We start from the raw sequence: 51,912 nt of genomic DNA, 5'->3' as shown, positions 1-51,912 counted from the left end.
CTCAGCGCTGTGCTTCATTTATAGTGGCAGCTCGATTGCAGTCATTGTGTGGCTCGCTGTGACGCGCAGGATTTAATGCGCGGCAAATGACGCACGATGGCGTAGGGTTGTGGTCGAACCGATGAACTCAAGTGATTGAAAGGATACCGCCATGCTGGACTGGAAGAACCGCACAGGCAGCGCGCCTGAGCGTGCCGCTGAACCGAAATCGGCCACCCGCAGTTATTTTGGCGGCCTGTTGTTCAGCCGGGCGCTGGCTACTCTGATTGTTCTTTACCTGTTGGTGGCGATCGCGCTGGGCTGGTACTGGAGCCAGGAGCCGGCGCTGTTCCCGGTTCAGCAGAATGCCCAGGTGGCGGCCGAGAAAGAAGGCAAGCAGATGGTGGTCGGGTACACCACGGTGGAAACCCTCAAGACCGTTGCCGGTACTTTGCTGACCAAACCGGGTGGTTATATTTCCAACGACCGTTTCCCGCCGGGCCTGTGGATGGACAACATGCCGAGTTGGGAATATGGCGTGCTGGTCCAGGTCCGCGACCTGAGTCGTGCGCTGCGTAAAGACTTCGCCCGTTCCCAGTCGCAGTCCGCCGAAGACGCCGACCTGGCCAAGGCCGAGCCGCGTTTCAACTTCGACAACAAGAGCTGGGTGCTGCCCTCCAGTGAGTCCGAGTACCAGGAGGGCATCAACTCCCTGAGCCGCTATCAGGCACGTCTGTCGGGTCCTGATCAGAAAAGTGCGCTGTTCTATGCCCGCGCCGACAACCTGAACAACTGGCTGGGTGATGTGGGAACCCGTCTGGGTTCGCTGTCGCAACGGCTGTCGGCCAGTGTTGGCCGGGTCAAGCTCAACACCGCACTGAAGACTGAAGTCCCGGCGCTCGGTCAGGTGCCGCAGGTTGACGAAGAAGTCGTCGAAACCCCGTGGCTGCAGATCGATAACGTGTTCTACGAAGCCCGCGGTCAGGCCTGGGCGTTGTCCCACCTGCTGCGTGCCATCGAAGTCGATTTCGCCGATGTGCTGGCGAAGAAGAACGCCACGGTCAGCGTGCGCCAGATCATTCGTGAGCTGGAAGCTTCGCAAGAGCCGGTCTGGAGTCCGATGATCCTCAACGGCAGCGGCTTTGGTGTGCTGGCCAACCACTCGCTGGTCATGGCCAATTACATCTCCCGGGCCAACGCCGCGGTGATCGATTTGCGTCAACTGCTCAATCAGGGCTGAGTCATGGTCGATAGCTCCGTCGATGACATACGTGAGGCCGCCCATCGCGCGGCCTCCGATGCCGAACAGATCGCCTGGGTCGACGAGCAGGACAACCTGCTCGGCGCCCTGGTCCGCTCCGAGTTGCGTGAACGCGAGCTGATCGGGCGTGGCACCTACATCATGCTGTTCAATTCCGCCGGTGAGTTGTGCGTGCACCGGCGCACATTGAGCAAAGCGATCTACCCCGGTTACTGGGACGTGGCGGCCGGCGGCATGGTGTTGGCCACCGAGACTTACGCCGAATCGGCGGCCCGTGAGCTGGAAGAAGAGCTGGGCGTGAGCGGTGTGGAACTGACTGCCCATGATCACTTTTTCTTCGAAGACACCGGCAACCGACTCTGGTGCTCGGCGTTTTCGGCAGTGTGGGACGGCCCGTTGATCCTGCAGCCGGAAGAGGTGCTGGAAGCGCGCTTCATCCCGATCGATCAGGTCATGCTGGAAATCCAGCAAAAGCCGTACTGCCCGGACTCTTTGGCAGCCCTGAAGCGCTATCTTCGCGCCCAAGGGGATGACGTCGCAAAAGAGCTATAAATTGGCGCCGATTGGCTCTTAGCAAGTCGGCTTTTTGCCGTTACACTGCGCGACCTTTTCAAACTGAACCGGTAATACAGCGATGTATAACGGTCCAGTAGCGCTGCCCCTGCCTGAGTGGGGCTTCGCGGTCGATGGCTCCCTCCCGGGTTGCCGCGACCAGTCTTTGTCCTCCCAAGAGGATTGCCGGTGGCCAAAAAAGCCGCATCCTTCGCCGCCCTTGGTGGCCTGGTATTTTCCACCGACGCAGGTCGTCATTGCCCGGATTGCAGTCAACCGGTGGATGCCTGCATCTGCAAACAGACCGTTATCCCTGCCGGCGACGGCATTGCCCGCGTGCGTCGCGAAAGCAAGGGCCGTGGCGGCAAGACGGTGACCACTATCACTGGCGTGCCGTTGGCCGAAGAGGCGCTCAAGGATCTGGCCACCACGTTGAAAAAACGCTGTGGTACCGGTGGGGCGTTGAAAGACGGAATCATCGAAATCCAGGGCGATCATGTCGAGCTGCTCTTGGCCGAGCTGATCAAACACGGTTTCAAAGCGAAGAAGTCCGGCGGCTAGCAGCCTCTGTGAAAACCACCCTCGGCTTGATCCGGCCCCGATTCAATTCTGGTCTGGCGTCGTCTACATGGTTTTCACAGAGCCTGTTCTGACCGGTTTCTAAACTCAGCGCTGAATGCGAGGTCTATGCCCCTTGCATGCAGGCTAATCGTCATTTTCATTCTTTAGACTGCGCCGGCCTGAACCCAGGCGACGCTCTATGACTTCTTTATAGGGGACTTCGATGTCCGTACGACGCACACGCAAAGACGATGGCAGCCAATGGACAGTTGCGGACAGCCGCAGTGTTTACGGGATTCGCCATTGGGGGGCCGGGTATTTCGCGATCAATGACGCCGGTCGCGTCGAAGTTCGTCCGAACGGTCCGACCAGTTCGCCTATCGACCTCTTCGAGCAAGTCGACCAACTGCGCAAAAGTGGTTTGTCGTTGCCGTTGCTGGTGCGTTTCCCTGACATCCTGCAAGACCGCGTGCGTCAGCTCACCGGTGCATTCGACGCCAACATCGAGCGTCTGGAATACCAGAGCAAGTACACGGCGTTGTACCCGATCAAGGTCAACCAGCAGGAAGCGGTGATCGAAAACATCATCGCCACCCAGGACGTATCGATCGGTCTGGAAGCCGGCTCCAAGCCTGAGTTGCTCGCTGTTCTGGCGTTGGCACCGAAGGGTGGCACCATCGTCTGCAACGGTTACAAGGACCGTGAGTTCATCCGTCTGGCGCTGATGGGCCAGAAGCTCGGTCACAACGTGTTCATCGTGATCGAGAAAGAATCCGAAGTCGGTCTGGTGATCGAAGAAGCTGCGTCGCTCAAGGTCAAGCCGCAGGTCGGCCTGCGCGTGCGTCTGTCGTCCCTGGCGTCGAGCAAGTGGGCAGACACCGGTGGCGAAAAATCCAAGTTTGGCCTGTCGGCGGCGCAACTGCTGTCGGTGGTCGAGCGTTTCCGCGCTGCGGGCCTGGATCAGGGCATCCGCCTGTTGCACTTCCACATGGGGTCGCAGATCGCCAACCTGGCGGACTACCAGCACGGTTTCAAGGAAGCGATCCGTTACTACGGCGAGCTGCGCAACCTCGGCCTGCCGGTGGACCACATCGACGTCGGTGGCGGTTTGGGCGTGGACTACGACGGTACGCACTCGCGTAACGCCAGTTCGATCAACTACGACATGGACGATTACGCCGGTGTCGTGGTCGGGATGCTCAAGGAGTTCTGCGACGCGCAGAGCCTGCCGCACCCGAACATCTTCTCTGAAAGCGGCCGCTCCCTGACCGCCCACCACGCCATGCTGGTGGTTCAGGTCACCGACGTCGAGAAACACAATGACGACGTGCCGAAGATCGATAACAAGGAAGAGCTGCCGGAAACCGTACAGTGGCTGGTTGACCTGCTCGGCCCGACCGACATCGAAATGGTCACCGAGACCTACTGGCGCGCCACGCACTACATGAGCGACGTGGCCACGCAATACGCCGATGGCAAGCTGACCCTGGCGCAAAAAGCCCTGGCCGAGCAATGCTACTTCGCCGTTTGCCGTCGCCTGCACAACTCGTTGAAGGCCCGTCAGCGTTCCCACCGTCAGGTGCTCGATGAGCTCAACGACAAGCTGGCTGACAAGTACATCTGCAACTTCTCGGTATTCCAGAGTCTGCCGGACACCTGGGCCATCGGCCAGGTCCTGCCGATTTTGCCGTTGCACCGTCTCGACGAAGAGCCGCTGCGCCGTGCGGTGCTGCAAGACCTGACCTGCGATTCCGACGGCAAGATCAAGCAATACGTCGATGAGCAGAGCATCGAGACCAGCTTGCCGGTACACGGTCTGAACGAAGGTGAAGACTATCTGCTGGGGATCTTCCTGGTGGGTGCCTACCAGGAAATTCTCGGCGACATGCATAACCTGTTCGGTGACACCGACTCGGTGAACATCTACCAGAACGCCGATGGCAGCGTGTACCACGCCGGTATCGAAACCCACGACACCATCGAAGACATGCTGCGTTACGTGCACTTGTCGCCGGAAGAGCTGATGACCCACTACCGCGACAAGTGCGCCAGTGCCCGCATCAGCGCCGCCGAGCGCACCCAGTTCCTCGATGCCTTGCGTCTGGGCCTGACCCGCTCGTCTTACCTGTCTTCTTGAGGTAAGGCTCCGTTCTCATCGGGTTGTCTGAAAATTCTCCGTACAGTGAGGAAATTTCAGATGACCTGGTGCGGGGCTTCTCTTTTTTCAAGTGAAATGAACCACAGACCGGGCTATCCAAGCGATGTGGTCTTCTTTTCACGTAGGTCATTTCCTAAGTTGTATTTCGGCACTCTACTCGGCCATGTCTCTCAGCGAGAATCCCCGGCCGCCCCTCCTGTAGAGAATCGCCGATGTTCGATCCAGTCAACGAGCCGTCATTTCGTCTGGATATAGCGGGTCTTCCCGACCCCTTTGAGGTCTTGGCCTTTACCGGTAGTGAAGCCATCAGCGAGCCCTTTGTGTTCGACGTGGATCTGCTGAACGATGACCCGACGCTGGACCTTGCGAGCCTGCTGTATCGTTCGGCCTTTTTGCACTTCGGGCCCCAGGGGCAGGGTATTCACGGGCAGCTGCTTGGCCTCGTTCAGCTTGGCCATGGCGGTGAGCCCGGGCTATGTCGTGTGCGTCTCGGCCCCAGGCTGGCGTGTCTGGGCCAGCGCTTCAATCAGCGAATCTTCAGCCAGCGCTCGGTGCCGGAGATTCTCGCTCAAGTACTCAAGGAGCACGGCATTGCCGGTAAGGGGCGTCGCTTCGACCTGAGCGGCGATTACCCGCCCCGTGATTTCTGCACGCAGTACCGGGAATCAGACCTGCAGTTTCTCCAGCGTCTGTGTGCCCAGGAACGCCTTCATTACCATTTCGAACACTGCGCACGCGCAGGACACTGTCTGGTTTTCGGTGATGGCCTGGGGCAGTTCAGTCGTGGCGAAGAGAGCGTCTTTGAGGGTGAGAGCGAACGGCCAGGAGTGCATCAGTTCAAGCTTCACGGCTGCGGTCAGATCGCCGAAGGCCAGACGAATCTGGCGACGCTGCGCAGCGGTCAACTGATGCCGCTGTCCGGCCACCCGTGTGTGGACTGCAATCGTCTCTGGCTACTGACCCATGTCGAGCATCAAGGGGGGCAGGAGCCAGGGTTTCCCTATAGCAATCAACTGCGCGCCGTTGTGCAGGAAGTGCCTTTCGTGGCAGATCATTCGGTCATGAAACCCAGGATGCACAGCCTGCAACGGGCGTGGGTAGTCGAGGTCGATGAGTCTCAACCGGATCTGTCCAGACCGGTAGCGGTGCAGTTTGACTGGCTTTATCAGGGGGAAGGCGCAGCGCCCAGCCACTGCTGGTTGCCGTTGGCTCCCGAGTTGGGAGACGCGGGCAATCTGCCGTTGTGCGAAGGCGCGCAGGTGCTGGTGAGCTTTATCGAAGGCGATCCGGATCAACCCTTGATCAGCGGATTTCTTCCCGGCGCAGCGTCGAGCACAGAGCCAGTCATACCCGACCTGCAACCTTCCTTGGTGACCGATGCGAACCTGGCGCTCGACGGCTTGCTGGGCATGCTGCAATCCAGCGAACCCTTGGTGCTCCTGTGCCTGCTGCCCGGCGGCGGCAGTTTCAGTCATTGCACGCAGTCCTTCTGCACCTGTCGGGCGGCGACGCAGTTTGGCCAGAGCGGTGCGGCATGATCGCCGCTCTGGCGTCCGACTCGACTGCGCAATGGTTGTTGCTCGATGTTCCGGGCGAGCCTCAGGCCGGTGCGAATTTGCGGCAACAGTTTGCTCATGCCCGATGGTTCCGCCTGTTCGAAGGCACTGAGTTTCACCCGTTGCGTGAGTACGGCCCGGTATTGGTCGACCTTCGCGAATGCCCGGCACTGACCGAGTTATGTCAAAGTGCGCCACACATCTGGAGCGGATTGCTGCTAGCCAGTGAAGCAACGCCATCGCAGTTGCTGGAGCATTTGCGACGCATGCTCACGGTCACGCTGGGTCTGCATCACCGGGCCTTGTTGAGTTACTACAATCCACACACGGCGAGTTATTTTTTCGATGCCTGCGATGCGCAGGAGTTGAGTCGCTGGCTCGGTCCGATCGATCAGTTGCGCTGGTTCGGTGGCACCTGGGCCGACCGGGCGATAGGCTGTCAGGGCTGGCAGCAGTTGTTCAATCCGCGGCTTGCCGTCCGGCCGCTGGCCATTGAAGAAAACCTCAGCCTGCGTCAGCGAGACACCTTGCAAACCTGCCTGCTGGAACAACACGCCTGGCGCTGGAGCCGATCCACTGACACCGGCTACAACAGCTTGTGGGCTTACTTGCAGGAAGGGCTGGCGCTGGGTTTCAGCGAACGTGCGGTGCTCGATGACTGGTTATGGCTGCGCTTGCAGCATCCCGACGCAGTGGCCGGGCAGCCATTGTCGGGAGCCAGCCAGCAGGAGCGTCTCGATAGCCTGCGCAACCGGTGGCAAAACGATCAACCCTGAACGTGAAGGCCGGCCCTCGTTATCCTTTGAACCAGCTATCGTGCTTGCGCAAGTACCAGGCGAATGCACCAAGGGTCAGGCTGCGCAGCAACATGAACAACAGGAAGGTTATCCACAGTCCATGGTTGCCCAAGCCTTGCAGCGCCCAGGCGAAGGGCAGCAGCAGGATCACCGTCAGCAGCATACCGTTGCGCATTTCCCGGGCGCGGGTGGCGCCGATGAACAGACCGTCGAGCAGGTAGCTCCAGACGGCAATCAGCGGCAGCACCGCGAGGTAAGGCAGGTATAGGAATGCGGTATCGCGCACGCTCTGGATGTCCGTCTGCATCTGGATGAACAGGTGCCCGGCGAACAGAAACAGCAAGGCAAACCCCACACTCGCCAGCAACGACCAACCGCACGCCACCACCAATGACCGACGCAGGGCTTCTCGGTCGCGAGCACCGATGGCGTGTCCACACAGGGCTTCTACGGCATGAGCCAGACCGTCCAGCGCGTGGGCGGTCAGCAGCAGACCGTTGAGCAGCAACGCGTTGGCGGCGACCGTGGCATCGCCCAGCCGCGCGCCTTGCACGGTGATCAGGAAAAACACTGACTGCAATGCCAGGCTGCGAATGAAGATGTCGCGATTGACCGCCAGCAATGGGCGCCAGCTCTGCCACAACGCCAGCGCTGCCCAGGCGATATGGCCGGGATAGGCGCGCAGAGCCTTGCGGGTCATGAACAGGCCGATCAGCGCGCCGGTCCACTCGGCGATCACCGAGGCCCGGGCCGCGCCGACCACGCCCCACTCCAGACCGAGCACGAACCACAGGTTCAGCGCGATGTTGACCAGATTGGTGCTCAGCAGAATCGCCAGCGGAGCCCGAGCGTTCTGGGTGCCGAGGAACCAGCCCACCAGCGCGTAGCTTGCCAGCGCCGCCGGCAAGCCAAACAGCCGCGTGTGGAAGAACTCGCGGGTGAGCTGATCCAGCTCGGCCGACGGTTGCATGAAGTGCAACGCGACCCCGCTCAACGGCACGCCCACTGCGCCCAACACGATGGCCAGGCCCATGGCCAACAACAGACCCTGGAGCAAAATTTGCCGCAACGCTGCGCCATCCCCGCGCCCGGCAGCCTGGGCGGCGAACCCGGTGGAGCCCATGCGCAGAAAGCCCATGGCCCAGGCAAGAAAGGTATACAGACTGGCGCCCACCGCGACAGCGCCGAGTTGATGAGCATGGGGCAGGTGGCCGATGACGGTACTGTCGACCAGCGCTACCAGCGGTACGGAAATGTTCGAGAGAATCATCGGGGCGGCGAGCGCCCAGACTCGACGATGGGTCGGACGGTCGCGCCAGTCGGCAATCAGGTTGGGCATGCAGGCTCCTTGGGGGCGCCTGCATTGTAGCGACAGATTGTGTTCAGCCAAGTGAACGCAATCTACAAAACATCACAGATCCAATGTGGGAGCGGGCTTGTGTGGCGAGGGGGCTTGCCCCCGTTCGACTGCGAAGCAGTCGTAAAACCGGTCACCGCTTTCTAATCCAAGATCGTGGTCAGCTGGATTCAGGTGCGCTTCGCGCCCCAACGGGGGCAAGCCCCCTCGCCACACAAGCCCGCTCCCACATTGATGGTGGGTTGCCTTAATGAACAATCCAGCTCAGCAACCACAATCCCAGCAGCAACCAGATAATCCCCATGATGATCGACGCGTTCATGAAGGCGCGGATCGCTGCCCACAGCAACATCAGCCCGATGATCAGCGTGATGATGCTGATGATCGAAGTGTCCATGCCCAGCGCCTGGGCCAACCCTTCGACAAAATTGCTGCCGGCGTTGCTCAACAGATTGAACAGACCACTGAGGGCATCGATGATGAACCGGATGGCCGAACCGATTATCTGGCCGAGCCATTCGAAAAAGCTTTCTACCTGCATGTGTACGTCCTGATGGAGTGGTGGCGTGGTTGCCGGATCCGACCGTTGGGCTATTGATCGTGTTACCGAGTTCCCGTAGGAGCTGCCGAAGGCTGCGATCTTTTGGAGTATGGCGCAAAGTGCGCAGGCACAACGCTGCTACTTGCCTTCACCCGCCATCCCCCTGAAGCTATACGCCTTCAGGAGAGCCCGATGAACCTTGTTGAACTGACCGAACGCCTGCACGCCATTCGCGATCGCAATGACTGGCGGCAATTTCACAGCCCGAAAAACCTGGCCATGGCCGCGAGCGTGGAAATGTCCGAGCTGGTGGAGATTTTCCAGTGGCTGACCGAAGACCAGTCACGCCAGTTGCCGGCAGACAAGCTCGCCCATGTCGGGCAGGAAGTCGGCGACATCGTGTTGTATCTACTGCTGCTGTGCAGCGAGTTGGGGTTGGACATGAATGAAGTGGTGCGTAGCAAACTCGCGGACAGCGAACGGCGGTTCAGCTGATGGGCGACCGTCATTTCGATCAGTTGGCGACCCGTTTCGCCGAAAAAATCTACGGTGGCGCCAAAGGTGCGATCCGGCTCGCGGTGCTGCAGGCCGACCTGGCCGAAGCCCTGCCGGACCGACCGCTGCGTGTACTGGACATCGGCGCCGGCCTGGGCCACATGTCGTTGTGGCTGGCCGAGCGCGGTCACCAGGTGACCCTCGCCGAACCTGCCGAACCGATGCTTGAAGGCGCCCGCCAGCGCTTCGCCGAAGCGGGGCAGACCGCGACGTTCATCCAGGCGCCGTGGCAGGATCTGCTCGGTCAGCTCACTGAACCCTACGACCTGGTGCTATGCCACGCCGTGCTGGAATGGCTGGCCGAACCCCATGCGATTTTACCGGTACTGCATCAGTTGACGAAACCGGACGGCTGGTTGTCCCTGGCGTTCTACAACCGCGATGCGTTGATCTACCGCAACTTGCTAAAGGGTCATTTCCGCAAGATGCGCAAGAACGACATGGCCGGCGAAAAGCAAAGCCTGACGCCGCAGCAGCCACTGGATCCACGGGAACTGGCGGCGCAACTTGAGAGCATGTGGCAGGTCGAAACCCAGAGTGGGGTGCGGGTTTTTTATGACTACATGCCAGTGGAATTCCAGGCCCGTGTCGAACTGCCGGACTTGCTGGAAATGGAACTGGCCCACCGCCGTCACCCAAGTTTCGCCGGGCTTGGGCGCTACCTGCACTGGATCTGTCGGCCGATCTGAGCGGAGCGCGAAATGAAAAGTCGTTCAGGGTTACTGGTGATCTGTCTCGGGTTGGCGGCTTGTCAGGGCAGCAACCCTTATGTCGCGACCTCCAATCCCCTGCCACCGGCACCGCCTCAGGCCGCCACCACCTTCGATCGCAGCGCCTACCCGGCGCCGCCACGCGATTACGGCCGCTATCGCAGCTGGGCCTGGCTCAACGGACGCCTGCCACCGGGCACGGCCTGGGCCGACTCGGCGCAGGTGGCCGAAGCGGTCAGTAATGCCCTGGATCAATGCGGCTTGCGCCCACTGCACGACAACCGCCCGGCGGACCTGTTGGTCAGCGCCGATTTGCATCTGGAAACCCGCTTGCGTCAGGTGCAGGACGACTATGGTTACGGCGGGGGTTATTACGGCGGCGGTTATAACCGCTACGGCAGCGGTTACGGCATGTACAACACGGTGCCGGTCATCCGCACTTATCAGGTACAAGTCGTGGTGGTGCGTGTCGAACTGTTCGACGCGAGCACTGGCCAGCCGGTATGGAGTGCCAGTGCCGAAACCAGCAGCCAGGGCAGCCAGAGCGAGCGTGCCGATGCCATACGCGAAGCTGTCGAAAAGGCTATGTCGGCGTATCCTCCTAGTTAGCTTCCCGTACAGGAAGCCTCCCGCAGGTGCATGTCTTCTACCGGAGAAAAATCATGTTCCGCCGTTTCGCTTTACTGGCCATGGCCGCGCTGCTCACTGCCTGCGCCGCCAACCAGGTCAATCATGACTTCGATGCCAGCCGCGACTTTGCCGCCTATCGTAGCTGGAGCTGGAAAGAGCCCGCCGTGCAATACCGTCCCGATGATCCACGGATCAAGAGTGACCTGACCGAACAACGCATCCGCCAGTCCGTTGCCGATCAGCTGGATCAGCGCGGCTTGCGTCCGGCCGCCGCCGGCGCCAGTTCGGATCTGAGGGTGCAGGCCTACCTGATCGTCGAAGATCGTCAGCAGCAGGTGACCACTCACTATGGCGGTGGTTATGGTGGTCCATGGTACGGCTACTGGGGCGGGCCGATGTACAACGAAACGCGCAACATCAGCTACAAGGTGGCGACCATTCAGATCGACCTGCTCGATGGCAAGGACGGCAAACTGGTGTGGCGCGGCAGCGACGAGCAGACGCTCAGTCGCACACCGAACCCGCAGGATCGTAGCAATAAAATCCACGAGACGGTCGGGCGGATATTGGCGAACTATCCACCGCGCTAAACCGACACCACAGATCCGTTGTGGCAGCGGACCTGTGGCGAGCGAGCTTGCTCGCGTTGGGCTGCGTAGCAGCCCCAAAAATCTGACAACCACTGCCGATTTTTGTGAGCGCTACGCACTCAAGCGGGAGCAAGCTCCCTCGCCACAGGTTTCTCTGATTCAAGGCTCTCTTTTGTGAACAGCATTGCCCTCCGACATTGAGTTTTTGTTGTCTTGGATGGCGAGTTGCCAGCAATCTGGCCAACCCTTGTCTACACTGCTTCTCACCAATGGAGGTAACCCTCGCCAGTGCGCCGGCAAAGGAGTGCGCCATGTCTCCCTGCTTGCAGTTTCGTAGCCCGGCCCGGCAACGGGGAGCGATTGGTTTGATGGCGGTGCTGACCCTGGGCATGGCCTTGGTGTTCTTGCTGGTCGTGGTCGATAGCGGCCGCCTGTACCTGGAAAAACGCAGCTTGCAACGGGTGGCGGATATGGCCGCGCTGGAGGCTGCCACGCGTAACGGTGATTGCGCCGTGGGTGCCACCGCTACCGCCTATGCCACCGCCAGTGCAAACCGCAACGACTTCTCCCTTCCTGACTCCAGCCGCAGCTTGGCGGTAGCCTGTGGCACCTTGAGTCTGGACGCCAATAATCTTCGGGTTTTTACGGCTGATCCGAGCAGCAGCGAAGCCATTCGGGTGAGCGTCAGCCATTCGATCCAGCAAAGTATCGTCGGCGGCATCGGCGCCCTGTTCGGCGGTCCTCCAGCCGGTGCGACCCTCAACCTGACCGCGACCGCCGTCGCAGCGTTGCCACCTCCACTGGCATCGCTGACCATTCGCAGTACGGTGCTGACTATCGATACCAGCAAGTCGGCCACCCTCAATGGACTGTTCGGTGGTTTGCTGGGCAGCAATCTGAACCTCTCCGTAGCGGGCTGGAACGGTTTGGTGAGCACCAACATCAGCCTGCTCGGTTACCTCGATCGACTGAAGGTCGACCTCGGCCTCAACGCCGCAGGGTATAGCCAGGTGTTGGGCACTTCGGTGGCCGTCAGCCAGTTGATCCAGACTGCCGTCAATGTGCTGGACCCAAGCGGCACTCTCGGTGCGACGGCGACCATCGTCGGTCTGCAAGCACTCAAGGCTGCCGCAGGCTCCACGACCGTGGTGCTGGGCAATTTGTTGCACGTCGAGAATGGCAGCAACATGTCGGCGTTGGCGACTAACGTGAGCGTGTTCAACCTGATCGAAGGCATCGTGCAACTGGCCAACAAGGAAAACGGTCTGGTGGCGACGCTGCCGATCAATCTGGCGGGGCTGGCGCAGATCACGGCTCGGGTGCAGGTCCTGGAGCCGCCGCAACTCTCAGCGATCGGCAATCCGAAAAAGGCTGCACTGAACCCATTGGGACCTGACCGGATTTACGTGAGAACCGCGCAGGTTCGCACATTGCTGTCGATCGACTTGCCGGCACTCGACGCCATCGTGGCGCTGGTCAATGCGGTAACCGATCTGGCAGGACCGCTGACCAACACCCTCAATGCGTTGCTCAATCTCAATCTGGTGGCGGTGCTCAACTCACTGACCTGTGCCTTGAGCGTGCCCTGCCAGACGCCCGACATCAAGGTGTTGCCGGGGCCAATACGGCTCGACGTGGCACTGGAGGTCGCCAGCGCCAGCAGTTACGTCACGGCCTACAGCTGCGTCAGTAACACCAACAAAACCCTGACCACCAGCACCAGTACGTCGCTGGTGAACCTGAAAATCGGCCGGATCGATGCGGCCAGCATGTTCGGCAGCAACACCACACCGCCGACGGTCACGGTGCAGCCGTTGAAGGTGATCGATATCGGGATCAAAACCTGTCGCAGGCTTCTGTTCTTACCGATCACTTGCGATCCGCGTGTGCCCGGCGTCGGTGGCGGCATCGATATCGTTGCCGACACTAGCGTGGCGGCGAACGCCAACATTTCCCACGTGTACTCCGCACCACCCGCCAGCAGCCTGCCGGAAATCAATCAGCCGCCGTTCTACTACTCGTTTACCACCAGCAGCATCGTCAGCAGTCTGCTCAATACCCCGCTTAATATTCACGTGGACATGTATGGCCCGTCGGGCAGTCTCGTCAGCGGTCTGGGGGCGATCCTGAGCAATGTGACCACTTTGCTGGTCAGCGCGATCAACAGCGTGCTCAGCCCGTTGCTCGACAGCTTGATCAACACCTTGCTGGTAAGCCTTGGGATCGATTTGAACAAGGTCGACGTCGGCGCCAACCTCAGCTGTCACTCGGGACGCGCGACGCTGGTGATCTGATCACCTGTGACAATCGGCAACTCGATACAAAACCGCGCGCCCTCGGTCGAGTTTCTTACACTCAACTTACCGCCCATGTTTTCGACGATGCCGTAACTCACCGACAACCCGAGCCCGGTGCCGATGCCCACCGGTTTGGTGGTGAAGAACGGTTCGAAAATCCGCTCCAGCAGCCGTGGATCGATGCCGCCGCCGTTGTCCTCGACCCACAGTCGCACTGAGTGTTCATCACGTTCGGCGTACACCGAAATCCACGGTTTGAACTCCCGGTCGGCCTCGCGCTTGCCCAACAATGCATCCCGCGCATTGACCATCAGATTGATCAGCACCTGTTCCAGCTGATCGACGTAACCGCGTACCTGCACCTCGAATCCGGTCTCGCTGACCCGCAGCTCGACCCCTTTGCCGCGCATGCCTTCGGACAGCAGTGACAGCGTGCCCTCGATGGCTTGAGCCGGATTGAACGGGTGTTGCTCGATCTCCGAACGCCGACCGAATACCCGCATGTGATCCACCACCCGTGCGGCACGCTGGACTTGAGCGTCGATGCGGTTGAGCTTGTCTGTCAGGTAATCGATTTGCGCGTCACCATTGCTCAGGCGCTTGAGCACATTGACGATGGCCATGCGCATCACGTTCAGCGGCTGATTGATTTCATGCGCCAGCCCGGTGGCCATTTCGCCGAGAGTGGCCATTTTCGCGCTCTGGGTGAGCTGTTGTTGGGCGCGCCGGACTTCGGTGTTGTCACGGCCCACGGCTTGAATCTCAAGCAAGCGACCCTGCTCGTTGAACACCCCGCGATCCGACCAGACCCACCACGCATGTTCCCGTCCCGGCAGTTGCAGGTTGATTTCCGCGGTACTGACCGGGAACTCCGGGCTCAGTCGACTGAGCCGCTGGAGGAACGCTTCGCGCTGTTCCGGCGACATCCAGCTGCCCAGGTTCACCCCCGGCAGTTGCTCGGGTTGGCATTCCAGGTAGGTCGCCAGCGGGCGGTTGCCGAAGGTCAGCGTCAGGTCTGGAAGGTAGCGGCAGATCATCGCCGGGGAATCCTCCACCAGGATCCGATAGCGCTCTTCACTCTGTTTTACTTGCTCGGCGGCCAGGGTCGCTTCGGTGACATCCAGCCACAGGCCCACAGCTTCCACCGGCAGCCCGAGGTCATCGCGCAGCAGTTTGGCTTCGTCCAACAGCCAGTGATAATCGCCGCGACTGTCGCGCAGCCGATAACGGGCTCGCACCGAACCTTCGCGCAGCAGTTGCCGGGTGCGCTCGAAATAACCGTCACGGTCCTCGGGGTGGACCCGTTCCACCAACGCGCCGGCGGCGCAATCGGCGAGCGACCAACCGAGCAGCGGCAACAGGCTGTCGCTGAAAAATGTCGGTTGCAGCGCACCTTCGACATAGCGCTGTACGTAGATCACCGCCGGCGAACTGGCAATCAGATTGTCCAGCCGGGCATGGGCGGCAGCGGCGTTCTGCTCCTGATTCTTGATGTCGCTGATGTCGAGCATGAAACCCACCAGCCGCCGGTTTCTGCCGATGCCCAGGGCCTGACCTTGCAGCCGATACCAGATCGGCGTTTGTGCCGCGTCGGGACGATGCAGGCGTACGCACAGCAGCAACGGTGCGCCTTCATCCTGCAAGGTTTGCAGGCGAATCGTCAGCTCTTCACGGTCGGCGGGGTGGATCTGGTCGAGCCAGTCGTGCAGCGGAAAACGCGTGCTCGCAAGGTTGAGCGTACCGGCCAGCGATGGCGCCAATTGCACCTCGGCGTTGTCACTGAAGACCTCCCACCAGCCGGTGCCGAGCAAGGCTTGCAGAGACTCCAGCCGCTCCAGTTGCAGATGGTGCTGATGCTCGTGCAAGCGCTCAAGCAGCGGGCCGGCCAGGGCGGCGGTGAGTTGCAACCAGTCGCGCTCGCTCAGATCCGGGGCACGCTGTTGCACCGGGTAAAAACCACAGAGCAGCCAGGCCACCACGCCCCGGGCATTGTGGTAAGGCACCGCGAACCCTTCGGCATTGCCGAAGATGCCTTGCAGGCGCGGGTGTTCGCTGGGAATCAGCGGCTGAGGGGCGGAGCCATTCAAACTGTCGAGGCCGGTACCCAGACGTTGATCGATTTCCCACAACAGTGGCGCATCGAAGGCCGCGTAATGCTGGTGAATCAGCCAACCCTCGGCCTGTTCATCGAGCAACGCCATGGCGATGCAGGGGATCTGAAAGCGCTGGGCCAGACCTTGCAGTTGCTCCGCCAGCACCTCGGGCAAGCGCGTCAGGCTGCACAGGCGCAACTGTTCACTGACCTGCGCCGCGAGCAACTGGCATTGTTCACGGCTGCGCGCTTGTCGACGTTCGAGCAGCAGGTCGCCGATGTCGATCAACTGCAACAGCCAGTTTTCGCCCAACGGCTGCACCCAGCCACGCAGATGCAGCGGTTGTTCGCCGAGGCTGAAGAAATCCAGGTCCAGGCTTTGTCCTTGCCACTCGGCGGGTGCGCCTTCGACCGACAGGGCGCTATGGGGCATGAGGTAATCGAGCAGGTGCGGTGCCTGCGCGCCGGGCATTTGTTGCGCCAGCAGATGCCGCAGCGGGCCGGTCAGCTGAGTCACTCGGCCTTCGTCATCCAGATGCAGCTGCAAACCGACACGTTGCACGCTCGGAGGGCTCGGAGGGTCAGCACTGATCGAGGGCTGCTGCGGTTGGCGATTGAGCAGGCGCCCGAAGAGCTTGTCCCCGGAACTCAAAATTGCAGGCTCGAGCGGGCGGTAAGGGTCGCCGGCAGATTGGGCACCGAGCCGATCCCCGGCAGCACCAGAAACGGCAGGACCTGATTCAGTTTACTGGTGGGGTAACTGATGGTGACCGTCAGCACGCCACCGATGTAGGTGGCACTGGCGTCAGTGGCCACATTGAAGTTCAGCGCTGCGGGAATCCAGGCCAGTTGCCGGGTCAGTTCGTTGGTGGCAACGGTTCGCACGGCGGTGTCGAAATTGGCGGTGCCCGGGTCCAGCGCCACACTGCGGCGCACCGCTTCGGCCGTCGATTGATTGAACGATTGCATCAGCAACAGCGGCAGGCTGTAACTGACCAGACCATAAAACACGGCGAAAAAGATGATGAACACCAAGGCGAACTCAATCGCCACGGCACCTTTTTGTTTGCGGGGGAGGCCTGTTTTCATGAGTGCGTCTACCCTGACCATCACGACGTAGTATCAGCATAGAATCATTCAGCCAAAACGGACGTTTTTTACCGGATGCAGAACTTTGTCCTACTTATCTGGCTGACGCTCTGCGCAGCACAGGATGTCCGAGAGCGGCACATCGCCAATGGCCTGACCCTTGGCGTGGGTGTATTGGCGCTGACGTATCTGTTGTGGACGGGCACCACATGGTTGGGGGCCGAGGCGGTGCAGGGCGGCTGGGCTTTGTTGTTGGCACTGGCCTTCACCTTGCCCGGTTATGCATTGAAACGTCTGGGGGCGGGCGACGTGAAACTGATGGCGACGCTGGGCCTTGCGACGGACGGTATGCACCTGCTCGGCGGCTTCATCGGTGCCGGATTGGCCAGTGCATTCTGGCTGCTGTTGGCGCCAAGACTCTGGCTGTATATGGGGCAGGGGCTTAGGGATCGACTTCGTTACCTGGGACCGGGAACGTCAAAAAAACAGCCCTTTGCGCCGTTCGTATTGGTGGGCATGTTGCTCACTCTGGTCTGGATGCATTAGTCGCCGGGCGCCACTCGTTCTATATACATAGTTGGAAAGTGCGTCTACTTTCAAAACAGTTGTTGTACAGCCTGTGGGTAGTGGGTACAGGAACGGTCAAGCCATACTTGGCATGGAGTGACACGTGAACAAGCTTATCTCGGCAATAAAAGTCCTTGTGGTCGATGACGAACCATTGATTGTCGAAGAACTTTGCGAGTTCATCGAGCGCAATGGTTATCGCTGTGTTCCTTGCCAGTCCGGCAAGCAGGCGATCGAGCGTTTCAGTGAATACGAGGATATCGGTCTGGTGCTCTGTGATTTGCGGATGCCTGACATGGATGGCATTCAGCTTGTCCAGGCGCTGCAACGGCTGTCCGGCAAGCATCGGGCGTTCGAGGCGATCATGCTCACCGGCCGCGCAGACAAGCAGGACGTGATCAAGGCCTTGCGCGCCGGGTTCGCCGACTACTATCAGAAACCGATTGATCTGGATGAGTTGCTCGAAGGTTTGCAGCGCCAGGAAGTGGTCTTGCAAGAGCGGCAGAAAAACCTGCAGTTGGGGCATTTAAGTCAGAAGCTGCAGTACCTTTGTGAGTCGATCGACGAGCTGTATCAGGATCTGGACAAGGTTCGTCGGGGGCCATCCTCTGTGCCTTTGCCGGATTCGGCTGGCGGTGCATTCAGTGAGGCGGAGCGGGTGGAGATGCCGGCGGTTTTCAATCAGCTGTCGCCGCGGCAGCTGGAGGTGGCGCGGTTGGTGGGCAAGGGGCAGACCAATTATCAGATCGCGTGTGAGTTGGGGATTACCGAGAACACGGTGAAGCTTTATGTATCGCAGGTGTTGCGGTTGACGCATATGCATAACCGCACGCAAGTGGCGTTGGCGTTGTCGCCTGGTAATGCTGGTGTGCGGCGGCTTACTGCGCACTGAGTTTTTTGAAGGCTGCAATCTTTTGATCTTGGCGGCCTTATAGCCGACCAATCTTTCTCTGATACACACCGTTCAACTGTGGGAGCGGGCTTGCTCGCGAAGGCGGCCTGACAGCCGACCTGTATTTTGTTGACTGAGTACATATCCATTTCTGCGGTAACGGCCGCTTATGGTTTCGCCCTTACGGCGAGTCCCTTTTGGCAAACGCCCCAAAAGGAACCAAAAGGTCTCGCCCCAAGCGTCCGGCCCCTCGCCTAGGCTCGGCGTTCCTTCGCTCCGGTATCCATCTGGGGGCATCGCCCTACGGTTGGCTTCGCTTCAACCTACATGCGATGAGTTCGACTGCGTCGAACGGCGCTGCGCGCCAATCCCCAGATGAACACCTCCACTCAGCCTCCCGAAGGGGCGGGTAGATCAAAATCAAAAGCTGCAGGCGAGCTAACGCTCGGCCTGTTGAGTGGTGAGGGGCGGGTGTACGCCGCTCCATTGTGGGAGCGAGGCTTGCTCGCGAAGGCGGCCTCAGAGGCAACGATGTTTATCGATCAGTAAAAACATCAGAACCTTCCCACATGTTTTTCAGGTTGCCCGTCGGACGCTGCGTCTCTAGCCTTTGTCCGTCGCTGACAATTCAGCGTCCGGGCGTCGCGGCTCGATTCTTGAGGCATAATCGCTCCACCAAACCACAACACTTTTGGGTGTCTGTCGTTTCGTGTCATGGCGACTGTGCGCGGGATACCTTCGGGTATGCCGAGATATGCCTCTGGGATCGGTCCGCGAACCCGCGTACAGCTGCCACCCCAAATTGCGTCGCGGCAATTTGGAAGTGGCTCCATTTCATCCCGGAGGTGTCACCATGTTCAAAGCAACCCCAAATCCCCCAGAAACCGACGACGTTTCCCCCTACGAATCCCTCGATTCGAAAAAACTCCACGACGCCGCTAACCGCGCGCTTGATCACTACCTCAACCCCTCCGCCCTCAAATCCCCCGCGGCCCGCAAGCCGAGCACGATGTATATGGTCGCGCCGGATATCAAAGACGAAGACCTGCTAGCCCACACCTGTGAATCGTTGGCCCAGGCCAGTGTGATGGCGGGTGATTTTGCGGGGTATCTGGAAGGGCCGCACCGGCACACGGCGATGGCGATTCAACAAATCGTCATGCTGGCAGAACTGGCGGTGAATCGGATGCTGGATAACGTGGCCATACCAAAACCCGCGCCACACAGCTGATCCCCTGTAGGAGCGATCTGTGGCGAGGGGGCTTGCCCCCGTTTGAGTGCGTAGCACTCACAAGATCTTTAGTACACCAAAGATTTTTGGGCCGCTTCGCAGCCCAACGGGGGCAAGCCCCCTCGCCACAGTGAGCTTTCAACGACCAAAGGCCCGGGCCAATGCGGTGAAGCTGGGGCCAGCCAGTACGATCAGCAGCGCCGGGAAGAGAAACAACATCATCACCACGGACATTTTCGCGGACATCTTGGAGATGTATTCCTGCAAACGTGTCAGGCGCCGGTCATCGAGCAGCATTTTGAGTCCCAGCAGTGATTTCATGGCGCCGCCGCCCTGGTGGATCAATTGCTGAAGTATCACGCAGGTGTCGGTGAATTCGTCCACCGCCAGTAACTGGGTGGCCTTGTTCAGTTCTTCGCCCAGCTCCAGGCCGGAATCGACCCGGGTCAGTATCAGGCGCAGCTCATGGGTCAGGGCCGGCAGTAACTGTTTGCCTTCGATGCTCAGTACTCGCAGCGACTGCTCCACCGCCATGCCGGATTCGAACAGGATGCGCAGCAGCGGAATGAAGGTCGAAATCTCGATCGCCAGTTGTCTTTGCCGACGGTACGCGGCGGCGGCCAGCAAGCGTTTGGGCAGCAAGTAACCGAGGGCGGTGGCGAAGGCCGGGGTGATCCAGTGGTTGTTCACCTGCGGGAAGAACACGCTCTGGATCAACAGGCTCAGGACCAACGCAAGCACCGGTATGCCGATCTGGCAGGCAGCGAACAGCGAGCGTTGCCGGGCGCTGCGCCAGCCGAGGCGGTTGAGCAGCATTTGGGTTTCGTTGTCCAGTTTGACCGAGCGTTGACCGATACGGCTGTTGCCCAGCGCTTGCAACCAGTGACTGACGCGATGGTCGTTCAGCGGTTTGCCGTCCAGTCGTTGAGCCACTTGGCGAGCACGCCGATGTTGGTCCAGCAGCCCACTGAGCAGCAACAGCGTGGCCCCGAGAAACAACAGTGCGCTGATCAGCAGGGCTATTTTCATACGCTGCGCAACATGCGCCACAGAGCCAGGCAACCCACAACCTGCAGGCCAAACGCGGTCGCGAGCATCATTTGCCCCGAGCTGCTGTTCCACATGGCGAGCAGGTACTTCGGATTGGACAGCAAGAGGTAGCCGGCGAGCCCCACAGGCATCAGGGCCAGCACTATCGCCGTGATGCGGGTTTCGCCTGTCATGGCGCGCAGTTGGCGCGCAGCCTGGTCGCGTTCACGGACCATTTTGATCAGGTTCTCAAACAGCTCACTGGCATTGCCGCCGTAGCGGTGATTGACCTTCAGGCCCAGTGCGAACAAGCGAAACTCGTCCTTCTCGTACAGTTCGGCGAAGTCCGTGACAGCGTCAGGCAGGCTGACGCCCAGGTGCACGTTGCGCTGAACCCGGCCCATGGCGTTTTTAAGTGGGTCTTCGGCGGCGTCGATGGCGACCAGCACCGCATCGGCCAGGGTGCGTCCGGACTTCAGACTTCGCACGGTGTGATCGAGCAACGGCGGCAGTTGTTCGATCATGCGCTTTAGCCGGCGCTGGTAGCACCAACTGATGTACAGCCGCAGAGCCAGAGGTGGCATCAGCAACAACGCCAGCAAACCGATCCAGCTTGCGAGGGCAAACCCCAGCAAAATGCCCACGGCCCAGAGCAACAGCCACAACCCCAGGCGCTCGGTGGGACGACCGAGGCCGGCGCGTAGAAAGGCCCGTTCCAGGCCAGCCCAGGATGATTTCGCCACCGCCAGTTGCGGTTGTCCCTGCATCAAGCGACCGAGGGTTCGATCGATGCCGGTCTGGCGCAGGCCGTTGTAGAACAAACGGATCGATAAACCCAGCAATGCCAGGCAAATCAGGATGAGCAGCGCCGGTTTGAGCATGCCGTGATCCTTAGTGCGATAAGGGAGAGAGCGCCGATTCGCGACGCAGCTTTTCGCCGGCGGGGTTGACCGCCTCGCGCAGAAAACCGAAACCGGTGCGTCGGTCGAAGCGGAACAGCGTATTGGTCACATACACGTCATCACGAATACCCACGACCTCCACCACTTCACTGACGCAGCGGCGGCCATCGGGCAGGCGCGTCAACTGGATCACCACGTCCAGCGCCGCACAGATCATTTGCCGCAGCGTGCGCTCAGCGATGGTGCGTCCGGTCAGGCCCACCAGGGTCTCCAGGCGCAACAGCGCATCCTGGGCATTGTTGGCGTGCACGGTGCTCATGGAACCGTCATGCCCGGTGTTCATCGCCGTGAGCACGTCGACCACTTCGACGCCGCGAATCTCGCCGAGGATGATCCGGTCCGGGCGCATCCGCAGTGCGTTGCGAATCAGATCGCTGGCCTTCACTTCGCCGTGGCCTTCGGCATTCGGCGGTCGGGTTTCCAGGCGTACCACGTGAGGATGACCGAGTTGCAGTTCAGCGACGTCTTCAATGGTGACCAGGCGTTCGTGAGGGGCGATCAACTGGCTGAGAATGTTCAGCAACGTGGTCTTGCCGGTGCCGGTACCGCCGCTGACAAGGATGTTGCAGCGCTTGCCCACGGCCTCCTGAATGAACTCAAAGATCGCTTGATCGATGGTTTGCATCGCCATCAGATCGGAGCTTTTGAGCATGTCCTTGCGGAATTTTCGAATCGACAGGCACGGGCCATCGAGGGCAATGGGCGGGATGATTGCATTGACCCGGCTACCATCGGGCAAACGCGCATCGACCATCGGTGAAGACTCGTCGAGCCGTCGGCCCAGGGGCGCGAGAATCCGTTGCATCACCCGTTCGACGTGGTGGTCGTCGATGAATCGCAGGTCACTCAGGTGCAACACACCTTCGCGTTCGACGAACACCCGGTGCGGGCCGTTGACCAGAATTTCGGTCACCGTCGAGTCACGCAGCAGTACCTCCAGGGGGCCGAAACCGGTGAGCTCGTCGACGATTTCCTCAGCCAGTCGCTCCATCTCATAACGGGAAATCGCCAGGTGCAGACGGGCGATGTACTCGGCGACTTTGTCGATGACGAACTGCGACAGCATTTGCCGCGAACCTTCCAGCAGGTTTTTCCCGGACTCTTCGATGGCGTCGATGATGTAGCGGTGCAGTACCAGTTTCAGGCCTTCATGGTCGGTATTGCCGGCCGGCCCGTGGGAGGGGGCGCCGAAAAGTTTTTTCCCGCTCATGGCGTGCCCCTCAATCGGTCGAACCAGCCAGCCTTGGGTTTGTCCAGGTCTTCGGAGCGTTTGGCCAGTCGTTCGCCGAGGGCACGCAGGCTTTGGGTCAGGTTTTCGCGCGGGGCCAGCTCGAACAGGCTCACCCCCTGATTCTTGGCGTTGAGCCGTACTTCCGGGCTGTAGGCAAGGACCGCCATAACCTCCATGCCAAAGCTTTTGCTCAAGGTATCGGAGTCTGGCGCGACATTGCGCAGATAGCGGTCAACCAGCAACCTGGCGTGTTCGAGTTTGAGGCCTTTTTCGCGCCAGCGGCCGAGCACCTCAAGGTTGCGTCGGCAGTCGAGCACATTCTGATCGGTGTACCACAGCAACTTGTCGCAATGGCTGACGAAGGTACGCAACGCTTCGCTGTCCGACTGGCCAGTGAGGTTCACCACGATGTGCTGGAAATGCTGACGCAAGGCGCTGAGCAGCATGTACAGCTCGGCGGCACTGGTCTGTTCCAGTGGTTCGTCGTTGCTGGCGTAGGCGAGAATCCGCAGCCCGGCGTCACACGTGGTGAAGGCACTGTCGATCAGCGTCGCGTCCAGGCGCCGCAGATGGCGCAACGCATCGCCAAAATGAAATGAGCTCTCCAGCCCCAGCAACGCAAGGCTGTCGCCACGTGGCAGCCCCAGGTCCAGCAACAATGTCTGCTGTCCGCTCTTTTGCACCACGTGCGCCAGGTGGTTGGCGAGCAAGGCGCCGTCGGCATTGCTCTGCGCACCGTAAAGCACGGTCAGGCCACCCTGTTGACTCTGTTGCATATTCGGCGTCACGGTCGGCAGGCGTTTGCTCAGGCGTCGCACCAGGCCGGCAACTTCACTGGAACGTGAACCGTAAGAAACGAAATCCCGCGCACCGGCGCGCATGGCATTGAGCACGAGTTGGTTGTCCAGGCCGTCGCCCAAGGCAACGATTGCCAGCATCGGTTTGGCTTCCAGGGCACCCTCGATCAACGCGCTCTGGGCCACCACATGCTCCCGGTCCAGACCCACGAACACCAGGCTGGCGAAGGTCACGTCCACCAGCGTCAAGAGTTCATCGAGGTTGCCGCCACCGGCGCTGATCACTCGGCCCAAAGGGGCAAGCGCACCTTGCAGCCACTCGAAGTCGGTGCTGTTGCGCGTGATCGCGAGGAACGTCTGACTCAGGTTCTGGGGCTGGCTCATTGCAATAATCCACCGCATGTATCGAAGCAGCCGTTGTCGAGCAAGTACTGCGTGAAACGTCTGCGCATGGAGAAGCGTCCTCGCTCGATTCAGGGCGTTTGTTGGGTGACTTCATTGCCGCGGATGACTTCCACGCTCGTCTTGCGCGGTGCTGCGCCGCCGGTGGCGGGTTTGGGTGTGCCGGCCAGGGCCAGTTGACTGAACTGCACCAGTTCGCGATTGGCACTGGCCAGGCTCGCCTTTGAATCGCGGTTGCCAGCCCAGTATTGGTTCAGACGTTTTTCCTCGGCGCTGCGCACGGCCAGGCGCAAAACCCCGACCTGAGCCGCGAGCATCAGGCGACTCAAGAGGGGTTCGGGGACGGCAAGCAAAACGGTGCGAGCGCTGGCGCGCAGTTGTTCTTGCTTGAGTCGTTCTTCGTGACTGCGCGCCGGGTTGGCAGGCAGGCCATCGTTCATCAGCCCCAACTGGTCGCCGACACCCAGCACCCGCAACGCCGGAATCACCACCTGGGCCGATTGCTGGAGGTTGTTGGTGTCCATGCGCAGAAACAGCAAGACGTCGACATAGTCGCCGGGGCTCAGTTGACCACCGACATTGACCACGTCATCCGCCGCCACGGCGAGGGCACGCTCATCGGGGCGGATCATTCGCGCCAGCGCACCGCCGGTTTCGAAACTTTCATCATTGAGCCAGCTGCCGGCAGTCAGCGTGCGCCAGGGCGTACGGCCAATGGCTTGATCGAGACGGGACAGGCTGCCGGCCGGGGCGGTACGGAGTTTCTCCAGAGTCACGTCGGCGGCGCTGATTTGCTCGAACGGCGCGATGTCACGCAGCAGCACAACCACTGGCTGGCGAGTCGGGTCGTCTGCCGGTGCCAATATCGGGGCCGATGACGTGCCGGATTGCGCGACGGATTGCGCGACGGATTCGGGTGCCGGTTGGCGACTCAGCGCCAGCCCCCAGTAACCGGCAATGAGGGCGCCTACCAGAAACAGCCCGGCCAGGCCCATGGTGACGCGGCTGTTCATGACGGCTCTCCCTTTCCTGCTGCGTAACGCCCCCAAGAGTTCTAATGAGATGACTTCGCAATCAGGCAGCTATGAACATCGAACTATTTCGCTATTTGACGGTAGCGCAGGTAGAGCAAAAAGCCATTACAGGGCGGTAAATATCTGACAAAAGTAACGGACTGAAGCCAAAAGCACTGTTTTATGACGCCAGTGAACCGGTTATTACTTAAGTATTAATAGGTTCTTACAGTTGTTGGTCTGGGGTTTGCCGACAATGCTGATGCTGGCATAGGGGAATCATGTTGCGGCCGTGCAACACCCTCCTGTCATAGGAGACACGTCATGCCCTTTACTAAAGTGGTTCAGAAGATCAAATCCGAAATCATTTTGTTCAAATACCTGGCCAAAGATACGGAAGGTGCCTCGGGCATCGAATACGCGATTATTGCGGGTATGGCAGCGGTTGCATTGGTGGTGTTCATGGAACCTATTTCGGGAGCGGTAACCGATATTTTTACCGTGCTCCGGGATTCGCTAGTGCCTCCTGCTCCTTGATGCCGACAGCTTGCTAACCTGCCAGGGCGGTTCTAACGTCAACGCTTAGTCCATTGCAGGTGTTTATTTATGAATGCTCCCGCGCTGCTACGCCAACAGCTGCTTCTGGTCGACGATGAGGAGGATGCGCTGCTGGAACTGGCGGAGTTGCTGGAGGGCGAGGGCTTTAGTTGTTTTACGGCAACGTCGGTCAAACTCGCCCTTCATCATTTGACTTGTCACCCTGATATTGCGCTGGTGATTACTGATTTGCGGATGCCGGAGGAGAGTGGCATGTCGTTGATCAAGCGGTTGCGTGAGCATACGGCTCGCCAGCATTTACCGGTGATCGTGACGTCGGGGCATGCGGATATGGATGATGTGAGTGATATGTTGCGGTTGCAGGTGCTGGATTTGTTTCGCAAGCCGATTTATCACGTGCGGTTGTTGGAGACGTTGAATAATTTGTTTCCAGGGGTGGTCAGTTCCTGAGTCGGCCCCCTCGCCAATCCCCAGATGAAGAGCGGTATGAGGATTTTTGATCGTTCCCACGCTCTGCGTGGGAACGCCTCTACGGACGCTCTGCGTTCGGCTCTTGGGACGCGGAGCGTCCCGGGCTGCATTCCCACGCAGAGCGTGGGAACGATCAGACCGAACCATCAGGCAACAGGCCGCCACTGCCCCACCATATGTTCCAGATCCCCCGCACCCATCAACTGAAAATCCCCGCTGGACCCCGCCGCACTGGACATCAGCGTCACTTCACTGGGTAGGCGCACCGGTTTCCTGAACTGCACCGCAATCTCGACGTTTGCCGTCGGCAAATGATCGCTCAGGGCTGCCAGCGTACGCGCCTTGTTCCACAGGCCATGGGCGACGGCACTAGGGAAACCGAAGAGTTTCGCGCTGATCGTACTCAGGTGGATCGGGTTGTAGTCTCCGGACACCTTGGCGTACCGCCGGCCAATGTCCGCGGGTGCTTTCCAGTGAGCCACTTCGGTCAGCGACAGCGTCGATGCAAACGCTTCCTCGACCGGCTCGCCTTCCAGTTTGACGCCGCGACAGAGCATCTTGCTTTCCGCCTCCCACAGCACGCCCAACTGATCGTCGAGCGTCGTCACCAAATCGAACGTCGCCCCCTTGGCATGAGGTTGCAGGTTCTGCACGTTCACGCTGACCCGCACCCGGTGCACACCGCCCATGGGGCGCAAGATGCGGATGCGATTGCTCAAGTGAATCAGCCCCAGCAGCGGGAAAGGAAACGCTTTGGCCGTGAGCAATTGCATCTGCAAGGCAAACGCCAGGATGTGTGGATACGTCGGTGGTAGCAGCCCATTGTCGGCGAAACCACACACCTTGCGATAAGCCTCCAGGCGATTCGGATCGACATTGACCCAGCAGTGATAACCCAGGTCAGGCAGAGTGGTGCCGGTGATTTTGCGGCGCGTTGCCGCCTTCACATACAGCGTTTGCAGGCCCGGTTCGCTATGGAGAGTGTGCCAGTCGGTGGTCATGGTCAGGCTCCCAAAACGCTTTGCCCGCAGACGCGCAACGCTTGCCCGGTAAACGCTCCGGTGCCCGGTTGTGCCAGCCAGGCCACGGCTTCGGCGACATCTTGCGGCAGGCCGCCCTGGCCCAATGAACTCATGCGTCGCCCGGCTTCGCGCAGGCCGAAGGGCAGGTGCGCGGTCATCTGGGTTTCGATGAACCCTGGCGCCACGGCATTGATGCTGATGCCGCGCTCACTCAGCAGCGGTGCCCAGGCCTGGGCCAGGCCGATCAATCCAGCCTTGCTCGCCGCGTAATTGGTTTGCCCGCGATTGCCGGCGATGCCGCTGATGGACGCCAGCAGGATCACTCGGCCGTTGTCGCGCAAGGTGCCGCTGTCGAGCAGCGCCTTGGTCAGTACTTGCGGCGCGTTGAGGTTGACCGCCAGCACCGCGTCCCAGAATTCCGGGGTCATGTTGGCCAGGGTTTTGTCCCGGGTGATGCCTGCGTTGTGGACCACGATGTCGATGCCGTCGGGCAGATGTTCGATCAGTTGCGTGGCGGCGTCTTCGGCGCAGATATCCAACGTGATGCCGCGCCCGCCGAGGCGTGCGGCCAAGGCTTCGAGATCGGCTTTGGCTGGTGGCACGTCGAGCAGGATCACCTCGGCGCCGTCGCGGGCCAGGGTTTCGGCGATCGAAGCGCCGATGCCGCGCGCCGCGCCCGTCACCAGAGCCTTGCGCCCTGACAAGGGGCGACTCCAGTCCATTACCTGCGCCTCACACGCCTTCAAGCGAATGACTTGTCCGGAAATGAACGCGCTTTTGGGCGAGAGGAAAAACCGCAATGGGCCTTCCAGTTGATCTTCGGCACCTTCGCCGACATAGATCAGCTGCAACGTGCCGCCGCTGCGCAGTTCCTTGGCCAGCGAACGGCTGAAACCTTCAAGGGCGCGTTGGGCGCTGGCGGCGAACGGGTCGCTCAAGGTCTCTGGCGCCCGGCCAAGAATCACCAGGTGCGCATGGTGATCGAGGTTTTTCATCAGCGGCTGGAAGAACTCGCGCAGCTGTTTCAGCTGATCGACCTGCACCAGGTCACTGGCGTCGTACACCACGGCTTTGAGTTTCTGGCCGTGGCCGGGAATCCACGCGGTGGCCAGGGTCGGATCGGCGCCGTAGCTGTAAATCGTGTCGGTCAGGCGGTTGGCGAGAGTGCTGACTTTTTCCGCCAGCGGGCCACCGCCAATCAACAGCGCCCCCTCGATAGGCCGCAACCGGCCAGCTTGCCAGCGTTCCAGTCGTACCGGCGACGGCAGACCCAGGGCACCGACCACACGATGGCCGATGGACGAATTGGCGAAGTCGATATAGCGGTCAGACATGGATCACGCTCCAGCAGCTGGGGTTAAAAGTGTGGACCAGGAATGGCAATTAGTCGTTCGACCCACGAGATACGGCCTACGCTTGATCATTGCAGGTTAGTTTGAGATTGGGTTTAGCAGGACTTTCAGCAAATGGTTTGGTGTTCATAGTTGATTTAAAGGAGCTTTTTCATGACTCAGCTGCGCCGCGTCGCGATTATCGGTGGTAACCGTATCCCCTTTGCCCGGTCCAACGGGCCGTACGCCACTGCCAGTAACCAGGCGATGTTCACCGCAGCGCTGGAAGGCTTGATCGAGCGCTATAACCTGCACGGTGTGCGCATGGGTGAAGTGGCGGCTGGAGCGCTGCTCAAGTATTTGCGTGATTACGGCCTGACCCGCGAATGCGTGCTCGGCTCGCGGTTGTCGCCGATGACGCCGGCCTATGACATCCAGCAAGCCTGCGGCACGGGGCTGGAGGCGACGTTGCTGGTGGCGAACAAAATCGCCCTGGGTCAGATCGAATGTGGCATTGCCGGCGGCGTCGACACAGCCTCGGACGTGCCGATCGGTGTCAACGAAAGCCTGCGCAAGATCCTCTTGCAAGCCAACCGCGCCCGAAGCACCGCCGACAAACTGAAAACTTTCCTGCAACTGCGTCCCCGCCACTTGATGCCCGACTTTCCAAGCATCGGCGAGCCGCGCACCGGCCGGTCGATGGGCGAACACTGTGAAATGATGGCCCAAACCTGGAGCATCCCGCGTGACGAGCAGGATCAGCTGACCCAGCAAAGCCATCAGAAACTGGCCGCGTCCTACGCCGAAGGCTGGCACAACGATTTGATGACGCCGTTCCTCGGCCTGACCCGGGACAACAACCTGCGCCCGGACCTGACCCTGGAAAAACTCGCCTCACTGAAACCGGCCTTCGAGAAAAGCGCCAAGGGCACCCTGACCGCGGGCAATTCCACGCCACTCACCGATGGCGCGTCGGTGGTGCTGCTGGGCAGTGAAGAATGGGCGAAAGAGCGCGGCTTGCCGATCCTCGCCTATTGGCGTGACGGCGAAGCGGCGGCGGTGGATTTTGTCAACGGTGCCGAGGGCCTGCTGATGGCGCCGGCTTATGCCGTGCCGCGGTTACTGGCGCGCAATGGCCTGACCTTGCAGGACTTCGATTACTACGAAATCCATGAAGCGTTTGCCGCGCAAGTGCTGTGTACGTTGAAGGCCTGGGAAGATCCGGAGTTCTGCAAAACCCGCCTCGGGCTCGACGCACCGTTGGGCTCCATCGACCGCAGCCGGCTCAACGTCAAGGGCAGCTCACTGGCCGCCGGGCATCCGTTTGCCGCCACCGGTGCGCGCATCGTCGCCAACCTGGCGAAGCTGCTGGACGCGGCGGGCAAGGGCCGAGGGTTGATCTCGATCTGCGCCGCCGGCGGTCAGGGCGTGACGGCGATTATCGAGCGCTGATTGCTGATTGCGGATTACTGGGGGTTGAGCACTGCCGCGCGTTGATGCGCGGCCAGTTCCCGGTTGCGGTTGGCGTAACCCTCGGCCATCACCGAGCAGACGATCAGTTGCAACGGGTGATAGATCATGATCGGCAGCAGAATCAGGCCAAGGCCGGGGTTGGCACCGAAGATCAGCGCCGCCATCGGTGCGCCGGCCGCCAGGGATTTCTTGCTGGCGCAGAACACCGCGGCAATCTCATCGGCAGGGCTGAACTTCAGCGCGCGAGCGGTGCGGGTGGTCATCCACAGGATGATTGCCAGCAAAATCGCACTGCCCATCAGTGCAGTCAGAATCACGCTGTTGCCCTGTTGCTGCCACATCCCCGAGACCATCGAGTTGCAGAACGCCGAGTACACCAGCAGCAGGATCACCAGTTTGTCGGCGATGTTGGTGTAGCGTTTGTGCCGAGCGAAAAACTTGCCCAGTAACGGCCGCAGCAATTGCCCGAGCACCAGCGGCAATAGCAGCATGGCGCACAGGTCGAGCAGGGTTGAGCCCAGATCGATGCCGCCAGCGCCGTTGCCGACCACGAAACTCACCAGCAACGGTGTCAGAAAAATCCCCAGCACGCTGGACAGGCTCGCGTTGAGAATTGCTGCCGGTACGTTGCCGCCCGCGCTGCCGGTGAGCGCCACGGACGAGGAAATGGTCGAGGGCAGGGCGCAGAGGTAGAGGAAGCCGAGCATCAGCAGTGAGGGGATGTGCGAACCCAGCAGTTTGTCGCTCAGCAGCCAGATCAACGGAAACACCGCAAAGGTGAAGGCCTGAACCATCACGTGCAGCTTCCGGTTCTTCAGCCCGTGGCGGATCTGCTCGCTGGAGAGGTTGACCCCATGGAGGAAGAACACCAGAAACACGCCGACGTTGATCACGTACTCCGCGTGCATCCCGCCGCCGGTGGCGCCGAAGGTCGGGAAAAAATACGCCAGCAGCGTGGCGATCAGCATGCCGCACAAGAACCAGTCGGTGACCACGCGTTTAAGGTGTTTGAAGGCATGCATGATGGGCACCGAATACGTTTGTAAGAATTGATGACTTAGCCTAACGTCGGCTCCATTAGCCGTCTTGCGACATAAGGCCAATCAATGCCGACTAACGGACAACTTTCCCTCGAACGCACGATCCCGGCGCTAACGACGTTGCCGCGTCCGTTGTATGCGCGGGCGGAAAGTCTGAACGCCGGTTCATGGACGCCGCCGCATCGTCACGATTGGGTGCAGTTTTCCTACGCCATCAGCGGCGTTCTCGGTGTGCATACCGCCGAAGGCAGCTTCTTTGCGCCGCCGCAGTGGGGGATCTGGATTCCGGCGGATCTCGAGCATCAGGTCGTGACGTCGATGCGTGCCGAGATGCGCAGCCTGTACGTGCGCCGCGAGGACTGCCAATGGGCGGACGGGCGTTGCCGGGTGCTGGAAGTCACGCCATTGGCCCGGGAGCTGATCAAACGCTTTTGCCTGCTTCCCGTGGAATATCCACAGGGCGACAGCCAGGAGGCGCGATTGGTGGGCGTGCTGCTGGATCAGTTAGCGAGTCTGCCCGAGGTGGAGTTTTCCCTGCCGCTGCCCCGGCATGAACGTTTGTTGGGCTTGTGCAACGAGCTGATCGACAGCCCTGAGCGCAATGCGACCTTGCAGGAATGGGCCGAGCGTTTGGGCACGTCGGAGAAAACCTTGATGCGCTTGTTCCAGCGTGAAACCGGGTTGAGTTTCCGCGGTTGGCGCCAGCGCATGCGGCTGCTGTCGTCGCTGAGTTTGCTGGAGGAGGGGAACAGCGTGACCAATGCCGCGCTGTCTTGTGGGTATGACTCGACGTCGGCGTTTATTGCGGCGTTCAAGGGGTTGTTCGGGTTTACCCCCGGCGAATTGTTCAAGCAGTAATTGTGGCGAGGGAGCTTGCTCCCGCTGGAGCGCGAAGCGGTCCCAATTCAACCAACGCGGTGCATTAGATAGTCCGCGTTTGCCGGTTTACGACTGCTTCGCAGCCGAGCGGGAGCAAGCTCCCTCGCCACAGGTATCGGTTTCGACCAGTTAGATCAGCAACCTCAGGTCCTGAACCGCCGAACCAACCCATCCAGCTCATTCGACAACCCGGCCAGGCTCTGCGAATCCAGGCGCGCCGAGTTCGCAAGTTCCGCCACCAACTGCGCATCGCCATGAATCTGGCTGATGTGGCGATTGATGTCTTCTGCCACTTGATGCTGTTGCTCCGCCGCCGTGGCGATTTGAGTGTTCATGTCGCGAATCACATCCACCGATTCACGAATTTGCCCGAAGCTGCTGCGCGCTTCGCCGATGCGGGTCACCGATTGCTGCGACACTTCCAGGCTCGCATGCATCTGCTGCGTCACCTGGCTGGTGCGCTTGGCCAGGTTGCCCAGCAGCCCGTCGATTTCCGCCGTGGAATCGGCCGTCCGTTTGGCCAGGGCGCGAACTTCATCCGCAACTACCGCAAAACCACGACCCTGTTCACCGGCCCGGGCCGCTTCGATGGCGGCGTTCAGGGCCAGCAGGTTGGTTTGTTCAGCGATGGAACGAATGGTCCCGAGGATCGACTGAATGTCGTTGCTATCGCGCTCAAGCTGTTGCATCGATTGCGCCGACTGTTCGATTTCCTGGCTCAAGCGATCAACACTGCTCACTGCGGCATCGATCTGCTGCTGACCTTCGCGCGCCTGGCGCTGACCGCTGTCGGCCGACTCGGCGGCCTGGCTGCAGGAGCGCGCGACTTCGTTGGCGGTGGCGACCATTTCGTGGAACGCCGTGGACACCATATCCACTGCTTCACGCTGGCGCCCGGCGGCTTCGGCCATGTCGCTGGACACCTGCGTCGAGCTCTGGGAGGTGGCGAGGATCTTGGTCGCGGCGCCGCCGATGCTTTGAATCAGGTTGCGAATTGCCGCCAGAAACTGGTTGAACCAGTTGGCCAGTTGAGCCGTTTCGTCGCTGCCACGGATTTGCAGGTTCTTGGTCAGGTCGCCTTCACCTTGGGCGATGCCTTCCAGACCACTGGCCACGCTACGGATCGGTCGCACGATCAGGCTGGCGAAACTGGCGCCGACAATGGCGAAGAACACCGCCAGTACCGCCGCGATGATCGCGATCAGCCAAGTCAGTTGAGTGGCCGAGCTCATCACGTCGGTCTGCTTGATCAGGCCGATAAAGGTCCAGCCCAGTTGTTCCGACGGCCAGACGTTGGCCATGTAGCGCTCGCCATTGAGCTCGACTTCTACCAGGCCTTTGCCGGCCTTGGCCAGTTGCGCGTAACCGTCGCCGAGACTGGTCAGGGCTTTGAAGTTGTTTGCTGGTTGCTTCGGATCGACCAGTACTGTGCCGGTGTTTTCCACCAGCATCAGGTAGCCGGTTTCGCCGAGTTTGATCTGTTTGACGATTTCGGTGAGCTGTTTGAGCGTCACATCAATGCTGACCACGCCGCCGTTGGTGCCCAGTTTGTTGTCGATGGTGCGCACGGTGCTGACGTAAGTCGCGTCATCCTGAGCCCAGTAATAGGCCTCGGTGCGAAACGGTTTGCCGGGTTTGGCCTGCGCGGCTTTGTACCACGGGCGCTGGCGCGGATCGTAATTGCTCAGCTTCGCATCGTCCGGCCAGGACACGTAACCGCCCGCCGCCGTACCTAGGATGGCGTAGGCGTAGGCCGGGTGGCTGTTGCCCAGGTCCTGAAGGAGGGCGAAAACCTTTTTGTCCGACTCGCCTTGGGGAATACTCTCGGCGTTGGCGCTCATGTAGGTCTTGAGGCTGTCGTCGGAGTTCTTGATCAGCGGTTGGGTGGCCAGGTAATCGACGTTCTGGCTGATGCCGTCAAAGAACAGCTGCATGGCATTGCTGACCTGACGAATCTCGCGGCCGCTGCCATCGACAAAATTATCCTTGGCATCGCTGCGCAAGTTCAGCACCACGAGGGTGGCGACCAGCACCACGGGCAAGCAGGCGATGATTGCAAACGCCCAGGTCAACTTCTGTTTGATGTTCATCCGCGCTCCAGTTTTTTCTTGTAGGCCCACGCAGTGCAGATGACTCGCGGATTATTGGCAGCCGAAAACGTTAGATACCCCGATCCTTGAGTGCGCCCTCGTTATCATTGTCGGGGCGATTGTCGGACAATTCCTTTTCTCTCTAATGACTTCGGCTGAGGAACGTGGAAATTGAGGCCTGTTGAGAAAAATCCGGCGAAGGGTAGGGATCTACGTGTCAGATTCTGTCGCAAATGCCCTTGTAGCCCTTCGTCAACAAGTGGCGCAGGCTCAGCTATGATCCTGAGCGGTCGATGAGTTGTGTCTGATTAATCCGGCACATTGTGTGCTTCTTGATGTTCATGGGAACGTTCATAGGTCGGCAACCCCTCCCGCGAATGAGTGGATTGCCGTATAACGAATGACTTTCGCGTGTTTGGTAATAAAGGACCCACAATAAAAGCTGATGAAGACTCCAAAACGCATTGAACCCCTGATCGAGGACGGTCTGGTCGACGAGGTGCTGCGCCCACTCATGAGTGGTAAAGAAGCAGCTGTTTATGTGGTGCGCTGCGGCAACGAGCTGCGTTGTGCCAAGGTCTACAAGGAGGCGAATAAACGCAGTTTTCGTCAGGCGGCCGAGTATCAGGAAGGCCGTAAGGTGCGCAACAGCCGGCAGGCTCGAGCGATGGCCAAGGGCTCCAAGTTCGGCAAGAAAGAAACCGAAGACGCCTGGCAGAATGCCGAAGTGGCGGCGTTGTTCCGGTTGGCCGGTGCCGGTGTGCGAGTACCCAAGCCGTATGACTTCCTCGAAGGCGTGCTGCTGATGGAGCTGGTGGCCGACGAGTACGGCGATGCCGCGCCGCGTCTGAACGATGTGGTGCTGGAGCCGGACCAGGCGCGCGAATATCACGCGTTTCTGATTTCGCAGATCGTGCTGATGCTGTGTACCGGCCTGGTGCACGGTGACCTGTCCGAGTTCAACGTACTGCTGACGCCGACCGGCCCGGTCATCATCGACTTGCCTCAAGCGGTGGATGCGGCGGGCAACAACCACGCGTTCAACATGTTGGAGCGGGACGTGGGCAACATGGCGTCTTACTTCGGTCGTTTTGCACCGGAGTTGAAACGCACCAAGTACGCCAAGGAAATGTGGGCGTTGTATGAAGCCGGCACCTTGCACCCGGCCAGTGTGTTGACCGGCGAGTTCGACGAGCCGGAAGAGCTGGCGGACGTCGGCGGGATCATGCGCGAAATCGAGGCGGCCCGTCTCGATGAAGAGCGTAAGCAAGCGATCCGCGCTGCGGACGACGCGCCACCGAGCAAAGCCGAAGAACCGCCTCCACCGTGGATGCAGTGATCGGTTGACCCAAAACCCGGCTTCGGCCGGGTTTTTTGCAGGTGCTTTTTTGGGGGCCGCGTCGTCTGCATCGCGGGCAAGCTCGCTCCCATAGTTTTTGTGTCGCCCCCGGATTCTATGATCGACACCTGACCTGTGGGAGCGTGGCTTGCCCGCGATGGCGTCAGACCAGACAATCCACAACGGCGATACTCACCACACTCAAGGACTGAATGTGAACACCACCCGCAATGCCCAACTGATCATCGCCGCCCGGCTGATTTCGGACTTCGGCGCTTTCCTCAACATGGTCGCGCTGGCCACTTACGTCTATCTGCTCAGCAACAGCGCCATGAGTGTCGGCATCTTCCTCGCCAGCCGTGTAGCCGGGGGGATCTTTGCCAGTTTGATCGGCACCCGGTTCTATCGCCGCTGGGCCGGGCGCCTGCCGCTGATTGCCTTCGACCTGCTGCGCGCCGGTTTGCTGGGCCTGCTGCTAGTGTTGCCGGTCACCCAACAAGCGCTGCTGCTACCGCTGATCGCGTTCGGCCTGGGGTTCGGCAATTCGATGTTCGCCATTGGCCTCAACAGCCAATTACCGCACATGATCGATAAGGCGCAGCTGCTCAAGACCAACGCCTGGATGACCTCGGCATCATCTGCGGCGATGGTCGGCGGGAGTCTGGTGGCGGGGTTGTTGGTGGCGGGGTTTGGCTTTGAAACGGTGTTTGCCCTGAACGTGGCCACTTACCTGCTGGCGGCGTTGTTGATTGTGCCGCTGCGGTTTTCCAGACCTGCACCCAGTGATGAACCCCATCACCAACAAGGCGAATGGTCAGCCCTGTGTCAGGGTTTGCGCACGGCGCCGGTGCTGACGGCGATGCTAGCCGTTGCCATGGCCGACACTTTGGGCAGCGCCGCACACAACGTCGGCTTCCCGATCATTTCAAAACTGCTGACACCCGAGTCGGCCAGCACCACCTTGGGCATGATGCTGGCGGTCTGGGCCAGTGGAAAATTCATCGGTGCGCGAATTGCCAGTCGCCTGAAAGGTACGGACAACGTTCATTTGGAACGGCGATTTTTCTTCGGCGTTTTGCTGATGTCCTGCGGCTTCATCCTGATGTTTCAGCAGCAGACGCTTTACGGCTTGCTGCTGTTTTCGTTGCCCGCAGGCTTGGGCGACGGGTTCTCGGAAGTCGGCCTGATGTCGCGCCTGCAACGTGAACCGGACAACCTGCGCCTGCCGATTTTCAGCTTTTTGACGCTGCTGCAAATGACCGGGTTCGGCATCGGCATGTTGATCGCCGCGCCGTTCTATTCGTGGTGGACGCCCGGCGCGGTGGTGTTGTTGTTCCATGGCATTCCCCTCACCACGTTGCTGGTGGCGAAGGGGTTGGCGCTCAGGAATGGGCGGGTTCGGCGCAGCAGCCCGAGGCCAGCTCCTTGAGGATCGGGCAGTCCGGGCGGTGGTCGCCGTGGCAATGTTCTACCAGGTCTTGCAGGGTGTCGCGCAGTTGGCCGAGTTCGCGAATCTTCTGGTTCAGTTCGTCGATGTGCTGACGGGCCAGCGCCTTCACATCGGCGCTGGCTCGCTGACGGTCCTGCCAGAGGGTCAGGAGTTTACCGACCTCTTCCAGCGAAAACCCCAGATCCCGAGAGCGCTTGATGAACGCCAGGGTGTGCAGATCGTCGTCGCCATAAACTCTATAGCCACTGTCGGTGCGATGGGCCGCCTTGAGCAGGCCGATGGATTCGTAGTAACGAATCATCTTCGCGCTCAGACCGCTCTGGCGGGCCGCTTGGCCAATGTTCATCGGTGATCCTCCAGGTCTTTGGGTTTCCAAGTTTTCAACAGTAATGCATTGCTCACCACGCTGACGCTCGACAGCGCCATGGCGGCGCCGGCCAGCACCGGGTTGAGAAAGCCGAAAGCCGCCAGTGGCAGGCCGATCAGGTTATAGACGAAGGCCCAGAACAGGTTTTGGCGAATCTTCGCGTAGGTCTTGCGGCTGATCTCCAGCGCCGCCGGCACCAGCCGTGGATCGCCGCGCATCAGGGTGATCCCTGCAGCGTGCATGGCGACGTCGGTGCCGCCACCCATGGCGATGCCGATGTCTGCCGCGGCAAGGGCCGGTGCGTCGTTGATGCCGTCGCCGACCATTGCCACCACACCGGTTTTTTTCAGTGCAGCGACGGTGGCGGCTTTGTCCGCCGGCAATACTTCGGCGTGGACATCGCTGATGCCCAGTGCCTCGGCGACCACCTTGGCGCTGCCGCGGTTATCGCCGGTCAGCAGGTGGCTGCTGATGTTCCGTGCGCTCAGCTGTTGCACTGCTTGCAAGGCGCCGGGTTTGAGTGTGTCACCGAAGGCGAACAGGCCGAGCACACGCGGTTCAGGGCTTTGTTCGATCAGCCAGGACAGGGTCCGGCCTTCAGTTTCCCAGGCCGTTGCGGAGTCAGCCAATGGTCCGGCGCTCAGGCCGCTTTCTTCCAGCAGGCGCCGATTGCCCAAAGCCAATCGCCGACCATTGAGATTGCCGGCAATGCCGCGCCCGGTCAGCGATTGACTGTCGCTGACATCCGCCACGGTCAGGCCGCGCTCGGTGCAGGCATCCAGCACAGCCTTGGCCAACGGGTGTTCACTGCCGCGTTGCAGCGCACCAGCCATTTGCAGCAAGGCGGCTTCGTCACCTTCGATGGCACTCAGATGCGCGATGCGCGGCGTGCCCGAAGTCAGCGTGCCGGTCTTGTCGAACACCACGGCGCTGACTTCATGAGCGCGCTCCAAGGCTTCGGCGTCCTTGATCAGAATCCCGTAGCGCGCCGCTACACCTGTGCCGGCCATGATTGCCGTCGGCGTGGCCAGCCCGAGTGCACAAGGGCAGGCGATCACCAACACCGCGACGGCGTTGATCAACGCGGTTTCCAGAGGCGCGCCGTACAGCCACCAACCGACCAGGGTCGCCAGGGCGATCAGCAGAACCACAGGCACGAACACCTGGCTGACTTTATCCACCAGTTTCTGGATCGGCGCTTTCGCCGCCTGCGCGTCTTCGACCAGGCGAATGATCCGCGCCAGCACGGTTTCTGCGCCGAGCGCCAAGGTTTGAACCAGTAACCGACCTTCGCCATTGATGGCGCCGCCGGTGACCTTGTCACCCGGTTGTTTGGGTACCGGCAGGCTCTCGCCGCTGATCAGTGCTTCATCGGCGTGGCTCTGGCCTTCCACAACGATGCCATCCACCGGGAAGCGTTCGCCGGGTTTGACCATGACCAGATCGTTGAGGCGCAAAGCGCTGATCGCTACCTCCTGCTCGCGGCCATCGATCACCTGAATGGCTCGCTCCGGACGCAAGGCTTCCAGGGCTCGGATGGCGCTGGCGGTCTGGCGCTTGGCGCGGCTTTCCAGGTATTTGCCCAGCAATACCAAGGCGATCACCACCGCCGAGGCTTCGAAATACAGGTGCGGCAGGCGACCGGCAGCGGTGGCCCACTCGTAAACGCTCAAGCCGTATCCGGCGCTGGTGCCCAGGGCCACCAGCAAATCCATGTTGCCGGCACCTGCGCGCACGGCTTTCCACGCAGCGACATAGAAGCGCGCGCCGAAGATGAACTGCACCGGGGTCGCCAACGCAAACTGCACCCACGCCGGGAGCATCCAGTGCACACCGAAAGGTTGCAGCACCATCGGCAGCACCAGCGGCAAAGCGAGGGCGATGGCCGCCAGCAAGGCCCAGCGTTCGCGATGGAGGCGTTGCTGTTGAACGTCGGCTTGCGGGTGTTCGACTTCCCAGACGCTGGCGGAGTAACCGGCTTTGGTCACGGCGTCGATCAGGGTTTGCGGATCGACCTGGCCGAGCAGTTCGAGGTGCGCACGTTCGTTGGCCAGGTTAACGCTGACACTCTTCACCCCCGGCACCTTGGTCAGCGCCCGTTCGACGCGGCCGACGCAGGACGCGCAAGTCATGCCGTCGATGCTCAATTCCAGGGTCTGCTGTGGCACGCTGTAACCGGCCTGCTGCACCGCGTCCATCAAGGCAGGCAGGCTATCACTGGGCGCTTGAACCCGAGCCTGTTCGGTGGCCAGGTTGACGCTGACGGCCGTGGCGCCGATGACTTTGCTCAAGGCACGCTCGACACGCCCGGCGCAACTGGCGCAGGTCATGCCGGCAATCGGCAGATCGAAAGTGGTGGATTCGGACATCGGTCACGCTCCCTGTAGAAATTACCTACAGGATCAACCTTGCCATGCTGGCAAGGTCAAGCGCCACTCTTCAAATCGTCGCAGACCCAATGTGGGAGCGGGCTTGCTCGCGAAAGCGGTGTAACAGTCAACGATGATGTTGAATGCTATGGCCCCTTCGCGAGCAAGCCCGCTCCCACATTGGTTTTGCGTCAATACTCGAGGGCGGCAGGCTTGAGGTACATCCCTTCCTGCGTCATTGCAATCCGGAACTTCAACACATCCCCGGCCTTGAGCGTGATGTTCTGCGAACCCGGCGCGAGCATGCCCGGGTTGCAACCCGGCGCCTGTCCCGGCAGCAGCTTGAGGCGCAGGGACACATTGCCCGGCGGCAGGTTGAACGAGGTGCTCTGTTCCTGGAACAGTCGCGCCGATAGCTGATCCTGGATGTACACGCCGATCTCGCAGGAAGTCGAAACCTCCAGGCGCTCGCGGGAAATGATCAGCACGCCGTAGTCCTCCCCGGCGGCTTGAACCGAAGGTGTCGCGGCAAATAGGCTGAGGAAGCCAAACAGGCTGAGAGCTGACCAGCGCATGGCTGAATCTCCTGATGTCGAGTCATAGATGGACGCAGCTTGGCCGAGCACGACGCCGATTGCCAGCCCGGCAGCTTGCTTGAGAACTTGACCTTGCCATGGTGGCAAGCTCGAGACTGCCTGCACCCCTCATTAAAGGGCTTCATTCAAGGAGTTGTCCCATGCAAGTGTTCAATGTTGAAGGCATGTCCTGCGGTCATTGCGTCAAGGCCATCACTCAGGCGCTGCAAGCCAAGGATCCCGCGGCCAGTGTGCGCATTGATCTGGCGGCAAAAGAAGTCGGCGTTGAAAGTGCGCTGACGGCCGATCAGGTGATCGCCGCGATCAGCGAAGAGGGCTATGGCGTCAAATTGGCCTGAGTTTTTTAATAGTTAGCGACCTAACGGAATGTTCAAGGCGTCCACGCAAGGCTAGACTGTCGGCCTGCCGATCCCTGTCTAATCTGGACGCCTGATGAACTTTCGCACAATCCTGATTCTCGGCGCCTTGAGCGCTTTCGGTCCGCTGGCGATCGATTTCTATCTGCCGGCATTCCCGGCGATGGCGCTCGCTTTCGGCACCGACGAAAAACACGTTCAACTGACCCTGGCGGCCTATTTCCTTGGCCTGTCCATTGGTCAACTGGCGTACGGCCCGGTGGCCGATCGCTTTGGGCGACGGATTCCCTTGCTGACAGGTGTCGGCTTGTTCACCGCCGCTTCGTTGGCCTGTGCTTATGCGCCGACCCTGGAATGGCTGATTGGCGCACGTTTCGTCCAGGCGCTGGGCGGGTGCGCGGGCATGGTGATTTCGCGGGCGGTGGTCAGCGATAAATGCGATGCGGTGGGTTCGGCGAAGGTCTTTTCGCAGTTGATGCTGGTGATGGGCCTGGCGCCGATTCTTGCGCCGATGCTGGGCGGGTTGCTGGTCAACACGACGGGCTGGCAATCGATCTTTCTGGTGCTGACCGGTTTCAGTGCGTTGGCAGGGTTGGCAGTCGCCCTGGGGCTGCCGGAAAGTCTGCCGGCCCATGTGCCGCGCCAACCGTTGTCGGGCGCGCTGCGTCAGTACGGTCGGTTACTGGCGGACCCGATCTTCCTCGGCCATGCCCTGACCGGCGGTGTCGCCATCGCCGGGATGTTTGCCTACATCGCCGGTTCACCGTTCGTCTTCATCAAACTCTATGGCGTGCCAGCCGAGCATTTTGGCTGGCTGTTCGGCATTAACGCGGCGGGTTTCATTCTGGTGGCCCAGGTCAATGCCCGGATGCTGGCCAAGCGCGGCCCGGCCTTTTTACTGGCGCGTACTGTCTGGCTCTATCTGGCGGGCGGTTTGGCCCTGTTGGCGGTCAGCGCGTTGCACACCGAGCAGTTGTGGCCGTTGCTGATTCCGCTTTTCCTCTGCATCGCCAGCCTGGGTTGTATTGTGCCCAACGCCTCGGCCTGCGCCATGAACGGGCAGGGCGCGCGGGCGGGCAGTGCCTCGGCGATGCTCGGTTGCCTGCAGTTCAGCGTTGCCGCCGGGGCCGCAGCATTGGTGGGTGTTTTACACGATGGCAGCGCCATGCCCATGGCCATGGTCATCAGCCTGTGCGGGATTCTGGTGGTGAGCGCGGCGACGCTCACCCGACGTTTGCAAAATGCCCGGGCGCTGACGCAAGCCCAGGTCTGAGGACGGACTCAGCCAGCAGCGCGATGCTGACGGTCGGGAATCTGATGGGGCGCGTGCAAGCGCGCTTCAAGCGTTTTAGTGAAGGCCAGGGCTTCGGCCTCACTGCGGAACGTCACAGCGTGTTGATCCAGGCGGACCTGCCAGCGGGATGTTGCCAATTCTTTTATCAGGATCTTCATTGCTGATCTCCTCTCATAAAAGACGTCTCGTAAAAGACATCACTAATTGGTTGTTCGCAGAGTTTTCGATTGTAGACCTGAATACGATCGCAATTGTGACAACGGTCAATTCTCTGACTGACGGCAAAAAATCACCATCCTCTGTAGGCACTGCCCAAGGCTGCGATCTTTTGATCTTGTGTTTTTAAAAGCAAAATCAAAAGATCGCAGCCTTCGGCAGCTCCTACTCTTCAGAACCCTTCAAGCACAATTTTGCCCTTGGACTTGCCGCTCTCCAGCAGAGCATGGGCACGCCGCAGGTTGGCCGCGTTGATGGTCCCGAAGTGCTCGCCGACCGTGGTTTTCAGCGTGCCCGCATCGATCAGCCCGGCGACGCGGTTGAGGAGGTTGTGCTGCTCGATCATGTCTGCGGTTTCGAACAGCGAGCGGGTGTACATGAACTCCCAGTGCAGCGACAGGCTCTTGCGCTTGAGCTTGGTCACGTCCAGCGACTTCGGATCATCGATCAGCGCCAGTTTGCCTTGCGGCGCCAACGCCTCCACCAATTGATCCAGATGTTGATCGGTCTGGGTCAGGCTGGCGACGTGGGTCACCTGCTCGAACCCGGCACGTTTGAGTTCTTCGCTCAGCGGCTGGCTATGATCGATCACCTGATCGGCGCCCAGGTCACGCACCCAGCCCTGGGTTTGTGCACGGGAAGCGGTGCCGATGACCTTCAGTCCGGTGAGCTGGCTGGCCAATTGCGTGAGGATCGAACCCACACCGCCAGCGGCACCGACGATCAGCAGGCTCTGGCCTTCATCGGTTTTGCCTTCGCGTACTTGCAGGCGTTCGAACAGCAATTCCCACGCGGTGATGGCGGTCAGCGGCAGGGCGGCAGCTTCGGCGAAACCGAGGGTCTTCGGCATATGGCCGACGATTCGCTCGTCCACCACATGCAACTCGCTATTGCCGCCGGCACGGGCGATGGAGCCGGCGTAGAACACCTTGTCGCCAACCTTGAACAAGGTCACTTCGCTGCCGACTGCCTTGACCACTCCGGCCACGTCCCAGCCCAGCACCTTTGCCGCGCCACCTTCAGGCTGGACGTTCTGGCGAACCTTGGTGTCCACCGGGTTGACCGAGATGGCTTTGACCTCCACCAACAGGTCGCGCGGGCCGGCGACAGGTTCTGGCAGTTCGATGTCTTGCAGGGATTTTTCGTCGCTGATGGGCAGGGAGTCGTAGTAGGCGATGGCTTTCATGTGGGTTCCTGAGAGGGAATAATTTCGATGGGGCAGATGATTGGTTATTTTCCGGCAAGATAAAACCCGCTAAAAGAGCAGTCTCTTTCAATATTTTTTTGATAATCGAGGCTGACGATGTTGCGTTTCGATGACTTGCAGTTGTTCGTTCGGGCTGCAGACCTGGGCAGCCTGTCGGCGGCGGCGCGGGTGATGGATATGTCGGCGGCGGTGGCCAGTGCGGCGTTGAAGCGCATCGAACAGCAACTCGGCGCCCGCTTGCTCGCCCGTTCTACCCGTAGCCTGCGCCTGACCGCGGAAGGCGAAGGTTTTCTGGAATACGCCCGGGCAGCCTTGAGCAATCTCGATGAGGGCCGCCGCTTGCTGGCCAGCGGGCAGGATCAGGTCAGCGGGGTTTTGCAGTTGTCGGCGCCTTCGGATTTCGGTCGCAACCTGCTGTTGCCATGGCTCGACGAGTTTCAGTGCGAGCATCCGAAGCTCACGGTACGGTTGCTGCTGGGTGACCGCATCGCCGACCTGTTTCGCCAACCGGTGGACATTGCCCTGCGGTATGGCGAGCCGGAAGACTCGAGCCTGGTGGCGTTGCCCATCGCCCCACAGAACCGTCGTGTACTCTGCGCGGCGCCGAGTTACCTGGCCCGGCATGGCGAACCTCGGTATCTGGAGCAATTGGCTCAGCACAACTGCCTGTTGTTCATGCTCGGCAGTCGGGTTCACGATCACTGGAGTTTCCACGATGGCAAACGCGAAGTGAGCCTGACGGTCAGTGGCGATCGCTTCAGTGACGACGCCGATGTTGTGCGTCTGTGGGCCGTCGCGGGGGCGGGGATTGCGTATAAGTCCTGGCTTGATGTCGCCGCCGATGTGCTGGCCGGTCGGCTGAAAGTGCTGATGCCGGAGCTGCTCTGTGAGCGTGCACCGCTGAATTTGCTGTGCGCCCATCGCGCACAATTGAGTAAGCCGGTGAACCTTTTGCGGGAAATGCTTGCCAGCCGATGCGCTCGAATAAGCAGTCAATTTCCGACGATTTCGGGTGTCGATCATTAGTCGCAGGCAAATAGCGAAATTTCTGTCAGGAACTATCACCACCAATGGATTCCCAAGGGCAGGAACCAGCGGTTAACCCGCTTATACTAGCGCCCGCCTCATGTACGCACCGTCGACCTCGCAATGGCGAGTCCAGGTTCGATTCGGTCATACCCGATGGTCATCACCGGACCTTCGTTGCACCCACGAAGCAATGGCTTGGGTGAGTGGGTGGCTTTGCCCGGTCCATGGCGGTTTTCGCGTCTTGGCCGACGACACATTACTGGTCAAGATGTCTCTGAGCAGTAGACGAAACGATTCAACAGGGAGTGAATACATGGAACATGCACCTTGCATCAGCCAGATCGCCACATTGCTGGCTGACCCCAAGCGCAGCGCAATGATGTGGGCCTTGATGGACGGCTCGGCGCGGCAAACCGAAGAGCTGGCGTTGCTGGCCGGCCTGTCGCCGTCTTCGGCCAGTGCGCATTTAGGGCGTTTGTCCGCCGGAGGTCTGTTGAAAGTCGAAACCCGTGGCCGCAAACGGTTTTTCCGGCTTGCCGCGCCCGAAGTCGGCGCCGCGATAGAGGCCCTGGCCAGCGCGACCCTGGCCAGCGCGCCTCGGGACATTCCAGAGGTTTTCAAACGCACCAGCCCTATCGCCAAACCTCAGGCGGCGCCTTCGTCATTGCTGCGGGCCAGGCTCTGCGACGACCATCTGGGCGGCACCCTGGCCGCCGACCTCTACCAGCGCCTGCTGGATGCGGGCTGGATCGAGCAATTCGATCAGCGGGTCATGATCACTCACAAGGGCGCCACACAATTGGCAACGCGCGGTGTGTTCATCCAGGCGCTGGCTCATCGCAACAGCAGAGTCGCCTGCGCTTGCCCGGACTGGAGCGAAAGACGCCCGCACATGGGCGGTTCATTGGGCGCGGCGTTGTTGCAGCTGTTCATGCAATCGGGCTGGTTGAGCCTGCCCAACGATTCGCGAGCGTTGCAGATCACCGCTTTGGGGCAACAGGAAATCCATCGCTTCGCCAAGGAAACCGAACTGGAAATGGCGCTTTAGAGTCATTGAGGTGCGACGTCCGGGATTTGTTTCAGGCGTCGTTCAGAGCTGTGGACAGGTCGCATTTAGCAATAATCCCCAGCCGCTATCGCGCACACTCGATCCGGGGACTTTCAGGATTGGGGGAATGTGGCATGGACACACGAAGCTTCAGCGCGGCAGAACGATTGGAACGGCTGCCCATCAGCGGTTATCACCGCATCATTTTCATCATCATTGCCCTGGCGTTTTTCTTCGACTCCATGGACCTGGCGATGATGACCTTTCTGCTCGGCTCGATCAAAACCGAGTTTGGCCTGAGCACGGCGCAGGCCGGGTTGCTGGCCAGTTCGAGTTTTTTCGGCATGGTTCTGGGCGCATCGCTGTCGGGCATGCTGGCCGACCGCTTCGGGCGCAAACCAGTGTTCCAGTGGAGCATTGTGCTGTGGGGCATCGCCAGTTACCTGTGTTCCACGGCGCAAAACGTTGAAACGCTGACGCTGTTCCGAATCCTGCTGGGGATCGGCATGGGCATGGAGTTTCCGATTGCTCAGTCGATGCTGTCGGAGCTGATTCCGGCAAAGCGACGTGGGCGTTACATCGCGTTGATGGATGGTTTTTGGCCGCTCGGCTTCGTGGCGGCCGGGGTGCTGTCGTACTTCCTGTTGCCGGTGATTGGCTGGCGCGACATCTTTCTGGTGTTAGCGGTGCCGGCGGTGTTCGTCCTGGCGATTCGTTTTTTCATTCCCGAGTCACCGCGCTGGCTGGAGCAAGCCGGACATCATGACGCGGCGGATAAGGTCTTGCTCGGCATCGAAGATCGAGTCCGGGCTTCATTGGGCCGTGCGGATTTGCCTGAACCGATTCGTCTGCCCCGGGTGGCGAGTCAACCGGGCACTTTCTTCTCTGCGCTAGGGGAGATCTGGTCGCCGCAGTATCGCCAGCGCACGATGATGATCTGGAGCGTGTGGTTCTTCGCCTTGCTGGGTTTCTATGGCCTGACGTCCTGGCTCAGTGCGCTGTTGCAACAATCGGGTTTCGCGGTGACTCAATCGGTGTATTACACGGTGCTGATTTCCCTCGGCGGGATTCCCGGTTTCCTCATGGCCGCCTGGCTGGTGGAGCGTTGGGGGCGTAAACCGGTGTGCGTCGTGACATTGCTCGGCGGTGGCGTCATGGCGTTTCTTTATGGCCAGAGTGCAGTGTTCGGCGGCAACGTCAGTCTGTTGATTACCTCGGGGCTGCTGATGCAGTTCTTTCTGTTCGGCATGTGGGCGGTGCTCTACACCTACACCCCTGAGTTGTACCCGACGTCGGCACGCGCCACGGGTTCGGGGTTCGCGTCAGCCATCGGCCGCGTGGGGTCGTTGCTCGGGCCGTTGGTGACCGGGCTAGTGTTCCCGATGACCGGGCAGGGCGGGGTGTTTGCGCTGGGGGCGATGTGTTTTGCGATTGCGGCGGGGGTGGTGTGGATGTTCGGGATGGAGACCCGGGGCAAGACGTTGGAAGAGTTGAGTGAGCCGGTGATCGTCAGGTAATCACCGAACCTGATCTGACCCCAAAATCAGGATGGGTGTCCAACTTTTTGGGTACAGATCAACCTGTGGGAGCGAGCCTGCTCGCGATGGGGCCATGACATTCAGCGTCAATGTTGAATGTCATTCCGCTATCGCGAGCAGGCTCGCTCCCACAGGTTCATTGGGTGAACCTTACGGTTTCACCAACCGCGCATCCAGGCTGTTCTGCGCCAGGCGCTTGGCCTGATCCTGGGTCATGCCCAGATCGGTGTACAGCGCGTGGAAGTTCTCGGTGACATACCCGCCGAAGTAGGCCGGGTCATCGGAGTTCACCGTGACTTTCACACCGCGCTCGAGCATGTCGAGGATGTTGTGCTGGGACATGTGATCGAACACGCAGAGTTTGGTGTTCGACAACGGGCACACGGTCAGCGGGATCTGCTCGTCGATGATCCGCTGCATCAAGCGCTCGTCTTCGATGGCGCGCACGCCATGGTCGATGCGCTGGATTTTCAGCAGGTCGAGGGCTTCCCAGATGTACTCGGGCGGGCCTTCTTCACCGGCGTGGGCCACGGTCAGGAATCCTTCGCTGCGTGCACGATCGAACACCCGCTGGAACTTGCTCGGCGGGTGGCCCATCTCCGAACTGTCCAGGCCCACGGCGACAAACGCATCGCGGAACGGCAGCGCCTGGTCGAGGGTTTTCTGCGCTTCGTCTTCGCTCAAGTGACGCAGGAAACTGAGGATCAAACCGCTGGTGATGCCCAGTTGCTGCTCGCCATCCTTCAGTGCGGCGGCGATGCCGTTGAGCACTACTTCGAACGGGATGCCACGGTCGGTGTGGGTTTGCGGGTCAAAGAACGGTTCGGTGTGAATCACGTTCTGCGCCTTGCAGCGCAACAGGTAGGCCCAGGTCAGGTCGTAGAAATCCTGAGACGTGCGCAACACATCGGCGCCCTGGTAATACAGGTCGAGAAACTCTTGCAGGTTATTGAAGGCGTAAGCCTTGCGCAGCGTTTCAACGTCGCTCCACGGCAGGGCGATCTTGTTGCGTTCGGCCAGGGCGAACAGCAGCTCAGGCTCCAGCGAACCTTCCAGGTGCAAGTGCAATTCTGCCTTGGGCAGAGCGTTCAGCCAGTCGTACATTTTTGAAATCTCATCAGGTGCAATGAGGGCATTCTACAGATGCCCGCAGAAACAATGAGCAAAACCTGACCAGCCGGTTCATTACACGGCTTCCTGTTGCCGTCGATAGGCGTAGGTGTCGGCGAAGCGCGACAGCAGGAACTCGGCGCAGGTGGTGGCAGGATATTTCGCCGGATGCCGTTCATCCTGGCAGCCGGGCAGGCATTCGATAGGTGTATCGGGGTGCGGTTCGGCAAAGAACGGCATCGAGTAACGATCCACTCCCAACGGGCTGATTACCCGGTGCGGCGTCGACAGGTAACGGTCGTTGCTCCAGCGCGCCATCATGTCGCCGAGGTTGACCACGAACGTGCCTTCAATCGGCGGCGCATCGATCCATTCGCCCTGCACATTGCGCACTTGCAGTCCGCCAGCGGCATCCTGATAAAGCAGGGTGATGCAGCCGTAATCGGTGTGAGCGCCGGCACCTTGCTGATCTTCGGTGCTGGCAGTGTGGCGCGGCGGGTAATGAATCATCCGCAGCACGCTGACCGGTTCTTTGAAACGGCTATCGAAGAAATCGCGCTCGATGCCCAATGCCAGAGTCATGGCCCGCAACAGGGTTTGAGCGAGCGCCTGCATGTCGACGTAGTGTTGCTCCATCAGCGATTCCCAACCGGGCAACGACGGATGACGGTTAGGCCCGCGCAAAGGTTTTCCTGCAATCACCTCGGGATGATCGGCCGGCAGGTGCAGGCCCATGTCGAAGGTTTCTTTCAGGTCGCTGGGTTTACTCGGGTCGAGTTGCTCGGTGGCGATGGCGCCATAGCCGCGGTGGTGGCGGGTTTGGGTGATGTCGATCTTGAGTTTTTCGGCGGCGGGTAGGGCGAAGAAACGTTGGGCATGCTCGAGCACGGCGGCGATACGCGACGGGGCGATCGGGTGGCCCTTGATATAGAAAAAGCCCCATTCGCGGCAGGCATGGTCGATTTGTGTGGCGATGGATTGCCAGGCGTTTTGATCAGCGTTGTAGAGCGGGCTGATGTCGATGATCGGGAGTTGGTTCATGCGCAGTCCTTGAAAACGCTGAAAATCCAATGTGGGAGCGAGCCTGTGGCGAGGGGGCTTGCCTCCGTTGGGCTGCGAAGCAGCCCCAAAATCTCTGATGTACCAAAGATCTTGTGAGTGCTACGCACTCAAACGGGGGCAAGCCCCCTCGCCACAGACCTGCTCCCACAGGGTTTTGTGTTCGCGCCGGAATTACTTCGGTATCTCGGCCTTCATGCCTTCGACGTAGTAGTTCATCGACGCCAGCTGCGCATTGGTTGCCGTCGCGCCCGCCGGGATTTTCTCCACGCCGGCCTGATCCTTGATCGGCCCGGTGAACGGATGCAGGGCACCGCTCTTGATGTCGGCAATGATCTGCTCGGCTTCGGTTTTTACCGCAGGCGGCACCAGGTCGCTGATCGGCAGCTCAACCGTGCCTTCCTTCAGACCGCCCCAGTAATCCTGGGATTTCCACGTGTGATCGAGCACGCTTTGAGTCGCCTGAATGTAATGCGGCCCCCAGTCGTTGACGATAGACGTCAGCACCGCTTTCGGCCCGAAGTGCGCCATGTCCGATGCATAACCGACGGCATACACGCCACGCCGTTCGGCCGCCTGGATCGGTGCCGGGCTGTCGGTGTGCTGGAACACTACGTCCACGCCCTGGTCGATCAGCGCATTGGCGGCGTCGGCTTCCTTGCCCGGGTCGAACCAGGAATTGACCCACACCACTTTGATCTCGGTGCCCGGGTTGTACTTGTTCAGGGCCAGTTGAATGGCGTTGATGTCGCGGATCACTTCCGGGATCGGGAACGAGGCGACGTAGCCGACTTTCTTGGTCTTGGTCATCTTCGCCGCGAGAAAACCGCCGACGTAGCGGCCTTCATAAGTACGTGCCAGGTAAGTGCCGAGGTTCTTGTCCTGCTTGTAGCCGGTGGCATGTTCGAAGGTCACCTTGGGAAATTGCTTGGCGACTTTCAGGGTCGGGTTCATGTAGCCGAAAGACGTGGTGAAAATCAGGTCGTACTTGTCCTTGGCCATGTTGCGGATCACCCGCTCGGCATCGGCGCCCTCGGCGACGTTCTCCACGTAGTTGGTGGTGATCTGCTCGCCGAACTTTTCTGTCAGCGCCTTGCGTCCCTGTTCATGCTGATACGTCCAGCCGTGGTCACCGATCGGGCCGATATAGACGAAGCCGACTTTCAGCGGGTCGGCAGCACTGGCGGTCAGGCTGGCGCTCAGACCGATGGCTGCGGCGACAGCACAAAGTAGCTGCTTCAACGGACGTTTATGCATGAACGGGAACTCCATTTTGTTGTGAGATGGAGGAGGGCAATGCAAATTGCTGACCAACAGGACAACAAATGGATCGAAATCGCGTAACGGCCATCGCGGGCAAGCCCGCTCCCACTTGACCTGCGCAAATCCTGTAGGAGCAAGCTTGCCCGCGAAGAGGCCCTGACGACCACCACAGAACCATCCCGGTGCGCCGTCTCGAGTCCACGCCATCCACTGGTGCGGGCGCCTCACACAAAACTGTGGGAGCGAGCCTGCTCGCGATAGCGGACTAACATTCAACATCAATGTTGAATGACATGGCCTCATCGCGAGCAGGCTCGCTCCCACAATAGGTCTACGTCGACTTAGACTCCGGCGATCAACTGCCGAGCGGCCTGGCTGTGATCGGCAATCAACCCTTTCAGGTCCAGCCCCTCAACCTGACCGTCGATCACCCGCCACTTTCCGCCGACCATCACCCGGTCCGCCCGATCCGCGCCGCACAGCAGCAGCGCCGACACCGGATCATGGCTGCCGGAGAAGCGCAGTTCATCCAGTTTGAACAGCGCCAGATCCGCCTGCTTGCCCACCGCCAGTTCACCGATATCGGTGCGCCCGAGCAAACTTGCCGAACCCTTGGTCGCCCAGCCCAGTACCAACTCCGGTGTGATTTTTTCTGCGCCATAGCGCAGCCGCTGGATGTACAGCGCCTGACGGGTTTCGAGGATCATGTTCGACGCATCGTTGGACGCTGAACCGTCAACGCCCAGCCCCAGCAGCGCACCCGCAGCGGTCAGGTCCAGCGTCGGGCAAATGCCGGAGGCCAGGCGCATGTTCGAGCTCGGGCAATGGCAAATGCCGGTGCCGGCCGCGCCGAGACGGGTGATTTCGTCGGGGTTGAAATGAATGCCATGGGCCAGCCAGGTACGCGGCCCGAGCCAGCCGACGCTGTCCAGGTAATCAACGGTACGCAGGCCGAAACGTTGCAGGCAGAAGTCTTCTTCGTCGAGGGTTTCCGCCAGGTGCGTGTGCAGGCGCACGTCGAGGGTGTTCGCCAGTTCGGCGCTGGCGGACATGATTTCCGGGGTCACCGAGAACGGTGAACACGGTGCCAGGGCGATTTGAATCTGCGCCCCATCACCGCGCTCGTGGTATGCGGCAATCAAGCGTTGGCTGTCATCGAGGATCACTTCACCTTCCTGGACGGTCTGCTGCGGTGGCAGGCCGCCGTCTTTTTCACCGAGGCTCATCGAACCGCGAGTGAGCATGGCGCGCATGCCCAGTTCGCGGACGCTCTCGACCTGCACGTCGATCGCATTTTCCAGGCCTTCAGGAAACAGGTAATGGTGATCGGCCGCGGTGGTGCAACCGGACAGCAGCAACTCGGCCAATGCGACTTTGGTGGCGAGGGCGAGTTTTTCAGGGGTGAGACGAGCCCAGACCGGATAGAGGGTTTTCAGCCACGGGAACAACGGCTGATTAACCACCGGAGCCCAGGCACGGGTCAGGGTTTGATAGAAGTGGTGATGGGTGTTGATCAGCCCCGGCAGGATCACGTGTTCGCGCGCATCGAAAACGTGGTCACAGGGCGCGGAGGGTTGTTGACCGGCGGCGAGCACTTCGACGATCAAGCCGCCTTGCACAACCAGACCGCCACGGGCATCGAGCGCGTTGGCCGTGAAAATGGCGAGGGGATTTTTTAACCAGGTACGGGTCGCAGGCATGTTGGCCGGCTCCTCTGAAAGTTGGGTTCAGGGTTGCCAGCTCAGTGTTGCCCTGTCTGCTGATCCAGGGTCGCCGCGGGGGCGAGGTGCGGAGTTTCGAACAAAAAAGCTTCGTGGGCAAGCCTCGCCCGACAAGACAACGCGAAACCCCTGTGGGAGCGAGCTGTGGCGAGGGGGCTTGCCCCCGTTGGGCTGCGAAGCAGTCCCCAAATCTCTGATGTACCAAAAATTTTGTGAGTGCTACGCACTCAAACGGGG

Annotated in this window: 47 protein-coding genes and 1 pseudogene; 25 read left to right on the top strand and 23 right to left on the bottom strand. The window is 60.4% G+C overall.

Going from position 1 to position 51,912, the window contains the following annotated elements:
* The first annotated feature begins 151 nt into the window (after positions 1–151).
* The 6 genes from ACQKPC_RS24995 to ACQKPC_RS24970 all read left to right on the top strand — a co-directional run bounded on the left by ACQKPC_RS24995 (position 152) and on the right by ACQKPC_RS24970 (position 6,843).
* Positions 152–1,219, top strand: coding sequence for a DUF2333 family protein (locus ACQKPC_RS24995; protein ID WP_008011254.1), 1,068 nt, complete (start codon positions 152–154; stop codon positions 1,217–1,219).
* A 3-nt stretch (positions 1,220–1,222) separates the two neighbouring features.
* A complete protein-coding gene (locus ACQKPC_RS24990) occupies positions 1,223–1,792 on the top strand; it encodes an NUDIX hydrolase (protein WP_427627048.1) in 570 nt (189 codons plus the stop codon).
* A gap of 189 nt (positions 1,793–1,981) precedes the next feature.
* Positions 1,982–2,353 carry a translation initiation factor Sui1 gene (locus tag ACQKPC_RS24985; protein ID WP_427627046.1) on the top strand — a complete coding sequence of 124 codons (372 nt, stop codon included), beginning with the start codon at positions 1,982–1,984 and terminating at the stop codon, positions 2,351–2,353.
* A gap of 223 nt (positions 2,354–2,576) precedes the next feature.
* Positions 2,577–4,490: an arginine decarboxylase gene (gene speA, locus ACQKPC_RS24980; RefSeq protein ID WP_007907445.1), complete on the top strand. Its 1,914-nt coding sequence runs from the start codon at positions 2,577–2,579 to the stop codon at positions 4,488–4,490.
* A 233-nt stretch (positions 4,491–4,723) separates the two neighbouring features.
* The gene (locus tag ACQKPC_RS24975) at positions 4,724–6,049 is read left to right on the top strand and encodes a type VI secretion system Vgr family protein (RefSeq protein ID WP_427627044.1); all 1,326 of its coding nucleotides are present in this window, start codon (positions 4,724–4,726) and stop codon (positions 6,047–6,049) included.
* Positions 6,046–6,843, top strand: a complete 798-nt coding sequence (locus tag ACQKPC_RS24970; RefSeq protein WP_427627042.1) for a DUF4123 domain-containing protein — start codon at positions 6,046–6,048, stop codon at positions 6,841–6,843. The genes ACQKPC_RS24975 and ACQKPC_RS24970 overlap by 4 nt, the downstream gene beginning before the upstream one ends.
* Positions 6,844–6,862: 19 nt before the next feature.
* On the opposite strand, the gene ACQKPC_RS24965 is transcribed toward ACQKPC_RS24970, so the two are convergent.
* A complete protein-coding gene (locus ACQKPC_RS24965) occupies positions 6,863–8,203 on the bottom strand; it encodes an MATE family efflux transporter (protein ID WP_427627040.1) in 1,341 nt (446 codons plus the stop codon).
* A 265-nt stretch (positions 8,204–8,468) separates the two neighbouring features.
* Complete coding sequence (locus tag ACQKPC_RS24960; protein WP_063341672.1) at positions 8,469–8,762, bottom strand: hypothetical protein; 294 nt, start codon at positions 8,760–8,762, stop codon at positions 8,469–8,471.
* 192 nt (positions 8,763–8,954) lie between these two features.
* On the opposite strand from ACQKPC_RS24960, the gene ACQKPC_RS24955 reads away from it, so the two are divergent.
* From ACQKPC_RS24955 to ACQKPC_RS24935, 5 genes are all read left to right on the top strand, one after another.
* Positions 8,955–9,257: a MazG-like family protein gene (locus ACQKPC_RS24955; RefSeq protein WP_095634107.1), complete on the top strand. Its 303-nt coding sequence runs from the start codon at positions 8,955–8,957 to the stop codon at positions 9,255–9,257.
* Positions 9,257–10,006 (top strand): methyltransferase domain-containing protein, encoded by a 750-nt coding sequence (locus ACQKPC_RS24950; RefSeq protein WP_427627037.1) that lies wholly within the window; start codon positions 9,257–9,259, stop codon positions 10,004–10,006. The genes ACQKPC_RS24955 and ACQKPC_RS24950 overlap by 1 nt, the downstream gene beginning before the upstream one ends.
* A gap of 12 nt (positions 10,007–10,018) precedes the next feature.
* Positions 10,019–10,636 (top strand): DUF4136 domain-containing protein, encoded by a 618-nt coding sequence (locus tag ACQKPC_RS24945; protein ID WP_427627035.1) that lies wholly within the window; start codon positions 10,019–10,021, stop codon positions 10,634–10,636.
* Positions 10,637–10,689: 53 nt separating this feature from the next.
* Entirely contained in the window at positions 10,690–11,247 is a 558-nt protein-coding gene (locus ACQKPC_RS24940) for a DUF4136 domain-containing protein (protein ID WP_427627033.1), read from the top strand.
* A gap of 311 nt (positions 11,248–11,558) precedes the next feature.
* On the top strand, positions 11,559–13,541 hold the full coding sequence (locus ACQKPC_RS24935) for a pilus assembly protein TadG-related protein (RefSeq protein ID WP_427627031.1): 1,983 nt from the start codon (positions 11,559–11,561) through the stop codon (positions 13,539–13,541).
* On the opposite strand, the gene ACQKPC_RS24930 is transcribed toward ACQKPC_RS24935, so the two are convergent.
* Together ACQKPC_RS24930 and ACQKPC_RS24925 are read right to left on the bottom strand one after the other, a co-directional pair.
* Positions 13,511–16,288: an ATP-binding protein gene (locus ACQKPC_RS24930; protein ID WP_427627029.1), complete on the bottom strand. Its 2,778-nt coding sequence runs from the start codon at positions 16,286–16,288 to the stop codon at positions 13,511–13,513. The genes ACQKPC_RS24935 and ACQKPC_RS24930 overlap by 31 nt on opposite strands.
* Positions 16,285–16,725: a TadE/TadG family type IV pilus assembly protein gene (locus tag ACQKPC_RS24925; RefSeq protein WP_427627027.1), complete on the bottom strand. Its 441-nt coding sequence runs from the start codon at positions 16,723–16,725 to the stop codon at positions 16,285–16,287. The genes ACQKPC_RS24930 and ACQKPC_RS24925 overlap by 4 nt, the downstream gene beginning before the upstream one ends.
* Positions 16,726–16,800: 75 nt before the next feature.
* Between ACQKPC_RS24925 and ACQKPC_RS24920 the strand changes: the two genes are divergently transcribed.
* From ACQKPC_RS24920 to ACQKPC_RS24910, 3 genes are all read left to right on the top strand, one after another.
* The gene (locus ACQKPC_RS24920) at positions 16,801–17,271 is read left to right on the top strand and encodes a prepilin peptidase (RefSeq protein ID WP_427627025.1); all 471 of its coding nucleotides are present in this window, start codon (positions 16,801–16,803) and stop codon (positions 17,269–17,271) included.
* Positions 17,272–17,395: 124 nt separating this feature from the next.
* A complete protein-coding gene (locus ACQKPC_RS24915; protein ID WP_427627023.1) occupies positions 17,396–18,184 on the top strand; it encodes a response regulator in 789 nt (262 codons plus the stop codon).
* Positions 18,185–19,037: 853 nt separating this feature from the next.
* Positions 19,038–19,415, top strand: coding sequence for a DUF6124 family protein (locus ACQKPC_RS24910; RefSeq protein ID WP_427627021.1), 378 nt, complete (start codon positions 19,038–19,040; stop codon positions 19,413–19,415).
* A 138-nt stretch (positions 19,416–19,553) separates the two neighbouring features.
* Here ACQKPC_RS24910 and ACQKPC_RS24905 read toward each other — a convergent pair whose 3' ends face one another.
* The 5 genes from ACQKPC_RS24905 to cpaB all read right to left on the bottom strand — a co-directional run bounded on the left by ACQKPC_RS24905 (position 19,554) and on the right by cpaB (position 24,849).
* Positions 19,554–20,444: a type II secretion system F family protein gene (locus tag ACQKPC_RS24905; RefSeq protein ID WP_427627019.1), complete on the bottom strand. Its 891-nt coding sequence runs from the start codon at positions 20,442–20,444 to the stop codon at positions 19,554–19,556.
* Positions 20,441–21,325: a type II secretion system F family protein gene (locus ACQKPC_RS24900; protein WP_427627017.1), complete on the bottom strand. Its 885-nt coding sequence runs from the start codon at positions 21,323–21,325 to the stop codon at positions 20,441–20,443. Before ACQKPC_RS24900 ends, ACQKPC_RS24905 begins: the two co-directional genes overlap by 4 nt.
* A 10-nt stretch (positions 21,326–21,335) precedes the next feature.
* Positions 21,336–22,616, bottom strand: coding sequence for a CpaF family protein (locus tag ACQKPC_RS24895; RefSeq protein WP_427627016.1), 1,281 nt, complete (start codon positions 22,614–22,616; stop codon positions 21,336–21,338).
* Complete coding sequence (locus ACQKPC_RS24890; RefSeq protein ID WP_427627014.1) at positions 22,613–23,818, bottom strand: AAA family ATPase; 1,206 nt, start codon at positions 23,816–23,818, stop codon at positions 22,613–22,615. Before ACQKPC_RS24890 ends, ACQKPC_RS24895 begins: the two co-directional genes overlap by 4 nt.
* Positions 23,819–23,907: 89 nt before the next feature.
* The gene (gene cpaB / locus ACQKPC_RS24885) at positions 23,908–24,849 is read right to left on the bottom strand and encodes a Flp pilus assembly protein CpaB (protein ID WP_427627012.1); all 942 of its coding nucleotides are present in this window, start codon (positions 24,847–24,849) and stop codon (positions 23,908–23,910) included.
* A gap of 324 nt (positions 24,850–25,173) precedes the next feature.
* On the opposite strand from cpaB, the gene ACQKPC_RS24880 reads away from it, so the two are divergent.
* Both ACQKPC_RS24880 and ACQKPC_RS24875 read left to right on the top strand, forming a co-directional pair.
* Entirely contained in the window at positions 25,174–25,386 is a 213-nt protein-coding gene (locus ACQKPC_RS24880; protein WP_427627010.1) for a Flp family type IVb pilin, read from the top strand.
* Between the two features lie 69 nt (positions 25,387–25,455).
* Positions 25,456–25,857, top strand: a complete 402-nt coding sequence (locus ACQKPC_RS24875) for a response regulator (RefSeq protein ID WP_427627008.1) — start codon at positions 25,456–25,458, stop codon at positions 25,855–25,857.
* A 167-nt stretch (positions 25,858–26,024) separates the two neighbouring features.
* On the opposite strand, the gene ACQKPC_RS24870 is transcribed toward ACQKPC_RS24875, so the two are convergent.
* The gene (locus ACQKPC_RS24870; protein WP_427627006.1) at positions 26,025–26,879 is read right to left on the bottom strand and encodes a MaoC family dehydratase; all 855 of its coding nucleotides are present in this window, start codon (positions 26,877–26,879) and stop codon (positions 26,025–26,027) included.
* 2 nt (positions 26,880–26,881) lie between these two features.
* Positions 26,882–28,234 carry a 3-oxoacyl-ACP reductase gene (locus tag ACQKPC_RS24865; protein WP_427627004.1) on the bottom strand — a complete coding sequence of 451 codons (1,353 nt, stop codon included), beginning with the start codon at positions 28,232–28,234 and terminating at the stop codon, positions 26,882–26,884.
* Between the two features lie 171 nt (positions 28,235–28,405).
* Here ACQKPC_RS24865 and ACQKPC_RS24860 point away from each other — a divergent pair, with 171 nt between their 5' ends.
* On the top strand, positions 28,406–29,683 hold the full coding sequence (locus ACQKPC_RS24860; protein WP_008069695.1) for an acetyl-CoA C-acetyltransferase: 1,278 nt from the start codon (positions 28,406–28,408) through the stop codon (positions 29,681–29,683).
* 14 nt (positions 29,684–29,697) lie between these two features.
* Here ACQKPC_RS24860 and ACQKPC_RS24855 read toward each other — a convergent pair whose 3' ends face one another.
* The gene (locus ACQKPC_RS24855) at positions 29,698–30,726 is read right to left on the bottom strand and encodes a bile acid:sodium symporter family protein (RefSeq protein WP_427627002.1); all 1,029 of its coding nucleotides are present in this window, start codon (positions 30,724–30,726) and stop codon (positions 29,698–29,700) included.
* A gap of 84 nt (positions 30,727–30,810) precedes the next feature.
* On the opposite strand from ACQKPC_RS24855, the gene ACQKPC_RS24850 reads away from it, so the two are divergent.
* Positions 30,811–31,602 carry an AraC family transcriptional regulator gene (locus ACQKPC_RS24850; protein WP_427627000.1) on the top strand — a complete coding sequence of 264 codons (792 nt, stop codon included), beginning with the start codon at positions 30,811–30,813 and terminating at the stop codon, positions 31,600–31,602.
* Positions 31,603–31,766: 164 nt separating this feature from the next.
* Here ACQKPC_RS24850 and ACQKPC_RS24845 read toward each other — a convergent pair whose 3' ends face one another.
* Positions 31,767–32,495 (bottom strand): methyl-accepting chemotaxis protein, encoded by a 729-nt coding sequence (locus ACQKPC_RS24845; protein ID WP_371917492.1) that lies wholly within the window; start codon positions 32,493–32,495, stop codon positions 31,767–31,769.
* 129 nt (positions 32,496–32,624) lie between these two features.
* Positions 32,625–33,713: pseudogene (locus ACQKPC_RS24840) on the bottom strand (cache domain-containing protein); the annotation flags it as partial.
* A 445-nt stretch (positions 33,714–34,158) separates the two neighbouring features.
* On the opposite strand from ACQKPC_RS24840, the gene ACQKPC_RS24835 reads away from it, so the two are divergent.
* Positions 34,159–35,052: a PA4780 family RIO1-like protein kinase gene (locus tag ACQKPC_RS24835; RefSeq protein ID WP_007907116.1), complete on the top strand. Its 894-nt coding sequence runs from the start codon at positions 34,159–34,161 to the stop codon at positions 35,050–35,052.
* Positions 35,053–35,266: 214 nt separating this feature from the next.
* Positions 35,267–36,481, top strand: coding sequence for an MFS transporter (locus ACQKPC_RS24830; protein WP_427626997.1), 1,215 nt, complete (start codon positions 35,267–35,269; stop codon positions 36,479–36,481).
* Here ACQKPC_RS24830 and cueR read toward each other — a convergent pair.
* The 3 genes from cueR to ACQKPC_RS24815 form a co-directional block, all read right to left on the bottom strand.
* Positions 36,435–36,848, bottom strand: coding sequence for a Cu(I)-responsive transcriptional regulator (gene cueR, locus ACQKPC_RS24825; RefSeq protein WP_007907120.1), 414 nt, complete (start codon positions 36,846–36,848; stop codon positions 36,435–36,437). The genes ACQKPC_RS24830 and cueR overlap by 47 nt on opposite strands.
* On the bottom strand, positions 36,845–39,238 hold the full coding sequence (locus tag ACQKPC_RS24820; RefSeq protein WP_427626995.1) for a heavy metal translocating P-type ATPase: 2,394 nt from the start codon (positions 39,236–39,238) through the stop codon (positions 36,845–36,847). The genes cueR and ACQKPC_RS24820 overlap by 4 nt, the downstream gene beginning before the upstream one ends.
* 191 nt (positions 39,239–39,429) lie before the next feature.
* Positions 39,430–39,813, bottom strand: a complete 384-nt coding sequence (locus ACQKPC_RS24815; RefSeq protein ID WP_048396201.1) for a hypothetical protein — start codon at positions 39,811–39,813, stop codon at positions 39,430–39,432.
* A gap of 161 nt (positions 39,814–39,974) precedes the next feature.
* Here ACQKPC_RS24815 and ACQKPC_RS24810 point away from each other — a divergent pair, with 161 nt between their 5' ends.
* Entirely contained in the window at positions 39,975–40,172 is a 198-nt protein-coding gene (locus ACQKPC_RS24810; RefSeq protein WP_008069687.1) for a heavy-metal-associated domain-containing protein, read from the top strand.
* Positions 40,173–40,266: 94 nt separating this feature from the next.
* A complete protein-coding gene (locus ACQKPC_RS24805; RefSeq protein ID WP_427626992.1) occupies positions 40,267–41,463 on the top strand; it encodes a multidrug effflux MFS transporter in 1,197 nt (398 codons plus the stop codon).
* A gap of 8 nt (positions 41,464–41,471) precedes the next feature.
* On the opposite strand, the gene ACQKPC_RS24800 is transcribed toward ACQKPC_RS24805, so the two are convergent.
* Both ACQKPC_RS24800 and ACQKPC_RS24795 read right to left on the bottom strand, forming a co-directional pair.
* Entirely contained in the window at positions 41,472–41,642 is a 171-nt protein-coding gene (locus tag ACQKPC_RS24800) for a hypothetical protein (RefSeq protein ID WP_427626990.1), read from the bottom strand.
* 230 nt (positions 41,643–41,872) lie between these two features.
* Positions 41,873–42,886, bottom strand: coding sequence for a zinc-binding alcohol dehydrogenase family protein (locus ACQKPC_RS24795; protein ID WP_427626988.1), 1,014 nt, complete (start codon positions 42,884–42,886; stop codon positions 41,873–41,875).
* A 117-nt stretch (positions 42,887–43,003) separates the two neighbouring features.
* Between ACQKPC_RS24795 and ACQKPC_RS24790 the strand changes: the two genes are divergently transcribed.
* The 3 genes from ACQKPC_RS24790 (at position 43,004) to ACQKPC_RS24780 (ending at position 46,501) form a co-directional block, all read left to right on the top strand.
* Positions 43,004–43,933 carry a LysR family transcriptional regulator gene (locus tag ACQKPC_RS24790; protein ID WP_427626986.1) on the top strand — a complete coding sequence of 310 codons (930 nt, stop codon included), beginning with the start codon at positions 43,004–43,006 and terminating at the stop codon, positions 43,931–43,933.
* Between the two features lie 316 nt (positions 43,934–44,249).
* Positions 44,250–44,984 (top strand): ArsR/SmtB family transcription factor, encoded by a 735-nt coding sequence (locus tag ACQKPC_RS24785; RefSeq protein WP_008069673.1) that lies wholly within the window; start codon positions 44,250–44,252, stop codon positions 44,982–44,984.
* A gap of 134 nt (positions 44,985–45,118) precedes the next feature.
* Positions 45,119–46,501: an MFS transporter gene (locus ACQKPC_RS24780; RefSeq protein WP_427626984.1), complete on the top strand. Its 1,383-nt coding sequence runs from the start codon at positions 45,119–45,121 to the stop codon at positions 46,499–46,501.
* Between the two features lie 171 nt (positions 46,502–46,672).
* Here ACQKPC_RS24780 and ACQKPC_RS24775 read toward each other — a convergent pair whose 3' ends face one another.
* The 4 genes from ACQKPC_RS24775 to ACQKPC_RS24760 form a co-directional block, all read right to left on the bottom strand.
* Positions 46,673–47,626, bottom strand: a complete 954-nt coding sequence (locus ACQKPC_RS24775) for an adenosine deaminase (RefSeq protein ID WP_007907140.1) — start codon at positions 47,624–47,626, stop codon at positions 46,673–46,675.
* Positions 47,627–47,707: 81 nt separating this feature from the next.
* On the bottom strand, positions 47,708–48,673 hold the full coding sequence (locus tag ACQKPC_RS24770; RefSeq protein ID WP_427626981.1) for a 2-oxoglutarate and iron-dependent oxygenase domain-containing protein: 966 nt from the start codon (positions 48,671–48,673) through the stop codon (positions 47,708–47,710).
* 192 nt (positions 48,674–48,865) lie between these two features.
* Complete coding sequence (locus tag ACQKPC_RS24765) at positions 48,866–49,948, bottom strand: BMP family ABC transporter substrate-binding protein (RefSeq protein ID WP_427626979.1); 1,083 nt, start codon at positions 49,946–49,948, stop codon at positions 48,866–48,868.
* 347 nt (positions 49,949–50,295) lie between these two features.
* Complete coding sequence (locus ACQKPC_RS24760) at positions 50,296–51,654, bottom strand: 8-oxoguanine deaminase (RefSeq protein WP_427626977.1); 1,359 nt, start codon at positions 51,652–51,654, stop codon at positions 50,296–50,298.
* Between the last annotated feature and the right edge of the window lie 258 nt (positions 51,655–51,912).

It is taken from the genome of Pseudomonas sp. NPDC089918 (genome assembly GCF_050280605.1).
Classification (GTDB): Bacteria; Pseudomonadota; Gammaproteobacteria; order Pseudomonadales; family Pseudomonadaceae; genus Aquipseudomonas.
This window is presented reverse-complemented; position numbering and strand designations above follow the sequence as displayed.

What these genes read in the sequence shown, in the direction of transcription:
- ACQKPC_RS24995 (WP_008011254.1), top strand. Translation starts at nt 152, where the DNA reads ATGCTGGACTGGAAGAACCGCACAGGCAGCGCGCCTGAGCGTGCCGCT.
- ACQKPC_RS24990 (WP_427627048.1), top strand. Translation starts at nt 1,223, where the DNA reads ATGGTCGATAGCTCCGTCGATGACATACGTGAGGCCGCCCATCGCGCG.
- speA (WP_007907445.1), top strand. Translation starts at nt 2,577, where the DNA reads ATGTCCGTACGACGCACACGCAAAGACGATGGCAGCCAATGGACAGTT.
- ACQKPC_RS24975 (WP_427627044.1), top strand. Translation starts at nt 4,724, where the DNA reads ATGTTCGATCCAGTCAACGAGCCGTCATTTCGTCTGGATATAGCGGGT.
- ACQKPC_RS24970 (WP_427627042.1), top strand. Translation starts at nt 6,046, where the DNA reads ATGATCGCCGCTCTGGCGTCCGACTCGACTGCGCAATGGTTGTTGCTC.
- ACQKPC_RS24965 (WP_427627040.1), bottom strand. Translation starts at nt 8,203, where the DNA reads ATGCCCAACCTGATTGCCGACTGGCGCGACCGTCCGACCCATCGTCGA.
- ACQKPC_RS24960 (WP_063341672.1), bottom strand. Translation starts at nt 8,762, where the DNA reads ATGCAGGTAGAAAGCTTTTTCGAATGGCTCGGCCAGATAATCGGTTCG.
- ACQKPC_RS24955 (WP_095634107.1), top strand. Translation starts at nt 8,955, where the DNA reads ATGAACCTTGTTGAACTGACCGAACGCCTGCACGCCATTCGCGATCGC.
- ACQKPC_RS24950 (WP_427627037.1), top strand. Translation starts at nt 9,257, where the DNA reads ATGGGCGACCGTCATTTCGATCAGTTGGCGACCCGTTTCGCCGAAAAA.
- ACQKPC_RS24945 (WP_427627035.1), top strand. Translation starts at nt 10,019, where the DNA reads ATGAAAAGTCGTTCAGGGTTACTGGTGATCTGTCTCGGGTTGGCGGCT.
- ACQKPC_RS24940 (WP_427627033.1), top strand. Translation starts at nt 10,690, where the DNA reads ATGTTCCGCCGTTTCGCTTTACTGGCCATGGCCGCGCTGCTCACTGCC.
- ACQKPC_RS24935 (WP_427627031.1), top strand. Translation starts at nt 11,559, where the DNA reads ATGTCTCCCTGCTTGCAGTTTCGTAGCCCGGCCCGGCAACGGGGAGCG.
- ACQKPC_RS24925 (WP_427627027.1), bottom strand. Translation starts at nt 16,725, where the DNA reads ATGAAAACAGGCCTCCCCCGCAAACAAAAAGGTGCCGTGGCGATTGAG.
- ACQKPC_RS24920 (WP_427627025.1), top strand. Translation starts at nt 16,801, where the DNA reads ATGCAGAACTTTGTCCTACTTATCTGGCTGACGCTCTGCGCAGCACAG.
- ACQKPC_RS24910 (WP_427627021.1), top strand. Translation starts at nt 19,038, where the DNA reads ATGTTCAAAGCAACCCCAAATCCCCCAGAAACCGACGACGTTTCCCCC.
- ACQKPC_RS24905 (WP_427627019.1), bottom strand. Translation starts at nt 20,444, where the DNA reads ATGAAAATAGCCCTGCTGATCAGCGCACTGTTGTTTCTCGGGGCCACG.
- ACQKPC_RS24900 (WP_427627017.1), bottom strand. Translation starts at nt 21,325, where the DNA reads ATGCTCAAACCGGCGCTGCTCATCCTGATTTGCCTGGCATTGCTGGGT.
- ACQKPC_RS24895 (WP_427627016.1), bottom strand. Translation starts at nt 22,616, where the DNA reads ATGAGCGGGAAAAAACTTTTCGGCGCCCCCTCCCACGGGCCGGCCGGC.
- ACQKPC_RS24890 (WP_427627014.1), bottom strand. Translation starts at nt 23,818, where the DNA reads ATGAGCCAGCCCCAGAACCTGAGTCAGACGTTCCTCGCGATCACGCGC.
- cpaB (WP_427627012.1), bottom strand. Translation starts at nt 24,849, where the DNA reads ATGAACAGCCGCGTCACCATGGGCCTGGCCGGGCTGTTTCTGGTAGGC.
- ACQKPC_RS24880 (WP_427627010.1), top strand. Translation starts at nt 25,174, where the DNA reads ATGCCCTTTACTAAAGTGGTTCAGAAGATCAAATCCGAAATCATTTTG.
- ACQKPC_RS24875 (WP_427627008.1), top strand. Translation starts at nt 25,456, where the DNA reads ATGAATGCTCCCGCGCTGCTACGCCAACAGCTGCTTCTGGTCGACGAT.
- ACQKPC_RS24870 (WP_427627006.1), bottom strand. Translation starts at nt 26,879, where the DNA reads ATGACCACCGACTGGCACACTCTCCATAGCGAACCGGGCCTGCAAACG.
- ACQKPC_RS24865 (WP_427627004.1), bottom strand. Translation starts at nt 28,234, where the DNA reads ATGTCTGACCGCTATATCGACTTCGCCAATTCGTCCATCGGCCATCGT.
- ACQKPC_RS24860 (WP_008069695.1), top strand. Translation starts at nt 28,406, where the DNA reads ATGACTCAGCTGCGCCGCGTCGCGATTATCGGTGGTAACCGTATCCCC.
- ACQKPC_RS24855 (WP_427627002.1), bottom strand. Translation starts at nt 30,726, where the DNA reads ATGCATGCCTTCAAACACCTTAAACGCGTGGTCACCGACTGGTTCTTG.
- ACQKPC_RS24850 (WP_427627000.1), top strand. Translation starts at nt 30,811, where the DNA reads ATGCCGACTAACGGACAACTTTCCCTCGAACGCACGATCCCGGCGCTA.
- ACQKPC_RS24845 (WP_371917492.1), bottom strand. Translation starts at nt 32,495, where the DNA reads ATGGTGTCCACGGCGTTCCACGAAATGGTCGCCACCGCCAACGAAGTC.
- ACQKPC_RS24835 (WP_007907116.1), top strand. Translation starts at nt 34,159, where the DNA reads ATGAAGACTCCAAAACGCATTGAACCCCTGATCGAGGACGGTCTGGTC.
- cueR (WP_007907120.1), bottom strand. Translation starts at nt 36,848, where the DNA reads ATGAACATTGGCCAAGCGGCCCGCCAGAGCGGTCTGAGCGCGAAGATG.
- ACQKPC_RS24820 (WP_427626995.1), bottom strand. Translation starts at nt 39,238, where the DNA reads ATGTCCGAATCCACCACTTTCGATCTGCCGATTGCCGGCATGACCTGC.
- ACQKPC_RS24815 (WP_048396201.1), bottom strand. Translation starts at nt 39,813, where the DNA reads ATGCGCTGGTCAGCTCTCAGCCTGTTTGGCTTCCTCAGCCTATTTGCC.
- ACQKPC_RS24810 (WP_008069687.1), top strand. Translation starts at nt 39,975, where the DNA reads ATGCAAGTGTTCAATGTTGAAGGCATGTCCTGCGGTCATTGCGTCAAG.
- ACQKPC_RS24805 (WP_427626992.1), top strand. Translation starts at nt 40,267, where the DNA reads ATGAACTTTCGCACAATCCTGATTCTCGGCGCCTTGAGCGCTTTCGGT.
- ACQKPC_RS24800 (WP_427626990.1), bottom strand. Translation starts at nt 41,642, where the DNA reads ATGAAGATCCTGATAAAAGAATTGGCAACATCCCGCTGGCAGGTCCGC.
- ACQKPC_RS24795 (WP_427626988.1), bottom strand. Translation starts at nt 42,886, where the DNA reads ATGAAAGCCATCGCCTACTACGACTCCCTGCCCATCAGCGACGAAAAA.
- ACQKPC_RS24790 (WP_427626986.1), top strand. Translation starts at nt 43,004, where the DNA reads ATGTTGCGTTTCGATGACTTGCAGTTGTTCGTTCGGGCTGCAGACCTG.
- ACQKPC_RS24785 (WP_008069673.1), top strand. Translation starts at nt 44,250, where the DNA reads ATGGAACATGCACCTTGCATCAGCCAGATCGCCACATTGCTGGCTGAC.
- ACQKPC_RS24780 (WP_427626984.1), top strand. Translation starts at nt 45,119, where the DNA reads ATGGACACACGAAGCTTCAGCGCGGCAGAACGATTGGAACGGCTGCCC.
- ACQKPC_RS24775 (WP_007907140.1), bottom strand. Translation starts at nt 47,626, where the DNA reads ATGTACGACTGGCTGAACGCTCTGCCCAAGGCAGAATTGCACTTGCAC.
- ACQKPC_RS24770 (WP_427626981.1), bottom strand. Translation starts at nt 48,673, where the DNA reads ATGAACCAACTCCCGATCATCGACATCAGCCCGCTCTACAACGCTGAT.
- ACQKPC_RS24765 (WP_427626979.1), bottom strand. Translation starts at nt 49,948, where the DNA reads ATGCATAAACGTCCGTTGAAGCAGCTACTTTGTGCTGTCGCCGCAGCC.
- ACQKPC_RS24760 (WP_427626977.1), bottom strand. Translation starts at nt 51,654, where the DNA reads ATGCCTGCGACCCGTACCTGGTTAAAAAATCCCCTCGCCATTTTCACG.